Genomic DNA, 57,671 nt, shown 5'->3' with positions numbered 1-57,671 from the left:
TGATGACGGGCACGGCATCGCAAAGCGGCCGCCTGTTTGGCCGCCAGTCGTATGTGGGCCTGTCCAGCAACGACAAGGGTACGCTCACCCTGGGCCGCCAGTACGAAGCCGTCAAGGATCTGCTGGGCCCGGTGGTCATCGCCAGTAACGGCGTGCACATCGGCGACAACGACAATGGCTACAACAACCTGCGCGTGCAAAATGCCGTCAAGTACGTCAGCCCGAACATCAGCAACCTGTCGTTCACGGGCTTGTATGGTTTCAGCGAAAACCCGGAAGACTCGAACCGCAACCGCGTCTACAGCATGGGCGCCGGCTACAAGGTCGATGCCTTCAGCTGGGCCGTCGCCTACACCAAGATGGACCGTCCGAACAGCCCGGATGCGCCGAATGGCGCCATCGGCAATGACTATGCCAGTTCCCTGTTGATTTTCAACAAGAGCGCCGTCAAGGGCGCGGGCGTGGACAGCCAGGCCATCGCCGGCACGGGAGGCTTTTATAATGTGGGCAAGACCAAGTTTGGCGCGCTGTACACCAATGTGCGCTACCACTACCTGGATCAAAGCAATCTGACCCTGCAAAACGTGGACTTGAACGTGAATCACAAGCTGACGGAAGCGCTGAACCTGGGCGCGTCGTATTTCTTTACCACCGGAAAATATGACGTGATCAACAAGACGCCGAAATGGCATCAGGTCAACTTCCAGGCCGATTACTTCCTGTCCAAGCGCACCGACGTCGCCGTCACCTGGAGCTACCAGAAAGCGGCCGGCGATGCGACGTTCGCCCGCGTGTTCGGCTTTGGCGCCTCGGGCGGCAAGACGCAAAGCGTGCTGATCGTCGGCATGCGACATTATTTCTGATTCTGATTCATCTTTACAGGCGCTGTCCCGCAGCGCCGCCCCCTGAAAGGAAGCATCTTGAAAAAGCACCTCATGTTGGCGTTGAGCCTAGGCTTGCTGGCTAACGCCGCCCACGCGGAAAAACGCGAGCTGGTCATTTCGGCCTACCCGATTGCCCAGCCCTTGTTCATGAAGTATGTGTACGAGCCGTTCAAGGCCAAATGCGGGTGCGATATCAAGGTGGAAACGGGGAATAACGCGGACCGCATCGCCAAGCTGGTGGTGCACGCCAAGAACCCGGTGATCGACCTGGTGCTGCTGTCCGATTCCGGCATGCTGGAAGCGGCGCAGAAGGGCGTGATCCAGCCCATGGATTACTCCAAATTGAGCAATTACAAGGCCCTGTACGACGTGGCGAAAAACCCCATCGGCGGCAACTTCGCCGTCGGCTACACGCTGTACTCGGTCGGCCTGGTGTACCGCAGCGACAAGATCGCCCCGCTGACGTCCTGGAAGGACCTGTGGCGCCCCGAACTGAAGGGCCGCGTGGCCTTCCCCGACGTGAGCACCACGCAGGGCCCCTTGATGCTGCGCATGGCCGATGCGGCCTGGGGCGGCAAGACGGACGACTACGCCACGGGTTTTGCCAAGATCGTCGGCATGAAGGGCAACGTCGTCACGTTCTCGAAAAACAGCGCGCAGCTGGCGGCATTGTTCGCACAGGATGAAATCTGGGCCGCGCCCGTGGCGCGTTTTACCTGGTCGCAAATGCTCAAGACGGGCCTGCCCCTGAAGTGGAGCATCCCGGCCGAAGGCCAGGCGGCCGGCATGAACGTGATGGGCATCGTTGCCGGTTCGAAGAATGCGGACCTGGCCTACCAGCTGATGGATTTCTGGCTGTCCAAGGAAGTGCAGACGCAGCTGGCGACCAACCTGGTCGACTCGCCCGTCAACAAGGACGTGCGCCTGTCCGTGGCCGCCGCGCAATTCAACACCTATGGCGCCGACCAGATCAATTCGCTGAAATTCGTCAAACCGGAAACCATCATCAAGCAGCGCAGCAACTGGATGACGCAGTGGAACAAGGCCATGAGCAAATAGTGGTGACGAGGAGAAAACACCATGTTTGCTGATCCAAAAAAGCGCCTGGGACTGCTGCTGGTCCTGCCGGCGCTGATCTTTATCGTCGTCTGCTTCCTGCTGCCCGTGCTGGCCTTGCTGGTCGACGCCTTCCGCGTCGGCGACGGCATGCAGTGGGGTGTCGACCGCTTCATTGAATTCTTTTCGCAGGAATTCAACCGCACCATCTTCTGGCGCACCTTGCGCATCGCCGCGCTGGTGACGCTCGCTTCCGTCATCCTCGGCTATCCAGCCGCGCAAGCCGTGGCACGCGTGTCGCCGAAGTGGCGCGGCCTGGTGGTCGGCATGATGATCCTGCCGCTGATGGTTTCGCCGATTGCGCGTACCTACGCCTGGATCGTCTTGCTGGGCCGTAACGGTGCCGTCAACGCGGCGCTCGTCAACATGGGTTTCACGGAAGAGCCGCTGCGCCTGCTGTTCAGCGAATTTGCCGTCTTTGTCGGCCTGCTGCAACTGCTGCTGCCGCTGATGCTGATGTCCTTGGCGGGCGCGCTGGAAAACCTGCCGCGCGACGTGGAACCGGCCGCGGCGACTTTGGGTGCGAATCCCTGGCAAGTGTTCTGCAAGGTCACCCTGCCGCTGACGCAGGAAGGCCTGGTGGTCGGCGGCACGCTGGTGTTTACGGGCTGCGTGACGGCCTACGTGACGCCGGCCCTGCTGGGCGGCACCAAGGTGCTGATGCTGGAAACGCTGCTGTACCAGAAGGTCAGCGTGGAAAGCGATTTCGGCGCGGCCAACGTCATCGCCGTCATCCTCGTCTGCATGACTTTGCTGGTCAACGCCGGCCTTAAACGTATTTCCTCGAGCCGGAGTTCCGTATGAAAGAAAGTGTCTTCTCGCGTGCCGTCCTGTGGCTCGTGTTCCTGTTCCTGCTGGGGCCTTTCGCCATCGTCGTGCTGGCCGGTTTTAGCGGCGGCGAAACGCTGGCGTTCCCGCCCGAGTCGTATTCGCTGCGCTGGATCCTCGAAGTGTGGTCTGCGCCCGAGTTCCGCCGCGCCTTCCAGACCAGCCTGGAAATCGGCCTGATTGCCACCGTCATCGCGCTGTTGCTGGGCATTCCCGTCGCGTATGCGTTTTCGCGCATGCCGCCGCCCGGCATCGGCGCCATCCGGCAAATCCTGACGTCGCCGCTGATCATTCCCGCCATCCTCGTGGGCCTGGGCTTGCTGCACCACCTGGTCCTGACGATCAATGCGCCCGTCTACGTGGGCCTGCTGATCGGCCATATCGCGCTGCTGATTCCGTACTCGGTGCGCGTCGTGTACGCCAGCCTGGTGAACCTGCGCGTGGATATCGAGGATGCCGCCATCACGCTGGGCGCGTCGCGCCTGCGCGCCTTCTTCATGATCGTGCTGCCGAATATCCGCAACGCCGTGATCGCCGCCTTCTTCCTCGCCTTCGTCACCTCGTTCAACCAGGTACCCGTCTCGCTGTTCCTGACGGGCCCCGGCATCAGCACCTTGCCGATCGAGATGCTGGGGCATATGGAAAACAGCTTCGATCCGTCGATCGCTGCCCTGTCGACCTTGCTGGTCTTGTTCACCATGGCCTTCGTGATGGTGACCGAGAAGGTGCTGGGCATTTCTAAATACATGTAAGAGGCAATACACGATGAGTTATCTGGAACTGCACAAGCTGAACCTCGGCTACGCCAAGAACACGACGTCCGTGAAAGACCTGGACCTGCACGTCGAGCAGGGCGAACTGATCTCGCTGCTGGGCCCCAGCGGCTGCGGCAAGACCACCACCATGCGCGCGATCGCCGGCCTGATGCCGCTGCAGTCGGGCCGCATCGTTTTGGATGGCCGCGAAATCGGCAAGCTGGCGCCGAACAAGCGCAATATCGGCATGGTGTTCCAGTCGTATGCCTTGTTCCCGCACTTGAATGTATACGACAACATCGCTTTCGGCTTGCGCCTGCGCAAGGTCGCGCCAGCTTTGTTGAAAACCAAGGTCGAAGCCGTGATCGCCGCCGTCGGCCTGACGGGTTTTGAAACGCGCTTGCCGGCACAGATGTCCGGTGGCCAGCAGCAGCGCGTGGCGCTGGCGCGCGCCATCGTCGTCGAGCCGGCCCTGCTGCTGCTCGACGAGCCGCTGTCGAACCTGGACGCCAAGCTGCGCGTGCAGATGCGCGCCGAGCTGCGCCGCATCCAGCGCGAACTGGGCATCACCATGCTGTACGTGACGCATGACCAGGAAGAAGCGCTGGCCCTGTCCGACCGCATCGTCGTCATGAACGGCGGGCGCATCGAGCAGCTGGCCGCGCCGGAAGCCGTGTTCAATACGCCGTCGACGCGCTTTGTGGCCAACTTCATGGGCTTTGAAAACCTGTTCGACTACCGCGACGGCGCGCTGCACCACGCGGGCGCCAGCCTGCCATACACGTCTCCCGTCGCTGCCGGCACCACGGTGCTGGGCTGGCGTCCGGACAAGGTGCGCGTCTGCGCGCCCGATGACGCGGCGGCTCACTACCCGGGCACCGTGCTGGCGCGCGGCTTCCTGGGCGACACCGTCGAATACCTGCTGCAAACCCCGCTGGGCCAGGTCAAGGGCATTTGCGCGGCCGGCGGCGCCGCCTGGCGCGAAGGCACTGCCGTGTCGTTCGTGCTGCCGTCCGACAGCGCCCTGTGCCTGGCCGCCTAACCTCGACTGGAAACCACCATGACCCAAGCCTTGAAAAAGATCTGGCTCGACACCGATCCCGGTTTCGACGACTGGCTGACGATGTTGCTGCTGGGCAGCAATCCGGACATCGAGTGGCTGGGCGTGAGCGTGGTGGCGGGTAATGCGCCCGTCGACATCACCTACGACAATGCCTTGCGCATCAAGGCCCATGACGGTTTGACGGTGCCGATCTACCGCGGCTGCGAAGAACCGCTGGCCGGCGTCATCGAAACGGCGCAGCGCATCCTCGGCGACAGCGGCATGCCGACGACGGGCGACATCCTGCCGCCTGGCGCCGCCAGTGACGCTGCCGGCCACGCCGTCGACGTGCTGATCGCCGCCGTGCGCGCCAACCCGGGCCAGATCACCATCATGGCGATCGCGCCGATGACGAACCTGGCCACGGCCTTGGCGCGCGCCCCCGATATCGCGGAAAAAATCGTCGAAATCATCCTGATGGGCGGCTCCACCGACCAGGGCAACCATACGGCGGCGGCCGAATTCAATATCTACGCGGACCCGGAAGCGGCCGCCCAAGTCTTCCAGGCCGGCATCCCGCTGCGCATGTTCGGCCTGAACCTGTGCCGCCAGCTCCTAGTGACGAATGCGGAAGTGGCACGCCTGCGCGCCATCGCCACACCGCGCGCCCTGCGTCTGGCCGGCTACCTGGAAGCGTACGTGCGCATCCGCAGCAGCGACGGCTCCGTGCCCATGCCCATGTACGACCCGGTGGTGGCCCTGTACCTGGAAGCGCCGCAGCTGTTCCAGTTCCAGAGCGCCCATGTGGCCATCGAATTGACGGGCGAACTGACGCGCGGCATGACGGTGTGTGAATTCCGCGTGCCGCGCCGCGCCGCCATCAACACGCAAGTGGCGATGCTGGCCGATGGCCCGGCCGCCATCGAGCGCCTGATGCGCCGCCTGGCGGCCATTCTCGTCTGACCTTTTATCCACTAACGAAGCGAGCTTCATGAGTAACCCTGCCGACACCCTGCCTGCCCTGAGCATCGAACAGTTTTTACGCGCCATGCCCAAGGTGGAACTGCATTGCCACCTGTTCGGCACGGTGCGCCAGGCTACTTTCCGCGCGCTGGCCGCCAAGACGGGCAATGTCGTCACTCCCGAGGAAATCGACGCGTTTTACACGCGCGGCGACAAGCCCGTCGGCGTGCTGCGCGTGCTGCGCGCGCTCGACGCGCACCTGATCGTCTCGCCGACGGACCTGTATTGCCTCGCCTACGAATACCTGGAAGACGTGCATGGCCACGGCGTGCGCTATGCGGAGTTCTTCTGGAACCCCACCGGCACCGTGCGCGTCTCGGGCATCCGTTACGAATCGGCGCAGGACGCCATCGTGGCCGCCATCCGCGACGCGCAGCGCGACTTCGGCGTGATCGGCCGCCTGATCCCCAGCATCGACCGCGAAGCCGCTCCTGCCGAAGCCGTGCAGATGGTGGAATGGATGAAGGCTTACCGCGCGCCGGAAGTGATCGGCATCGGCATCGACTACCGCGAAAACGACCGCCCGCCAGAATTGTTCATCGAGGCTTACCGCGCCGCGCGCGCCGCCGGCTTCAAATGCACGGCGCACGCGGGCGAGTTCGGCATGCCGTGGATGAACGTGGCGACGGCGATAGACGAATTGCAGGTGGACCGGGTCGACCACGGCTACACGATTGTTGATAATCCTCAATTGGCGCAGCGCTGCGTGGAGCGCGGCCTGGTGTTTACCGTGGTGCCGACCAATTCGTATTACCTGCGCACCCTGGCGCCCGAGCGCTGGGCGCTCGACCACCCGATCCGCGCCATGGCCAAGCTGGGCCTGAAGCTGCATCCGAACACGGACGACCCGACCCTGCACCACGTGACGCCGACGGGCGCCTGGATGATGATGCGCGAATTCGGCTTCGGCCTCGATGACATGCGCGGCTTCATGTTGAATGGCCTGGACGCGGCCTGGATCGACGAATCCACGCGGCGCGACTGGCGCGCGGAATTTGCGCGCGAATTCGACGCGCTGCGCGCAAGAGTCGCCGAGTAAATCAGGCCGACGCCGGTGGGGGGGCCAGCAGCGACGGAAACGCCCGCTGCGGGCAGCTTTGGCGCTCGCACACCTTGCAGCCCGTGCCGATGGGCGTGGCGCTGCTGGGATCGTGCAAATCGAGTCCCTTCGAATAGATCAGCCGGTGCGCCTGCGAGATGTCGCAGCCCAGCGCCACGGCGAAGGTCTTGCCCGGTGCGCGGAAGCCCGGCGACGCCGTGCTGACCTGGCGCGCGATCCATAAATATGTGCAGCCGTCGGGCATGCTGGCCACTTGCGTCAGTACCTGGCCCGGATGGCTGAAGGCGTCGTAGACGATCCACAACGGACACGTGCCGCCCACTCTTGAAAAGTGAAAATCCGTGGCCGACTGGCGCTTCGAGACATTGCCTGCGCGGTCGACGCGCACGAAGAAAAACGGCAGTCCCGCCGCCTCGGGGCGCTGCATGGTACTCAAACGGTGGCACACGGCCTCAAAACCCACGCCGAACTGGTGCGCCAGGCGCTCGATATCGTAGGCGCGCGTTTCCGCCGCCTGTAAAAAACGCTGGTAGGGCATCAAGAGGGCGCCGGCGAAATAATTGGAAAAGGCCAGGCGCGCGCCCGTTTGCGCGGCCGCGCCCGAGAGTCCCGCCGCCAGCACCAGGGCGTCGATCAGCTCGCTGTGCTCGAGCAGGCTGATTTGCGCCGCCATCTGGAAGGCGCGCTGGCCGCCCGTCAGGGTGTCTGGCAAAAACAGGATATGTTGTTGCGCATCAAAGCGGTGCTTGCGCACCATGCCCGCGTCGCCATCGGACAAGCGCACCTGGATGCCGTGGCGTTCCAGTAAACGCCCTTGCAGCGCGTCGAGCGTGCGCAGGGACGGATCGAGTTCGCCCGCCACCAGTTCGGCCGCCCGGTCCAGCTCATCGATGTAGTTTTGCCGCCTGTTCAGGTATTCGCGCACTTCCTCGTCCGTGGAGGGCGCCGCCGAGCTGGCGCCGCGGCTGCCGTCGTCGAGGCGCGCGGCCAGCGTATCGGCCCGCTCCGCCATCACGCGGTAGCGCCGCTGCAAGAGCAAGATCGAGCGCGCCAGTTCCGGCATGTTTTCCACCAGCATTTTCAGTTCGGCCATCGAGGTGGGCGGCGCGTCGGGCAATTCGCCGAATACGTCACGCACGTCCGCCACCAGGCTGGCGCTGTCGTGCTCGGAAAAGATTTGCGGATCGACCCCCAGCACCGTGCCGATGCGCAGCAGGATCGGCACCGTCAGCGGGCGCTGGTTGCGTTCCATCTGGTTCAGGTAGCTGGGCGAGATGCCCAGGGCCTTAGCCAGCGCCACCTGCGTCATGCGCCGTTCCTCGCGCAGCCGCTGCAGGCGCACGCCCATGAAAACCTTTGCCATCGCGTTTCCTCTTCCCCGTTTGTGGAATCTGCAAATTTACAATCTTTGCAGATTAACAGATTCAGCTTTGCATTATCTCGCATTTTCACGCCTTGTTTGCGCTGCGGATTGTGCGAATAATGCAAACAGACCTATACCCCCAACGAGGAGACACCGAGTGACCACGCAAACCACAATTCCGACCGTTCCACTGTTGATCAACGGCGAATGGGTTGAATCCCAAACCACCGTCTGGCGCGATGTCGTCAACCCCGCCACGCAGGAAGTCCTGGCCCGCGTACCGTTCGCCACGCCGGAGGAAGTCAATGCGGCCATCGCCTCGGCCCAGCGCGCCTTCAAAACCTGGCGCAAGACGCCGATCGGCGCCCGTGCCCGCATCTTCCTGAAATTGCAGCAGTTGATCCGCGAAAACATGGCCGACCTGGCCGCCACTCTGACGATGGAACAGGGCAAGACCCTGCTGGACGCGGAAGGCGACGTCTTCCGCGGCCTGGAAGTGGTGGAACATGCCGCCAATATCGGCACCCTGCAGATGGGCGAATACGCGCAAAACGTGGCCGGCGGCGTCGACACTTACAGCGTGATGCAGCCGCTGGGCGTGTGCGCCGGTATTACCCCGTTCAACTTCCCCGCCATGATTCCGCTGTGGATGTTCCCGATGGCAATTGCCTGTGGCAATACTTTCGTGCTGAAACCATCGGAGCAAGACCCGCTCGTGACGGAAAAACTCGTGCGCCTGGCCTTGCAGGCGGGCATCCCGGCCGGCGTGCTGAACGTCATTCATGGCGGCGAAGACGTCGTCAATGCCCTGTGCGACCATCCGGACATCAAGGCCATCTCGTTTGTCGGCTCCAGCAAGGTGGGCACGCATGTGTACCAGCGCGCCAGCCTGAACGGCAAGCGCGCGCAATGCATGATGGGCGCCAAGAACCACGCCGTCGTCTTGCCGGATGCTAATAAAGAACAGACCCTGAACCAGTTGCTGGGCGCGGGTTTCGGCGCGGCCGGCCAGCGCTGCATGGCTGCATCGGTGGCCGTGCTGGTGGGCGAGGCGCGCGAGTGGCTGCCGGAACTGTCCGCCAAGGCGCAAACCTTGACGGTCGGCGCGGGCAAGGACAATCCTGACCTGGGTCCCGTGATTTCCTGCGCGGCGAAAGAGCGCGTCTTCAGCCTCGTCGCCAAGGGCATCGAGCAGGGCGCCGTGCTGACCCTCGATGGCCGCGACGTGAAGGTCGATGGCTATCCAAACGGCAACTTCGTCGGCCCGACGATCTTGTCCGGCGTCAAACCCGGCATGGTCGTATATGACCAGGAAATCTTTGGCCCCGTCCTGATCGTCGTCGAAGTCGACACGCTCGATGAAGCGATTGCCCTGGTGAATGCGAATCCGAACGGCAACGGCACGGCCCTGTTCACGCAGAGCGGCGCGGCCGCGCGCTATTTCCAGGAAGAAATCGACGTGGGGCAAGTCGGCATCAACGTGCCGATTCCCGTGCCTGTTCCCCTGTTCAGCTTTACGGGTTCGCGCGGCTCCAAGCTGGGCGACCTGGGTCCGTTCGGCAAGCAAGTCGTGCTGTTCTACACGCAAACGCAGACGATCACCCAGCGCTGGTTTACGGATGCGGCGTCGGTGGGCAAGGTCAACACCACCATCAGCCTCAAGTAAGGAGCTGCCATGGACTTTGAATTGAGCGACGAACAGCGCGAGTTCCAGCAGGCGGCGCGCGCGTTTGCCGAAGGCGAACTGGCGCCGCACGCGGCCCATTGGGACGCGGAATCGATCTTTCCCGTGGAAACCATCGCCAAGGCGGGCGAGATGGGCTTTTGCGGCCTGTACACGCCGCAGCGCTGGGGCGGCCTGGGCCTGTCGCGCCAGGACGCGGCCATCGTCTTCGAGGAGCTGGCCGGCGGCTGCACCTCGACCACGGCCTACATCACGATCCACAACATGGCTACCTGGATGCTGTCGCGCTGGGGATCGGAAGCCCTGTGCGACGAATGGGTGCCAGCGCTGGCCGCCGGCCAGAAACTGGCCAGCTATTGCCTGACGGAACCGCAGTCCGGTTCGGACGCGGCATCGTTGCGCACGAAAGCCGTCAAGGATGGCGACTTTTATGTGCTCGACGGCACGAAAGCGTTTATCTCGGGCGCGGGCCAGACGGACATGCTGATCGTCATGGCGAGAACCGGCGTCGAGGGCGCGGCGGGTATTTCCGCCTTTGCCGTGCCGGCGAACTTGCCCGGCATCGTGTACGGCAAGAAAGAAGAAAAGATGGGCTGGAACAGCCAGCCCACGCGCATCATCAGCTTCGACCAGGTAAAAGTGCCTGTCGGTAACTTGCTGGGAGCGGAAGGCGAAGGCTTTGCCATCGCCATGAAGGGCATCGATGGCGGGCGCATCAATATCGCCGTGTGCTCGGTGGGCACGGCGCAGGCGGCCCTCACGCGCGCGCAAACGTATATGAAGGAGCGCACGCAGTTCGGCCGCGAGCTGGCCCAGTTCCAGGCCTTGCAATTCAAGCTGGCCGACATGCTGACGGAACTGGTGGCGGCACGCCAGATGGTGCGCCTGGCGGCCTGGAAACTCGACCAGGAAAGCCCGGATGCGACGGCGTATTGCGCCATGGCAAAACGTTTCGCCACGGATGTGGGTTTTAATGTCGCCAACGATGCGCTGCAATTGCATGGCGGCTACGGCTACATCCGCGAGTACCCGCTCGAGCGCCACGTGCGCGACACGCGGGTACACCAGATCCTGGAAGGGACGAATGAAATCATGCGCCTGATCGTCGCGCGAGCGATTCTGAAAGATGGCGCCACGGAGACCTTACGATGACTAAAGTGTATACCAATCTGCTGCTGGAGCGCCGTGGCCATACGGCCCTGGTGACCCTCGACAACCCGCCCGCCCATACCTGGACCCTGGCCAGCCTGAACGCGCTGAAAGAGCTGGTGGCCGACCTGAATGCGGACGCCGACGTGTACGCGCTGGTGATCACGGGCGGCGGCGCCAAGTTCTTTTCGGCCGGCGCCGACCTGAACGTGTTTGCCGACGGCGACAAGGATATGGCTTTTAATATGGCCGCCGCCTTTGGCGAGGCCTTCGAGGCGCTGTCCGCGTTCCGCGGCGTCAGCATCGCTGCCATCAATGGCTATGCCATGGGCGGCGGGCTCGAATGCGCGCTCGCTTGCGACATCCGCATTGCCGAGGAACACGCGCAGATGGCCTTGCCGGAAGCCTCCGTCGGCTTGCTGCCGTGCGCGGGCGGCACGCAGCATTTGCCGTGGCTGGTGGGCGAAGGCTGGGCCAAGCGCATGATCTTATGCGGCGAGCGGGTCGATGCGGCCAAGGCCCTGGCCATCGGCCTCGTCGAGGAAGTCGTGCCAACCGGCAAGGCTGCCGCCACGGCGCTGGCGCTGGCGGCCAAGGTGGCGCGCCAGAGCCCCAGCAGCGTGACGGCGTGCAAGACCCTGATCCAGGGCGCGCGCAGCCATCCGCTCGTCAATTCCCTGCCCGATGAACGTACCCTGTTCCTGGGCTTGTTCGATACGCAAGACCAGAAAGAGGGCGTGCAGGCGTTCCTGGAAAAACGTCCGGCGGAGTGGAAGAATGGCTGAGACCGTTAATATTGTTGAAACTGTGAAAATCGAGGAACGCGACTGTCCCGGCGGCATGAAGCTGGGCGTCATCACCCTCGACGCGCCCAAGTCCTTGCACGCCCTGACCCTGGAGATGATCCGCGCTATCGATGGCGCCCTCGTGCGCTGGGCCAGCGACTCTGCCATCGCCTGCGTGGTGCTGCAATCGTCGACGGACAAGGCCTTTTGCGCGGGCGGCGACGTGCGCAGCCTGCGCACGGCCATCGTCGAGCAGCCCGGTGTCGTGCCGAACCCGCAGGCGCTGGCTTTCTTTGCCGAGGAATACCGGCTCGACCACCGCATCCATACCTATGTGAAACCGCTGCTGGTGTGGGGCGGCGGCATCGTCATGGGCGGCGGTCTGGGCCTGATGGCCGGTGCCAGCCACCGTGTCGTGACGGAAAGCACGCGCATCGCCATGCCGGAAATCACCATCGGCCTGTTCCCCGACGTGGGCGGCAGCTGGTTCCTGGGCCGCATGCCGGGCCGCAGTGGCCTGTTCCTCGGCTTGACGGGCGCACCGATGAACGCGGCCGACGCGCTGTTTGCGGGCCTGGGCGACTATTTCCTGCGCCAGGACGAGCGGAACATGGTGCTCGACGCGCTGGCGCTGGCGCAATGGCAAGTGGATGCGCCCGCGAACCACCAGCAGCTGAGCCGCTTGCTGCGCGGCTTCTCGGCTCCCGCATCCATGTTGCCCGTCTCCGAAGTGCGCGCCAACTTCGACGCCATCGCCGCGCTGACGCAAGCGCCCACTTTGCCCGAAGTGGTGGCCGCCATCGCCGCGTATGACGGCGACTCGGCCTGGCTGCAAAAGGCGGCCCACTCGCTGGACAAGGGCGCGCCCACTTCGGCCGCCCTGGTGTGGGCCATGCGCGAACGCACGCGCCACATGAGTCTGGCGCAAGTGTTCCAGCTGGAACTTATTGTCGCCGTGCAGTGCTGCGCCCATGCAGACTTCAGCGAAGGCGTGCGTGCTTTGCTGATCGACAAGGACAACGCGCCGCAGTGGCAGCCGGCCAGCCTGGCCGAGGTCAGCGCAGCGTATCTGGATGAATATTTCAATGCGCCGTGGAGTACGCATCCTTTGGCGGATCTGCATTAAAAGAACAACAGGAGACTTCAACAATGCAACATATCGCTTTTATCGGCCTGGGCAACATGGGCGCGCCGATGGCCCGCAACCTGGTGGCCGCCGGCTTCCACGTGTCCGTGTTCGACCTGGCGCCGGCGGCCGTGGCGTCGCTGGTCGAAGCAGGCGCCACGGCGGCCGCATCCGCCAGCGCGGCCGTGCAGACGGCTGACGCCGTCATCACCATGTTGCCAGCCAACAAGCACGTGCAGGAACTGTACCTGGCGGCCGGCGGCGTGCTGGACTCGGCCAAGCCGGGCGCCCTGTTCATCGATTGCAGCACCATCGCCGCCGACGTGGCGCGCCAGGTGGCGCAGGCGGCCAGCGAGCGCGGCTTTGCCATGATCGATGCGCCCGTCTCGGGCGGCACGGCGGGCGCGGCGGCCGGCACCCTGACCTTCATCGTCGGCGGCAGCGAAGCGGCCTTGCAGCAGGCGCGGCCCCTGCTGGAAAAGATGGGCAAGAATATCTTCCATGCGGGCGAGGCGGGCGCGGGCCAGGTGGCGAAGATTTGCAACAACATGCTGCTGGGCATTCTGATGGCGGGCACGGCCGAGGCGCTGAACCTGGGCGTGGCGCATGGCCTCGATCCGAAAGTGTTGTCCGACATCATGGCCAAGAGCTCGGGCCGCAACTGGACCCTGGAAGTGTACAACCCGTGGCCCGGCGTCATGGACGGCACGCCCGCTTCGCGCAATTACACGGGAGGCTTCGGCACGGCGCTGATGCTGAAGGACCTGGGGCTGGCGCAGCAGTCGGCCTTGTCGGCGAATGCGCCCACGCCCCTGGGCGGGCTGGTGCGGCAGCTGTACCAGATGCATGCGCAAGCCGGCTATGCGCAGCAGGATTTCTCCAGCATCGTGCAGATGCTGCAGCCGGGCTTGAATAAACCCGTTTGAGGAATTCTGGGCAAAAAAAAGCCCGCTGGTAAAAGCGGGCTAAATCCAATTCTTGGAAGAGTTGGAGGAGACAGATGCATTATGCTGCATCGCCACATATAACTCCAATTTATCTTTGGAATATCAAATATAGATTTCCATGATATCTCTTCCCGGTAGCCGCGCAGCGGCTACCGTTGCCGCAACTTAGGCCGGATTGCAGACGATCTTCACCGTCGTCACATTCGCTTCGCCCATGGTGCCTTTTTCTGTACCTGGCACCAGGTCGCACTTCAGCCCCTTAGGCTGGGTTTCGGAGACGCTGATGCCATAGGTCTCGCCATAGGCGACGGAGCCGTTCATGGTAAAGGTCGTGGCGTCCTTGGCCACCGTGGTTGTCGTACTGCCGTTAATCAACACCAGGCCCTCAACGGTCAGGCCGGAAATCGTGCCGCCCACGGTATATCGGTTTTGCGAGCAAGTAACAGCGGCGCTGATATTGATGTAATGACCAGCCGACCCGGAACCACCGCTGATGCCGCAAGTCATGTGGGCCGGTTGTTGCTTGAAGGTGATGTTGTACTCGGTGCCGTAGTCGATGCGCTTTTTAAAGGTAAACGAGGTCTTGCCGGCTTCAATCGAGAGGTCCTCGCCGCCATTGGCCAGGATCAGTCCTTCATTGTTCAAGCCGGAGATCGTGCCGCTGACATCGTACGAGGCCTTGCCGCCGCAAGCGGCCAGTCCCAGGGTCAGCAGCAGTGCGGCCAGTGGGCGCAAGCAGGATAACTTCATGTAATTCTCCAAAAAATAGGTGACGGATCGCAAGGATTACTGCGGCGTGCAGTCAAGTGTGGCCGCGGTCGTGGCGGCAGAACCCATCGTGCCGACCGTATCGCTGGCGTCGGCACTCTTTGAACCCTGGAAGCGGCACGTCAGGCCAGTTGGCTGAGTCAGTATGGAAATACCATATGCGGCGCCGTCATTAACGCTGAATTCGTAGGTGGTGGCGCCAGTCAGTGGGCTGATGCCGTTGGGGCCCATTACCAGGCGCAAGCCGTCGGCGCTCAAGCCCGTGATGGCGCCTTTCAGCGGGTAGGAGTTGGTCTTGCAGCTTACGACTGCCGTGCTCACGGAATAGCTCGATGCCTTGCCGACGCCATTGGCAATGGTGCAAACGGCACCCTTGGGCTGCTGGGCGATGGTGATGTCGTAGCGGTCATCGGTCTTGAGCAGCTTGGTGAAAACAAACTGGCCCTGACCCGCGGGGATTGCCAAGCGCTCCCCGTCATTCAAGAGAATCAGGCCGTCCTTGGCCAGGTCGCTCACTGTGCCTTGCAGATACAGGTTGCCGCCGCTGCCGCCGCAGGCTGCCAGTGTGACGGCGCAAGCCGCCGCCAGCATCGAGCGCAGGTACAAATTTTTCATACATTCTCCAAAACGAATTAGGTTGGGTAGCGCAACGCGGACGCTGGCGCCGCATTGGAATGGCGCCTATTTTAGTCTATCTGGCAAGCTGGATGACCTTGCCTTGTATCACCCTGTAACAATTTTTCGCCGGGAAGCGTTGGCCCGGCCCCATTTCACGGGGGCGCAGCCATGCCGGCGGCGGCGATCGGTGCGACAATAGCTACACCCTGCGCACCGTGACGCAGCATCCCATTGTGAGTCCCATGTCCCTTGCCCCTGTAAAAACCGCCGTGCCGCCCAAGGCCATCCTGTTCGACCTCGACGATACCTTGTGGCCCATCGCGCCCGTGATTGCCGCCGCCGAAAGCCTGTTGCACGACTGGCTGGCCGCGCATGCGCCCAAGGTGGCGCAGCAGTTCTCCAGCGAGATGCTGCGCCAGCACCGCCTGGCCATGCTCAACGAGCAACCGCATTTCCATGGCAACCTGATCGAGTTGCGCCGCGCCGGCCTGCTGGCCGCCTTCGAGGCAGCCGGCGAGGATGCCGCCCTGGTCGACGGGGCCATCCTGCAATTCCTGGCCGCGCGCAACCGCGTCCAGCCGTATGAGGACGTCTTGCCTGGCCTGGCCTGGATGCGCCAGCGCATGCTGGTCGGCTCGATCTCGAATGGCAACGCGGACCTTGAAATTATCGGTTTGGCGCAGCATTTTAAAGTCTCCATCGCCGCCAGCGATTTCGGCGTGGCCAAGCCCGACGCCAGCATCTTCCTGGCCGGCTGCGCCGCGCTGGGCGTGGCGCCGCATGAAGCCGTGTACGTGGGCGACGACCTGTATTTCGATGTGACGGGAGCGCAAGGGGCGGGCATGCGTGCCGTCTGGATGAACCGCAAGGGCAGCGACGCCCATCTGGCCGCCGGCGTGCAGCCCGACGCCATCTGCGCCAACTTTGATGAATTGCTGCTGTGGCTGCAGGGGCAACTGGAAGATTGATCGCCGCTGGCCGGGCGAACGTGCATAATAGGCGCTGTTGCCGCACGTTCGGCCGCTTTCGTTGCCGCTTGCTTAACAATATGCTTATCTAAAGAATATTTGCTTACCTAAAACACCATGCAACTCGATACACGTGCCCAAACACTGCTGAAAGCCCTGGTCGAGCGATATATCGCCGACGGCCTGCCGGTCGGTTCGCGCGCCTTGTCGAAAATTTCCGGCCTCGACCTGTCGCCGGCCACGATCCGCAACATCATGGCCGACCTGGAAGAGCTTGGTTATGTCTCCAGTCCGCACACCTCGGCCGGACGCATCCCGACGCCGCGCGGCTACCGCATCTTTGTCGATACCTTGCTCACCGTCCGGCACCTGGACGAGCACGTGGTGGAATCGCGCATGCGCCTGCAGACGCCGCAACCGCAAAAGACCATCGCCAACGCGGCGCAGATGCTGTCGTCGCTGTCGCAGTTTGCCGGTGTCGTGCTCAGCCCGCGCCGCGAATCCGTGTTCCAGCAAATCGAATTCCTGCGCCTGTCGGAAAAACGCATCCTGCTCGTCATCGTCGCCCCGGGCGGCGACGTGCAGAACCGGTTGTTGCTGACGGAAGCCGACTATACGCCCGCGCAACTGGTGCAATCGGCCAATTACATCAACCAGAATTATGGCGGCCTGTCCTTCGACGCCGTGCGCGTGCGCCTGCAGGGCGAATTGCGCCAGTTGCGCGACGATATGGGCAGCCTGATGCAGGCGGCCGTGGAGGCGGGCAGCGAAGCGATGGCCGACCATAGCGACGACATGGTCATTTCCGGCGAGCGCAACTTGCTCAGCGTGAGCGATCTGTCATCGAATATGCATTCGCTGCGCCAGATGTTCGACATGTTCGAGCAAAAAACGGGCTTGATGCAGTTGCTCGACGTGTCGAGCAAGGCGACGGGCGTGCAGATTTTCATCGGCGGCGAATCGAACCTGGTGCCGATGGATGAAATGAGCGTGGTGACGGCGCCGTATGAAGTCAACGGCAAGATCGTGGGAACGCTGGGAGTGATCGGACCGACCCGCATGGCTTACGAGCGGGTCATTCCGATTGTCGACATCACCGCTAAATTACTGTCGAGCGCACTCAGCCAGCATTGATGCAGCTAAGCCGCCCCGTGGGAGCGGCCGGCGGAATGTGTCAGACGTCAGGCGGTTTTGTGCGGGCAAGCCGTCTTGGTGCAGTTGCCGTAGATCGCCAAGGCGTGTTCGGCGATCTTGAAGCCGCGCTCTTCGGCCACTTTTTGCTGGCGGATTTCGATTTCTTCGTCGAAGAATTCTTCGACCCGGCCGCAGTCCAGGCACACCAGGTGGTCGTGGTGGGAGCCTTCGTTGAGTTCGAAAATCGCCTTGCCGGTTTCAAAATGGTTGCGGTTGAGCAAGCCTGCCTGTTCGAATTGCGTGAGGACGCGGTAGACAGTTGCCAAGCCGACATCCATATTGTCGGCCAGCAGAATCTTGTAGACGTCTTCCGCGGTCAGGTGGCGTACCGGGCTACTCTGGAAGATATCGAGTATCTTCAGCCGTGGCAGGGTGGCTTTCAGGCCGCTTGCCTTGAGATCACTAGGATTGTTACTCATGTTTGTTGCTCGTATGTGGGTCAGGTGCTTTATCATATAGCGTTTTGTCGGGGAGTGCCAAAATATGCATTTTTTGGCGGGCCGGTCACTCCTGGCGTTTTGTTCATCCAATTGAGGTCATTTATGCGCGTAACACCGGCTGTATTGCCATCTCTCTGGCACCGTATTTCATTTCGAGCACCAGTCGTGGCAGGCATGGTCTGTGTCGCGCTGATGGCGTCTGGCTGCGCCAGCCGTGGCATCCTGGGCGAAAAGCCAGCCATCACCCAGAAAGAGGGCAAGGAAGTCGTTCCTGAAAAAGGCGCGCAGACGACCACCATTACGCCGCTGCAGAAATTCATGTGGTTTTTCTCGCCGTATCGTCCTGACATTCAGCAAGGCAACTTTGTCTCCGAAGAAATGCTGGCCCAGCTGAAAGTGGGCATGACGCGCGACCAGGTGCGCTTCGTCCTCGGCACCTCGCTGTTGACCGATATCTTCCATGCCGACCGCTGGGATTATCCATTCCGCCTGGCCCGGGGCAGTGGCGAAACCACCAGCAGCCGCGTGGTCGTGTACTTCGGCAAAGATGGCAAGGTTGAACGTTTCGAAGGCGGCAACTTGCCGACCGAGAAAGAATACATCGACCGCATCGCCGGCCCGTCGCCATTCGCCAAGGTTGCCAAGGCCGACGTGCCTGCCGCCGCCGTGCCATCGCCCGTGGCGCCGAGCGCCGTGCCCGTGCCGGCCGATGCCGCCCCTGCCATTCCTGTGAGCAAGCCTGACGTTGCGCCGGCGCCCGCCGCCGAGCCAGCACCTGCGCCTGCCGAACCCACCAAATAAGTTGTTGTAAGAGAATAAAATGACTGAACTGAAAATTGCCATCGCTGGCGCCAGCGGCCGCATGGGCCATATCCTGATCGAAGCGGTCAGCAATGCGCCCGACGCCGTGCTGGCTGGCGCCCTCGACCGCGCCGGCTCGCCGTCCGTCGGCCAGGATGCCGCCTCCTTCCTCGGCAAGCCTGCCGGCGTGCTGATTGCATCCGACCTGGCCACCGGCCTGGCCAATGCCGATTACCTGATCGACTTCACGCGCCCCGAAGGCACTTTGCAGCACCTGGCCTACTGCGCCGAGCACGGCATCAAGATGATCATCGGCACCACCGGTTTCGATGACGCGGGCAAGGCGGCCATTGCCGCCGCCGCCGAAAAGACGGCCATCATGTTCGCGCCGAACATGAGCGTGGGCGTGAATGTCACCATGAAACTGCTGGAACTGGCCGCAAAAAGCCTGTCCGAAGGCTACGATATCGAAATTATCGAAGCGCATCACCGCTTCAAGGTCGACGCGCCGTCGGGCACTGCCCTGCAAATGGGGGAAGTGGTGGCCGGCGCCCTGGGCCGCGACCTGAAGGAATGCGCCGTGTACGGGCGCGAAGGCGTGACGGGCGAACGCGACCCGTCGACCATCGGCTTTGCCACCATCCGCGGCGGCGATATCGTCGGCGACCATACGGTGCTGTTTGCCGGCATCGGCGAGCGCATCGAGATCAGCCACAAGTCGAGCAGCCGCGTCACTTACGCCCACGGCGCCCTGCGCGCCGCGCGTTTCCTGGCAGACAAGCCGACGGGCCTGTTCGACATGCAGGACGTGCTGTCGCTGAAGAACTGAGGAAGACCATGGCCACTGCCATCCTGAATGGAAAAGATATCACCGACGAAGCGAGCTTTCACGCGCAATGCGCGCAAGCCTTCGGTTTCCCCGAGTTCTACGGCAACAGCATGGATGCCTGGGTCGATTGCCTCAGCTACTTGCGCGACGATGAAAACATGACGCAGTTCCGCCTGAAGCCGAACGAAGTGCTGGAAATCGTGGTGCAGGATGCTGATGCAATGAAGGCGCAAGTGCCTGATTTACTGGAAGAAATCACGTTCTGTATCGCCGGCATCAATGAACGCTATGACGATTACGGTGAAAAACCGGCGTTGAAATTGACGCTGAAGTAATCCTGAAGAAATAAAGAACGCCGGACAGTTTTGCAACTGGCCGGCGTTTTTGTTTAGACGACCTTGCGTTCGCGCAAACCGTCGATCTGGCTGCCATCGAGGCCCAGCCACTGCTGCAGCACCTCGTTCGTATGCTGCCCCAGCAACGGCGGCGGCAAGCGGTATTGCACCGGTGAAGCCGACAAGCGCACGGGATTGGCCACCAGCGCAACAGTCCCCGCCGTCGGATGCGGCATTTCCACTTTCAAGCCACGTGCCACCACTTGCGGGTCGGCAAAGACCTGGTCGATGCGGTTGACGGGGCCGCACGGCACGGCTTGCGCCTCGAAAGCGCTGATCCATTCGGCCGTCGTGCGCATGACCGTGGTCTGGCGCATCAGCGGAATCAGGATCGCCCGGTGCGCCACGCGCTGCGGATTGGTGGCGAAACGTTCGTCCTGCGCCCATTCCGGATGGCCGGCGACGGCGCAAAAGCGCGAGAATTGCCCATCGTTGCCGATCGCCAGAATCATGTCGCCATCGGCCGTGGGAAAGTCTTGATATGGAACAATGTTCGGATGCGCATTGCCCATGCGCTGAGGTACCTTACCGCCGCACAAGTAATTCGCCGCCTGGTTGCCCAAGGCCGCCACTTGCACGTCGAGCAAGGCCAGGTCGATATGCTGGCCCAGGCCCGAGCGCTCGCGTTCTGCCAGCGCCGCCTGTACGGCGATGGTGGCGTACAAGCCCGTCAGGATGTCCGTTTGCGCCACGCCCACTTTTTGCGGCCCGGCGCCCGGCTGGCCATCGGGCACGCCCGTAATGCTCATCAAGCCGCCCATGCCCTGGATGAGGAAGTCATAGCCGGCGCGCGCCGCGTACGGCCCATCCTGGCCGAAACCCGTGATGGAGCAGTACACGAGGCGCGGGTTGAGCGCCAGCAAGCTGGCAGAGTCCAGGCCATATTGCTTCAAGCCATCGAGCTTGAAATTTTCCAGCAGCACGTCCGATTCGGCCGCCAGCTGGCGCACCAGCGCCTGGCCTTCGGGCGCGGCCAGGTCGATGCACAGCGAGCGCTTGTTGCGGTTGGCGCACTGGAAATAGGCGGCTTCGGCCGTGTCGCGGCCATCCTCGTCCTTCAGATACGGCGGCCCCCAGGAGCGCGTGTCGTCGCCGCGACCCGGCTGCTCGACCTTGACCACGTCGGCGCCGAGGTCGGCCAGCATTTGTCCGGCCCACGGGCCGGCCAGCACGCGCGACAGGTCCAGCACGCGCAAGCCGTTCAACGGCGCGGGCCGCAGGGTGGAAGCCAAGGCGTCCATTAGTTGAAGGCGGCGATGCCGGTGATGGCGCGGCCGATGATCAGCGCGTGCACATCGTGCGTGCCTTCATAGGTGTTGACCACTTCCAGGTTGACCAGATGGCGGATGACGCCGAACTCGTCGGAAATACCGTTGCCACCCATCATGTCGCGCGCCACGCGGGCGATGTCGAGCGCCTTGCCGCAGCTGTTGCGTTTCATGATCGAGGTGATTTCCACGGCGGGCGAACCCTCATCCTTCATGCGGCCCAGGCGCAAACAGCCTTGCAAGCCCATGGTGATTTCCGTCAACATATCTGCCAGTTTCTTTTGTACCAATTGATTCGCAGCAAGAGGGCGGCCGAATTGCTGGCGATCCATCGTGTACTGGCGCGCCTTCAGGTAGCAGTCCTCGGCCGCGCCCAGCGCGCCCCAGGCGATGCCGTAGCGGGCGCTGTTCAGGCAAGTAAACGGACCTTTCAGGCCGCGCACGTCGGGGAAGGCGTTTTCTTCCGGGCAAAATACTTCATCCATGACGATTTCACCGGTGATGCTGGTGCGCAAGCCGACCTTGCCGTGGATTTCCGGCGCCGACAAGCCTTTCCAGCCTTTTTCCAGGACGAAACCGCGGATCGCGCCTTCATCGTCCTTGGCCCAGACGACGAACACGTCGGCGATGGGGCTGTTGGTGATCCACATCTTGGCGCCGGAGATACTGTAGCCGCCTGGCACCTTGCGCGCGCGCGTGACCATGCTGCCAGGGTCGGAGCCGTGGTTCGGTTCCGTCAGGCCGAAGCAGCCGATGAATTCGCCCGTCGCCAGTTTCGGCAGGTATTTCTGTTTGGTTTCTTCGTTGCCGAAAGCGTTGATCGGCACCATCACCAGCGACGATTGCACGCTCATCATTGAGCGGTAGCCCGAATCGACGCGCTCGACTTCGCGCGCGGCCAGGCCGTAGCAGACGTAGTTCAGGCCGGCGCCGCCGTATTCTTCGGGAATGGTGGTGCCCAGCAAGCCCAGTTCACCCATTTCGCGGAAGATGGCGGCATCCGTGCGGCCATGGCGGAACGATTCGAGAACCCTGGGCACCAGGCTGCCCTGGCAATAGTCGCGCGCCGCTTCCAGCACGGCGCGTTCGTCGCCCGTCAGTTGTTCTTCCAGCAGCAGGGGGGAATTCCAGTCGAATACGGTTTTGCTCATCACAGGCCTCGCAGGTGAGCGCCGGTGATCGGCGCAAGATTGAATATGGCTCATGGTAGGTTCTTGCCTAGCCTTGCGCAAACGATTTATTCGCACCCAGACATGCGTGTGACGCATATCTTGCGGCATACTGGCGTTTCTTTTCCTTCCTTTGAGATGCCATGTCGCGAAAAATTCCCATGCTGCAAGCGCTAAATTGCTTCGAGGCGGCGGCGCGGCACCAAAGCTACACGCATGCGGCGCGCGAACTGTCGCTGACGCAAAGCGCCGTCTCGCGGCAGATATCCTCCCTGGAAAGCTTTCTTGGTGTGCAACTATTCCAGCGCACGCGCCATGGCGTGCTGCTGACCAGCGCCGGCGCCGCGTATGCACGCCAGATCGCGGCCCGCCTCGATGGACTGGAGCGCGACACGCTCGATACGATGGCGCGCCAGGGCGGCGGCGGGGCGCTGCAGCTGGCCTCGGTGCCCACGTTCGCCACGCGCTGGCTGATGCCGCGCCTATCGACACTGGCAGGCTTGCACCCCGACATCGTCGTGCATATCGATGCCTATACGAAGCCGTTCATGTTTGCCGATACGGAATACGACGGCGCCCTGTACGCGGGCACGCCCGAGCAGCTGGCGCGCTGGCCCGGCACGCGCGCCACCTTGCTCATGCATGAAGAAATCGTGCCCGTCGCCAGCCCCCGTGTGCTGGCGGCGCGCAGCGTCTGGCAGCCGCAGGATATGCTGGCATTGACGTTGTTGCAGCAAAGTACGCGGCCTGGCGCCTGGCGCCAATGGTTTGACGCCATGCAGGTCGAAGGAGAAGGGGCGCGCTACGGCGCCCGCTATGAACTGTTTTCCATGCTGGCCATGGCGGCCGTGCAGGGACAGGGCGTGGTCTTGCTGCCCCGTATGCTGGTGGAGGCGGAACTGGCGCGTGGCGAGCTGCGCATCGTGTGCGAGCGCCCACTGCGCGGCCAGCGGGCATATTACCTGATTACGCCCGAGGCGGCGCATGAAAAGCTGGCCTTGCAGCAGTTCCGGCTGTGGCTGCAAGGCGAAGCTGCCGTTTAATGCAACTTAACGTACCTTGGCCGTATCGAAGTGGGGATTGTCGATCAGGCCGATCTGGTTGCCGAACGGATCGAGCAATTCCACCGTGCGGATGCCGTCGCCCACGTCCGTGATCGGATGGTGCAGGGTGCCGCCCAGCGCGACGATGCGTTCGACTTCCTGCTCGATGCCGTCCACGCCCCAGTACGTCACGCTGCCCTGCGTGCCGGGCTGGCCGTCCGGCAGCAAGCCCAGCTCGAAGCCGCCGATGGCAAAGCCGACATAGAAAGGCTGGTCGAAATACGGCGTGGCATTGAATACCTGGCTATACCAGGCCTTGGCCTGGTCCAGGTCGGGGACGGGATAGGTGACGGTGCGCAAGCCCTTGATCATGTTCTGCTCCTGTTGGTTGAAATGCATGACGCCATCATGCCACCGGCGCGCGCCGCGCGATTGGAAAAATGGAAGGTGCTCATGCGCGCCGGTCCGTCAGCCAGGCCTCGGGCGAACTGCGGGCGAAATCCTGGAAGTCGTGGATCAGATGCGACTGGTCGAAATAACCGTATTGCAAGGCCACTTGCGCCCAGTCCGGCTGCTGCGGCAGGTTTTTCAAGCCAGTGCTGGCGGCCCGGAAACGGCAGATGCGGGCAAACAGTTTCGGGCTGATGCCGACTTGTCGCCGGAATTGCAGCGCCAGGTGCTGGCGCGACACGCCCAGCTGCTGCGCCAGGCCATCCACGCGCAACATGCCGTGCGCGCCTTCGATGGCGGCAATGGCATGTTCGGCGACGCCGGCCGGGCGCAGCGGCGGTCCCTGGCGCAGGCGCAGCAGCAGGTAATCTTGCAAAATGGAAACTCTTTGCGCGTTGGACAAGGGGTCGCTCCACAGCGCGTCACCGAGGCGCGCCGCCAGGTCGCGGCCCCACAGCTGCCGCAGATCAGCACGTCCATCATTGAGTTCGCACAGGGGCAACTGGAAGAAGCGCGCCGCCGCGCCTGGCTTGAAGCGGGCCGCCACCGTCTGCACGAGCCCTTGGCTGACGACGGCAATCGGCGCCGTCATCATGCCGACGGCAAAGCTGGCGTCCTGCTGGTCCTGGCACAGGATGTCGATGCAATTGTCCGGCAAGACCTGGTGCGTGAGGGGCGTGGCGCCCGTCTGCACGCGGCAGGTCCAGACGCAGTCCAGCCATGGCCGCAGGGCGGGGATGGGGGCGACTTCCTGGTAGATGATCATGGCCGGCTTTGATGCAAAGAACAAGATTGTGTATATATCACACAGCATAATTGTGCGCTCGCAAAAATATGCCGGCCCGGGCTGCCAGGGCGCCGCGCTATCGGGCCGCGACAACCAGTATAATGCTCGGTTCATATCCACTATTGGCCGGGCCACGCTGGTCGCACATCCATTATGCAAGATAAATATAGTCCCGCCGACGTCGAACAAGCCGCCCAATCGCACTGGAAGGCGATCGACGCCTATAAAGCCGTCGAACACGACCCGCGTTTCCCAAAAGGCAAGTATTTTGCTTGCTCAATGCTGCCTTACCCTTCGGGCAAGCTGCACATGGGTCACGTGCGCAACTATACAATCAATGACGTGATGTACCGCTACCTGCGCATGAATGGCTACAATGTGCTCATGCCGATGGGCTGGGATGCGTTCGGCATGCCGGCGGAAAATGCGGCCATGGCCAACAACGTGCCGCCCGCGCAATGGACGTATTCGAACATCGCCCATATGAAGCAGCAGATGGAATCGATGGGCCTGGCCATCGACTGGTCGCGCGAAATGACCGCCTGCAAGCCCGAATATTACAAATGGAACCAGTGGATGTTCCTCAAGATGCTGGAAAAAGGCATCATCTACAAGAAGACGGGTACCGTGAACTGGGACCCGATCGACCAGACCGTGCTGGCCAACGAACAAGTCGTCGACGGCAAGGGCTGGCGTTCCGGCGCGCTGATCGAAAAGCGCGAAATCCCCATGTACTACGCGCGCATCACCGATTACGCGGAAGAGCTGCTGGCGTATGTGGACGACAAGCTGCCGGGCTGGCCAGAGCGCGTGCGCATCATGCAGACCAACTGGATCGGCAAGTCGACGGGCGTGCGTTTCGCCTTCCCGCATGAGATCAAGGACGCGAACGGCGCCCTGATCGGCGACGGCAAGCTGTATGTATTTACCACCCGTCCGGACACCGTCATGGGCGTGACCTTCTGCGCCGTGGCCGCCGAACACCCGCTGGCCATCCACGCCGCGCAAGGCAATCCTGCGCTGGCCGCCTTCAATGCCGAATGCAAGCTCGGCTCCGTCATCGAGGCGGACATGGCGACGATGGAGAAGAAGGGCATGCCGACCGGCCTGTTCGTCACGCATCCGCTGACGGGCGCGCAAGTGGAAGTCTGGGTCGGCAACTACGTGCTGATCACCTACGGCGACGGCGCCGTGATGGGCGTGCCGGCGCATGATGAACGCGATTTCGGCTTTGCCAAGAAATACAATCTGCCGATCAAGCAAGTGATCGAAGTCAAGGGCCAGGAATTTTCGACAGACGCCTGGCAGGAATCGTATGGCAGCAAGGACGGCGTCTGCGTCGCCTCCGGCAAATACGACGGCCTGCATTTCGCTTCCGCCGTCGATGCGGTAGCCGCCGATCTGGCGGAACTGGGCCTGGGCGAGAAGAAAACCACGTTCCGCCTGCGCGACTGGGGCATCTCGCGCCAGCGCTACTGGGGCACGCCGATCCCGATGATCCACTGCGCCGACTGCGGCGTGGTGCCGGTGCCGGAAAAAGACTTGCCGGTAGTGCTGCCGGAAGACTGCGTGCCGGACGGCACGGGCAATCCGCTGAACAAATACGAAGCCTTCCTGCAGTGCGACTGCCCGCAGTGCGGCAAGCCGGCGCGCCGCGAGACGGACACCATGGATACCTTCGTCGATTCGTCGTGGTACTACATGCGCTATACCTCGCCAGGCTCGAACGACGCCATGGTCGACGCGCGCAACGATTACTGGATGCCGATGGACCAGTACATCGGCGGCATCGAGCACGCCGTCATGCACTTGCTGTACGCGCGCTTCTGGACCAAGATCATGCGCGACTTCGGCCTGGTCAAGTTCGACGAGCCATTCGTCAACCTGCTGACGCAAGGCATGGTGCTCAACGAAACGTACTTCCGCAAGGACGCGGCGGGCAAGACCACCTGGTTCAACCCGGACGACGTGCGCCTGTCGCTCGACGACAAGGGCCGCCCCCAAAGCGCGATCCTGGTGGCCGACGGCCAGCCGGTGGAAATCGGCGGCACGGAAAAAATGTCGAAGTCGAAGAACAACGGCATCGACCCGCAAGCGCAGATCGAGCAGTATGGCGCCGATACGGCCCGCCTGTTCACCATGTTCGCCTCGCCGCCGGAACAGACGCTGGAATGGTCGGGCAGCGGCGTCGAAGGCGCGAACCGCTTCCTGCGCCGCGTGTGGAACTTCGGCTACGCCCAGTCGGCCACGATTCAGGCCGCACTGGCTGGCGCTGCCGCACCGGCCACGGGCGACGCGCAGAAAAATCTGCGCCGCGAATTGCACAAGCTGCTGCAGCAAGCCGATTACGACTTGAAGCGTATCCAGTACAACACCGTGGTGTCGGCCTGCATGAAGATGCTCAACACGCTGGAGTCGGCCAAGCTGGACGACAGCGCGCAGTCGAAGGCGCTGATCGCCGAAGGCTTCTCCATCTTCCTGCGCCTGTTGAACCCTGTCGCGCCGCACATCACCCACGTGCTGTGGCAGGAACTGGGTTACGCTGGCGTGCACGGCGACCTGCTCAACGTCGCCTGGCCGCAAGTCGACCCGGCCGCATTGGAGCAGTCCGAGATCGAGATGATGATCCAGGTGAACGGCAAGCTGCGCGGCTCGATCACGGTGTCCAAGGATGCGGACAAGGCCAGCATCGAAGCGGCCGCGCTGGCGTGCGAAAGTGTGCAGAAGTATGTCGAGACCACGCCGAAGAAGATCATCGTCGTGCCAGGCAAGTTAATCAGCATCGTGGTGTAATCATGACGACTTCCTCTTCCGTATCGCTGTTGGGCCGCCGCGCCATGCTGGCGTTGGGTCTGACGGTTCTGCTGTCGGCTTGCGGCTTTCACTTGCGCGGTTCGAACGGCAGTTTCATGCTGCCGTTCGCGACGATGTATATCGGCTTGCCCGAGACGTCGCCGCTGGCGATCGGCTTGAAGCGCTATATCCGCGCCATCGGCAGCACGGAGGTGGTGAACACCAAGGATGGCGCCGACGCCGTGCTTGAAGTGCTCAGCGACCCGGAGAGGAACCGTACCAAGACCATTTTGTCGCTGAACAAAAATGGCCGCGTGCAGGAATACCAGCTCGGCTATTCGATCAACTTCCGCGTCGTCGACAAGGCCGGCAACCAGTTGCTGGCGCCGACCACCATCAATCTGGTGCGTCCGATCACCTTCGACGAGTCGCAGGTGCTGGCCAAGGAGACTGAGGAAGCAGCGCTGTACCGCGACATGCGCAACGACCTGGTGCAGCAGATCATGCGCCGCCTGGCCGCCATCAAGCCGGTGCTGCCGGCCATGTCGGTGGCGCCCGTGGCGCCGGTCGCGCCGGCAGCCCCGCAGCAGTAACGGGGACGCCATGCAATTGCGGATAGACGCGCTCGATGGGCATGTGGCCAAGCCGCTGGCGCAGCTGTATGTGATCACCAGCGATGAACACCTGCTGGCGCTGGAAGCGGCCGACAAGATCCGCCGCGCGGCGCGCGCGCAGGGTTATTCCGAGCGCGACGTGCTGACGGTGGAGCGCAGCTTCAAGTGGGGCGAATTGCTGGCGGCGAACCAGGAGCTGTCGCTGTTCGGTGACAGGAAAATGATCGAGCTGCGTATCCCCACCGGCAAGCCGGGCAAGGATGGCGGCGCGGCGCTGCAAAGCTATGCGAAAAATCTCAGTCCCGACAACCTGACCCTGATCACCTTGCCCAAGCTGGACTGGGCCACGCAGAAGGCGGCCTGGGTCGCCAGCCTGCAGCAGGCTGCCGTGTATATCGAGATTCCGAATGTGGAGCGGGCGCAGTTGCCGGCGTGGATATCCCAGCGCCTGGCTGCGCAGGGGCAAAGCGCCGAGCGTGCCAGCATCGACTTCATCGCCGAACGGGTGGAGGGCAATTTGCTGGCGGCGCACCAGGAAATCCAGAAACTGGGCTTGCTGCACGCGGCGGGCAAGCTGACGTACGAACAAGTGCAGGACGCGGTGCTGAACGTGGCCCGCTACGATGTCTTCAAGCTGTCCGAAGCCATGCTGGCCGGCGACCCGGCGCGCCTGGTGCGCATGCTCGAAGGCTTGAAAGGCGAGGGCGAGGCGCTGCCGCTGGTCTTGTGGGCCGTTTCCGAGGAAATCCGCACGCTGTTAAAATTGAAGGCCGGCATGGCGCAAGGGCGTCCATTGGGTGCGTTGCTGAAGGAATACCGCATCTGGGGTCCGCGCGAGCGGATGATGGAACCGGCCCTGCGGCGCATTTCGCTGCCCGTGCTGGAAGCGGCGCTGCAGCAGGCGGCGCAAGTGGACAAGATGATCAAGGGCTTGCGCGCCAAGGGCTACGCGGGCGATGCCTGGGATGCCATGCTGCAGCTGGGCCTGAAGATCGCCCGAGGCTAGTTTTTTACTATATGGATACGAGCATGGACATCACAGAATATATGCAGGACGTGGGCACGCGCGCGCGCGCCGCTTCGCGCGCCATGGCGCGCGCCGACAGCGCCACGCGCAACCGCGCCTTGAGCCTGATCGCCGCCGCCATCGTGCGCGATGCCGATCTGCTGCGCGCGGCCAACCAGCGCGACCTCGATGCGGCGGCCGCCGCCGGCCTGGCGCCGGCCATGCTCGACCGCCTGACCCTGTCCGATGCCGCCATTGCCACCATGGTCGAAGGCTTGACGCAGATCGTGTCGCTGGCCGATCCGATCGGCGAAATCTCGAACATGAAGTTCCGCCCGACGGGCATTCAGGTGGGGCAGATGCGCGTGCCGCTGGGCGTCATCGGCATCATCTATGAAGCGCGTCCGAACGTGACGGTGGACGCGGCCGGCCTGTGCATCAAGAGCGGCAACGCGACGATCTTGCGCGGCGGCTCGGAAGCGATTCATTGCAACCGCGCGCTGGCCAAGCTGGTGGCGGAGGGCTTGCTGGGAGCAGGTCTTCCGGCCGATGCCGTGCAAGTGATCGACACCACCGACCGCGCCGCCGTCGGCGCCCTCATCACCATGCCGCAATACGTGGACGTCATCGTGCCGCGCGGCGGCAAGGGCCTGATCGCACGCCTGATGGCCGAGGCCACCGTGCCGATGATCAAGCACCTCGATGGCATCTGCCACGTCTACATCGATGCCAAGGCCGATATCCGGAAGGCGATCGATATCGGCTTCAACGCGAAGTGCCACCGCTACGGCACCTGCAACACCATGGAAACCTTGCTGGTGTCGCGCGCCATTGCCGCTACCGTGCTGCCGCAGCTGGCCGAACTGTACCTGACCAAACAGGTGGAACTGCGCGCCGATCCGGAAAGCCATGCGATCCTGGCCGCCGCCGCTTATCCGCATCTGGTAGCTGCCACCGAGGAAGACTGGTCCACCGAATACCTGGCGGCGATCCTGTCGGTGAAAGTGGTCGACGGCATCGACGAAGCGATGGATCACATCAACCGGTACTCATCGAAGCACACGGAATCCATCATCACGGAAGACTACAGCGATGCGCTGCGCTTCCTGCGCGAAGTCGATTCCGCCTCGGTGATGGTGAACGCGTCGACGCGTTTCGCCGACGGCTTCGAATACGGCCTGGGGGCCGAGATTGGCATCTCGAACGACAAGCTGCACGCGCGTGGTCCGGTGGGACTGGAAGGCCTGACCTCGCTCAAGTACGTGGTCTTTGGCCACGGCGAAGTACGCAAGTAGGCATCGTAGGTAGTACGTCTTCGCGGGCGGCCCACAAGGCGGCCCGCGCTCTCATTTCTGTAGCTCTCTGACACTGGGAATCCCATGCTCTTTCTCTGGACCAAAGCCTTCCACATCATCTTCGTCATGTCCTGGTTTGCCGGCCTGTTTTATTTGCCGCGCATCTTCGTGAACCTGGCGATGGAGACGGAAACGGTGGCCACCGAACGCCTGCTGCTGATGGCGCGCAAGCTGTACCGCTTCATGTCCCTGCTGGCGCTGCCGGCGATGGTGCTGGGACTGGCGTTGATGTGGATGCTGTACGGTGGAGGCGAGGGCCGCATGAAGATGCCGGGCTGGATGCACGCCAAGCTGACGTTCGTGGTGCTGCTGCTCGGCTATCACCACGCCTGCGGTTCCATCCTGCGCAAGTTTGAAAAAGGTCTCAACAAGCGCAGCCACACCTGGTTCCGCTGGTTTAATGAAGTGCCGGTGCTGATGCTGCTGGCCGTCGTCGTGCTGGTCGTGGTCAAGCCTTTCTAAGGGAGTCGTGATGAGTGCAAGCCAGAACAAAGTCGTGCAATATTTCTTTGCGCCCCACTCGCCATGGACCTACCTGGGGCACGCGCGCCTGATGGCCATCGCCGCTAAGACGGGCGCACAGATCGACGTGCGCCCCTTCGACCTGGGCAAGGTCTTCAGCGTCTCGGGCGGCCTGCCGCTGGCCAAGCGCGCGCCGCAGCGTCAGGCGTATCGCCTGGCCGAGCTGGCGCGCTGGTCGGCCTTTTTGCAAGTGCCCTTGAATCTGCAGCCGAAGTTCTTCCCCGTCTCGCCGGAAGCGGCGGCCAAGCTGATCATCGCCACGCGCCTGGCGCACGGCGTGGAAGCGTCGCTGAATCTGGCGCACGCCATCATGCGCGGCCTGTGGGCCGAAGAGCGCAACATCGGCGACGAGGAAACCCTGGTGCAGATCGCCCTCGACGCGGGTTTCGAAGGCCGCCAGTTGCTGAAAACGTCGGAGACGGCCAGCGTGCAGGCCGAATACGATGCCAACACCGAGGCAGCTACCGCCGCCAGCGTCTTCGGCTCGCCGTGGTACATCGTCGATGGCGAAGGGTTTTGGGGCCAGGACAGGCTCGATTTTGTCGAGCGGGCGCTGGAGAAGTAGTTTTTAGAGAGTAGTTAGTAACCCCAAGAGCAGAACTGGGGTCGTACCCTGAGGGTACGACCCCGGCCTTTTTTTGGGTTTTCATTGAACGTGTTTTTCAACGGATAAAAGGTATCCTAATTATGGCTTCATATTTTTGCCCATGCCCGCGCGGCATGGAAGCGGCGCTGGCCGAGGAACTGGGCGAGATCGCCCAGGATAGTGCGACCATGAAGGTCCACAACCAGGTGCCGGGCGGCGTGCATTGCTCGGGCGACCTGCTGGACTCTTACCGCATCAACCTGCATTCGCGCATCGCTTCGCGCGTGCTGATGCGCATGGCCCATTCCGGCTACAAGACGGAAAACGACATTTATGACCTGACCCTGGCGCAAGCCTGGGAAGACTGGTTCGGCGTGCACCACACCATTCGCGTTGACGTCACGGCCGTGAAATCGCCGCTGCGCAGCCTGGAATTCACGACACTGAAAATCAAGGACGCGATCTGCGACCGCTTCCGCGACCAGTTCAACGAGCGTCCATCGGTCAACACCAAGACGCCGGACATGCGCATCGTCGGCTTCCTCGACGCGCACACGTTCACCGTCTACCTCGATACCTCGGGCGAAGCGCTGTTCAAGCGCGGCTGGCGTGAAGAGACGGGCGACGCGCCGTTGCGCGAAAACCTGGCCGCCGGCTTGCTGCGCGTGTCGGGCTGGAAGCCTGGCATGGTGCTGTTCGATCCCATGTGTGGTTCCGGCACCATCCTGGCCGAAGCGGCGCAGATGCTGCAGGGCATTCCGCCGGGCGCGTCGCGCCAGTTCGCGTTCGAAAACTTCCACGACTTCGATCCCGCGCCGTGGAATGCCATGAAAAACGCCATCAAGGTCAATCCGCTGCCGGCCGAACCGACCATTTTCGGCAGCGACATTTCGGGTGACATGGTCGCCATGACGCGCCATAACCTGCGCTGCGCGGGCGTGCGCTTCGACGTGCCGCTGAAACAGATCGAGGCGCAGGAAGTCAAGCCGCCAAGCGACGTGCCGGGCATCATGCTGACCAACCCGCCGTACGGCGAGCGTATCGGCGTGCGCGGCGACAGCACCATCCCGGAAGATGAATTGTCGACGTCGTTCTATTCGGCCATGGGCACGACCCTGAAGCAGCGCTTCGCTGGCTGGACCGTGTTCCTGTTCACGGCCGACCTGGGCTTGCCCAAGCTGCTGCGTCTGAAGGAAGCGCGCAAGACGCCATTCTTCAACGGCGCGCTGGAATGCCGTCTGTTCCGCTTCGATATGGTGGCGGGATACAACCGCCGTGAAGAAGCGAAACCTAAACCACAGCAGTAAGCGTTCACTGCAAGACCCCCGCAGTAACCCCGCGCGCGGACCAATACAGGTCCGCGCGCCACTTTGGATCCGCCATGTTTCCCACCCCTCCGGCCGATGTGCCGCCCGATCCGGTCACGCCCGTTCCGCCTCCCACGCCCAGTCACATGGCGCCTTTGAGCCGCGGTGCGCTGGCGATGATGCTGGCCGGCCTGTCGATGCTCGGCCCCCTGTCGATCGACACCTATCTGCCTGCCTTTGGCGCGATCCAGGGTTCGCTGCAGGCGTCGCCGCTGGAAGTGCAGCAGTCGCTGACGTTCTACATGCTGGCCTTTGCCGGCATGGTGCTGTGGCATGGCGCGATCTCGGACACCTTCGGCCGGCGCAACGTCATTCTCGTGTCCCTGCTGATGTTTGCCATCGGCTCGCTCGGCTGCGCCTCGGCGCACACGGTGCACTACCTGTGGTTCTTCCGCATCATGCAGGGCGTCTCGGCCGGCGCCGGCGTGGTGATCAGCCGCGCCATCATCCGCGACCTGTATGCCGATGCGGCGGCGGCGCGGCTGCTGTCGCTGGTGACGATGATCTTTTCCATCGCCCCGGCCGTGGCGCCGATTCTCGGCGGCTGGATCGTCATCTGGTTCGACTGGCGCTCGATCTTCCTGTTCCTCGCCTTTTACACGGTGGTGCTGCTGGCGTTCTGCTACTGGCGCCTGCCCGAAACCCTGCCGATTGAAAAGCGCCAGCCCTTCAATCCCCGCTTCCTGGCGTCGAGCTATGGCCAGATCCTGCGCTCGCCCCTGTTCCACATCAAGGCCGGCATCGTCGCCCTCAATTTCGCGGGCCTGTTCCTGTTCATCACGGCCGCGCCGGAAATGCTGCCCAAGCAACTGGGCCTGGGGCCATCGCAATTCGGCTGGCTGTTCATCCCGTGCGTGAGCGGCATCTTCATGGGCGCCGCGGCGGCCAACCGCATCGCCGGCAAGGTCACTTTCGCGCGCCAGATCGGCATCGGTTTTGCCTTCCTGCTGTGCGCCGCCTGCGTCAATGTCGTGTATCACCTGTTCTTGCCGCCGTCGCTGCCCTGGTCGGTACTGCCCCTGTTTTTCTACACCTTCGGCATGTCGCTGGTGGGGCCGGGCGCGACCCTGCTGGCGCTCGATCTGTTCCCGCATATCCGCGGTACCGTCGCTTCCTGCCAGTCGTTTGCCAGTACCTTGCTGGGCGCCGTGGTGGCTGGCGTGATTTCGCCGCTGCTGTCCGGTTCCGTGCTGTGGCTGGCCTCCGGGCAGCTGGCGTTTACGGGGCTGGCACTGGCTCTGTGGCTGCTATCGCGGCGCTTCCGCCACCGTTTGCTGGGTTCCTTCAAGGCATAAGTTTCCATCGCAGAACGCTGGATTTATTTCAACTTAATTTTCTATATTGCAAGTAATATCCGGCGCTTATGATAAGATGACTTTTTTTCCCGGCATCCTCTCAGGCGATATTTTTTTGGTTACAGGAGTGGAGGATTCCTCTGAACGTGGCCGCGCTTCGCTGCTAAGCGCTCATCCTTTTCGAACCGGCAATGCCTGATACGATGCATCAATCTGATCAAGATATTCGCAATCGCCTGCTGATTGCCCGCCTGCCGGCCATGCCGCAGATTCTCATCAAGCTGATCGCCCACCTGCAGGCCGACGATGCCGGCATGCCGGAGCTGGCCGCCCTGATCGCCAAGGATGCCGGCATGACCAGCAAGATCCTCGGCGTGGCCAACAGCTCGGCCTACCATCGCCAGGGCAAGGTCGCCAGTCTGGAACAGTCGCTCGTGTCGCTGGGCACGGACATGATCAAGACGCTGGTCATCAGCGAATCCGTTTTCCAGACTTTTAACAGCTTCCCCCATTCCGGCAGCACGGATTTGCGCGCCTTCTGGAAAAGCTCGCTGTCGGCCGCCGTCATGGCGCGCGCGCTGGCCAAGGCCATGGCCTATCCGCACGTCGAGGAAGCGTATCTGGCGGGCTTGCTGCATAACGTGGGCCGCCTGGCCTTGCTGGCCACGGCGCCAAAGGAATATGCGTTCAATTTTACGGCGCGCGACGATGCAGCCCTGTGCGCGGTGGAGCTGCGCACCTTGCAGATTACGCATGCCGAAGCGGGCGCCTGGCTGATCGAGCGCTGGCATCTCGATTCCTTCCTGGCCGACAGCGTGCTGTATCACCATGAACCGTTGGCGCGCCTGGAAGCGAGCCATCCCTTGATCCGCATCGTGCGCCTGGCGCACCTGCTGTGCTGCCATGCCGACGATGCGGAGTCGATTACGCAGGCGGCAAGCCTGTGCGCGCTGGACGTCGAGGTACTGGAAGAGCTGGCCGGCAGCGTGGCGCGCCAGGTGGCGCAGGCCGCGCAGCACCTGGGCATCGACCTGGCCGGCGCGGACGATGTCGCCACGCCGCCCGCGTATGCGCCGCCAGCCGTCGATCCGGTGCAGCAGCGTCTGTCCGACGAAGTACGCAACATGGTGCTGGTGTCCGAGGTGGGCCAGACCTTTGCCCGGCAAGAGGGCGAGAGCAGCCTGCTCGAAGCCATCACGCGCTCGGCGCGCATCCTGTTCGATTTCGATACGGCCGTCATCCTGCTGCAAAACCCCACCGGTCATGCACTGGTGGGCGTGGCGGCGGGCGAACATCAGCAGCGCCTGGCCGGCTTTTCGATCCCGCTGGCCAAGGGCGGTCCGCTGGCCGCCTCCGCACTGGAGTGCCAGTTGGCGTTCCTGAAACGCGACATGCCCGCGCTGGGCATCGTCGAGGAGCAGCTGTTCCGCATTCTTGGTACCGACAGCCTGGTCTGCGTACCTTTGGTGTCGGGCCAGCGCAGCCTGGGCGTCTTGATTGGCGGCGTGGCGGCCTGGCAGATTCCCGCCTGCCAGAAGCGCGAGGGGTTCTTGCGCGCGTATGCCAACCAGGCCGCCATGGCACTGGAAGCGGCCATCAGCGCGCGCGGCCTGGCACGGCGCCAGCTCGATCACGTGACCGAGGAATACCGCGCCGCGTCGCGCCGCGTCGTGCATGAAGTGAATAACCCGCTGTCCATCATCAAGAACTATCTGAGCGTACTCGATCACAAGCTGGAGAAACAGGAGCCGGTCAGCAGCGAGATGGCTATCCTGAACGAGGAAATCGACCGCGTCGGCCAGCTGATCGGCGGCCTGGCCGATCTGCAGCCGGCGGCCGCCAGCGGCGTCACCGATTGCGCGCGCGTCGTCGACGATGTGCTGCGCCTGTTCCGTGCCACCGACTTCCTGCCGCCGAAGATCGAGGTGGTCACGCGCATGCAGGACGCGCCATGCGAGGTGGAGGCCGATGCCGGCATGCTCAAGCAAATCCTGCTCAACCTGCTGAAAAACGCCGTCGAAGCCTTGCCCGATGGCGGGCGCATCGAAGTGGCGAACCGTGGCCACGTCAACCGCGACCGTCGCCTGTATCTGGAACTGTGCGTCAGCGACAATGGCGCCGGCCTGGCGCCGGAAGTGCTGGCCAATCTGTTTTCCCCTGTACGCAGCAGCAAGGACGGGGCGCATCACGGCCTGGGCTTGTCCATCGTGCATGACCTGGTCACGCGCCTGCATGGCGTGATCGGCTGCCGCAGCAGCAAGTCGGGCACCTCGTTTGAAATCCTGCTGCCCATTCCCTTGCCGACGAGCGCTGCAGCCGCGCTGCCCGCGCCCGGTAATACCGCCTTGTCTTCGTAACGTCCATGAACTCCTCCGCCATTCCATTTGACCTGGAAAACAGCCCGCGCATCCTGCTGGTCGACGACGAACCCCGTCTGCTCGCTTCCCTCCACGAATTGCTGAAGGACCGGGGCTACCAGCTGTACACGGCCACCTGCGGCAGCGAGGCGCTGGCGCAGTTGTCGAAGCTGCGTTTCGACCTGATCCTGCTCGATTTGCGCCTGCCCGACATGAGCGGCCATGAAATCATGGACCACATCAACCGGCGCGGCATCGAGGGCGACGTGATCGTCATGAGCGGCGACGTCGGTATCGAGGCGGCCATCGGTGCCCTGAAACGCGGCGCCTATGACTATTTGCGCAAGCCATACAGCCGTGAAGAGCTGCTCAAGACGGTGGAGAACGCGCTGCAAAAGCGCAAGCTGGCGCTGGAGAACGAGCGCATCGCGCTGCAGCTGGAAAACTCGGAAAAGATGTACCGCTACCTGGTCGACAGCTCGCCCGACATCATCTATACCCTGAACCACGAAGGCCGCATCACCTTCATCAACGACAGGGTGCACCAGTTGCTGGGCTTTAGCCGCGAAGAGCTGATCGGCAGCCATTATTCCATCCTCGTGCACGATGAAGACCAGGAGCGGGCGCGCTATGCCTTCAATGAACGCCGCCTCGACGAGCGCGCTTCGCGCAATGTGGAATTGCGCCTGAAGTGCCATAGTGGCAGCGGCAGCGACCGTACCTTCAACAACACGCTGATGACGGTTCCGCTCAATTCGATCGGCATGCACAACCTCGATCACGAGGCCCGCAAGCAGGAATACTTCGGTACCTACGGCGTGGCGCGCGACATCACCGACCGCAAGCGCGCCGAAGAAGTCATTTCCTACCAGGCCTACCACGATATCCTGACGGACCTGCCGAACCGCATGCTGTTCAAGGATCGCCTGGGCCTGGCCGTGATCCAGGCGCGCCGCAAGCTGACGGAACTGGCCGTGATGTTCATCGACCTGGACCGCTTCAAGCTGGTCAACGATACCCTGGGCCACGTGAAGGGCGATGAGTTGCTGCAGCAGGTGGCGCTGCGCCTCAAGGATTGCCTGCGCCGCGGCGACACGCTGGCGCGCCAGGGCGGCGATGAATTCACCATCGTGCTGCCGGAACTGCGCGACCGCCAGGATGCGCGCCTGATCGCCGACAAATTCCTCGAATGCCTGCACCAGCCCTTCGACCTCGATGGCAACCAGGTGCATATCTCGGCCTCCATCGGCATCGCCATCTATCCGGGCGACGGCGAGACCATCGACGAGCTGCTGCGCCACGCCGATATCGCCATGTACCAGGTCAAGGCGCTGGGCAAGAACGGCCACAGTTTTTATCACGAGTCCATGCTCGACGTATCGCACCAGAAGATCGCCCTCGAACAGAGCCTGCGCAAGGCGCTGGAGCTGAACCAGCTGGAGATGTATTACCAGCCGCAGGTGGACGTGATGACGGGCCGCATCGTTGGCGCCGAAGGGTTGATGCGCTGGAACCACCCGCAGCGCGGCTTGCTGACGGCCGGCGAATTTTTGCCGTTCGCCGAGGAAAACGGCTTGATGCTGCCGATCTCGGACTGGATGCTGGGCGCCCTGTGCCGCGACCTGGTGCAGTGGAACGCGGCTGGTGGCGAGGCCGTGCGCCTGTCGCTCAATCTGTCGCCGCAATACCTGGACCGGGGCGACTTTTTCGAGAAGATGCGCGGCGCGCTGACGCGCTATGGCATCGCGCCGGAAAAGATCGAAGTGGAGATCACGGAAAACATCTGCATCCGCAACCCGCAATATGCGATCGAGCAGTTGAACAAGCTGTGCCAGCTGGGCGTGTCGGTCGCCATCGACGATTTCGGCACCGGCTATTCGTCGCTGTCGTACCTGCACCGCTTCCCCATCCACACCATCAAGATCGACCAGTCGTTTGTGAAGGAAATTCACGACGAGCAGGGACACTATCCCGTCATCCTGGCCATCATTTCGATTGCGCGTGGACTGGGCTTGCACCTGATTGCCGAAGGCGTGGAAACGGAAGGCCAGGCGCGTTACCTGCAGGACAAGGGCTGCACCACGATGCAGGGCTATCTGTACCACCGGCCCATTTCGCTGGGCAGCTTCATCGGTGTGCTGCAGGAGCAGAATCGCCTGATCGCCGATGCGGCTCCCGCAGCGTCCCGGACGCTGGCCATCGAGGCCTGACCCATGCCGCTCGCCGCTCCCCGTTCTACGGCTGCGCATTCCACGGCCGCTCATTACACGGCTGATTTCCTGCGCCTGAAGGGCCTGGCCGAGAAGGGCAATGCGAATGCCCAGCACAGTCTCGGCTTCATGCATTTCAATGGCCAGGGTATCGAGCAAAGCTATGCGCTGGCGCTGCACTGGTATGGCCTGGCCGCCGCGCAGGGGCTCGAACACGCGCAGTACAACCTGGGCGTGATGTGCCAGAAGGGGCAGGGCGTGGCGCAGGATTTTGCGCAGGCCGCGCACTGGTATCAGAAGGCGGCCGAACAGGGTTACGCGGCGGCGCAGTACAACCTGGGTTGGCTGTATGCCAAGGGCCAGGGTCTTGCGCAAGATAGTGCGCAAGCCATGCTGTGGTTCAGCCGCGCGGCGGAACAGGGCGACGCGGGTGCGCAAAATAATCTGGGCATGATGTATGACAATGGCAAGGGCGTGCCGCAGGATTTCGTGCAAGCTATCAATTGGTACCGCAAGGCGGCGGAACAGGGCTATGCGCGCGCCCAGTTCAACCTGGGCTTGCGCTACGACAATGGCCAAGGCGTGCGGCAGGATCGCCAGCAGGCGACCGCCTGGATGCGCAAGGCGGCCGAACAAGGCTATGCGCCGGCCCAGTTCAACCTGGCGCTGCGCTATGAAAATGGCGACGTGCTGCCGCAGGACAGCCGGCAGGCGATCGCCTGGTACCGGCGCGCGGCCGAGCAGGGCCACGCCAGTTCGCAGTTCAACCTGGGCCTGATCTACGACAATGGCCAGGGCGTGCCCTGCGATAAACAGGCGGCGCTTGCGTGGTATGTGAAGGCGGCTGGCCAGGGGCACGCGGCGGCCCAGCACAATCTGGGCCTGCACCATGAGCATGGCGCGCAGGACTATACCCGGGCGCAGGTGTTTTACCGCCAGGCGGCAGGGCAGGGCTTCCCCGCCGCGCAGTATCAGCTGGGACTGTTGTACGAGCATGGGCAGGGCATGCCTGCCGATGCGCAGGAAGCCATCTTCTGGTACCGCAAGGCGGCCGACCAGGGGCATGTGCGGGCCCAGTTCGACCTGGGCCTGCGCTACGAACATGGCCAGGGCGTGCCGCAGGATCTGTCGCTGGCGCTGGAGTGGTACCGCCGCGCCGCCGAGCAGGATTACGCACCGGCGCAATACATGCAGGGAGTGTTGCATGACCGCGACGATGGCCCGGCGCCCGATAGCCAGCAGGCTTGCGCCTGCTATTGCCGCGCCGCCGCGCAGGGCCACAGCCTGGCGCAGTTCGCGCTGGGCCTGCGGCATGACAATGGCCAGGATGTGCCGCAGGATTATGCCGCCGCCTGGGACTGGTATGCGCTGGCCGCGCGCCAGGGCCATGCGCGGGCACAAATGAATCTGGGCTTGATGGCGGCCAGCGGCCAGGGTGGCCCGCTCGATTTGCAGCAGGCGTATATCTGGCTGTCGATGGCGCTGGCGGCCGGCGTGGCCGGTGCGGAAAAATCCTTGCGCCAGACGACGGCGCGCATGCGCGAGACGGATCTGGCGCGGGTGCGCGAACAGCTGGCGGCGATAGCAGACTAAGCTATGCCGCCGGCATTAACGTGCGCGAATACAACAGCAAGTGCTGTATAGTCCCTTTCCTCCGCCATCTGCGGTCCCCCTTGTTTCCCCTCAGACGCCAAAAAATGCTGCAGTATTCGCGGTTTTGATGTGCTAAGGTGCCAGAAGAAGGTGGTCTGACTATTCTTTAAAAAGGAAAACCATGCGCCTGAACCCTTTCCCTGGCCGTCCCGCCGCCATCCTGTGCGCGCTGGCGCTGCTGTCGTCCGGCGCAGGCGCCGCCAATCCCCTGGATGCTCTCAGCAACCAGGATGCCAGCAATGGCTTGAAGGCGGCGCTGGAAGCCGGTTCGGCCGCCGCCGTTGCCAAGTTGGGCATCGAAAATGGTTTCCTGAACAACGACAAGGTCAAAATCAAGCTGCCCGGCATCCTGGAGCAAGCCAAACCCTTGCTGAAAATGACGGGCCGCGGCCAGCAGCTGGATGATCTGGTGGTGTCGATGAACCGTGCCGCCGAGTCGGCTGTGCCCATGGCCAAGCCCTTGTTGCTCGACGCGGTCAAATCGATGAGCGTGACCGATGCAAAGAATATCCTGTCCGGTGGCGACACGTCGGTGACGGACTTTTTCCGCCAGAAGACCTCTGCCCCCCTGGCCGTCAAATTCTTGCCCATCGTAAAATCCGTGACCGACCGTTCCGGCCTGGCCAGCAAATACAACAGCACCATGAGCCAGATCGGCAAGACGGGACTCGTGCCGCAGCAGCAGTCGACGGTGGAAGGCTACGTCACGGACCGTGCGCTCGATGGCCTGTACCTGATGATCGGTGAGGAAGAAAAAGCCATCCGTAGTAATCCGTTGGCCTACGGCAGCAAGATTATCGGCAAAGTGTTTGGCAGTTTGAAGTGATTGTTCCGGCGTGCCACCGTGCCACAGGCGGTGTTTGCGCCGCGTAGATAGGTGTGGCGCAAGGGAAACAAGTTAAGCATTTGCTACAAGAAAACAATGTTAAAATTCTGCGACATACATTCCTGAGGCATGATTAAGCAACGATTTGATGCACGGGTGTGCCCAGTTTTAGTGGCGAACTGATGCGTGGCATTGCAACATGCCCGTCGGTTGGCCTTTTTTCGTTTCATTCACGTTTCCCCAAGCTCATTGATTTTCTGAATACATTCTCAGGAATTCCAGGTGCAGGATATTTTAGGTAGCCGGATTTGTTAAGCGTACTCAGAAAATCAATCAAATATACCTGGTGTGGCTGTCTGGTGCTTGGCGCGCCGTCGGCGATGGCCGCGACTCCGAATCATGGTGGTCAATCCGGGTATATCAACATGCCCAGTGCCGTGGTGGAAACGGACGGCACCTTCAGCGTCGGCTACAGCTATGACAGCCCGTATGGCCAGTTATGGGCCACGGCGAATATTCTGCCTTTCCTGCAGATGACGGGACGTTATGTGTCGATCACGGGCATTCCCGGTTTTACCAATGTGCCCGGAGAATATGGCAGTGGCTATGGCCGCTACAAGGATAAGGTCGTCGACGGTAAATTGCGCCTGTGGACGGAAACGGAGTGGATGCCGTCTGTCGCCGTCGGCATGACGGACTTGTTCGGTACCGAGTTGTTCAAGGGCCAATATGTGGTTGCCACCAAGACTTTTGGCGCCAGCAAGAATATCGAAGCGAGCCTGGGCTATGCCAATAAACGCCCGGACGGCGTGTTTGCCGGCGCGCGCTGGACCCCAACGGCATTGCCGCGCTGGTCGGTGGTGGCCGAATACGATACCACCAATTACTTGCGCGACTTCCGCGCCAGCGAAACGGATGCGGGCAAGCGCCGCAAAGGCGCGTCCGTGGGCCTGGAGTACCGCTGGGGCTGGCTTGCCGTGCAAGCGGCACGCAGCCGCGACCAGTTCAGCCTGAATGCCTTTATCAGCATTCCGTTTGGCGAGCGCGAGTTTGTCCCCAAGGTGTATGAGCCAGCGTATTTCGTGGACGACAAGAATCCGCCACCGCTGCCGAGCAAGGAAGAATGGCACCGCGACCCCGTGTATGGCGCCGACCTGGTTAATGCCCTGGTAAAGCAGGACTACAAGAATATCCGTGTCGAGCAAGAGGGCAATGTTCTCAGCCTGAGCCTGACGAACAGCCGTATTTCGAACATGGGCCGCGCCGTTGGCCGTGCCGCGCGCACTGCTGTCGCCTTCACGCCGAAGGGCGTGACGACCCTGCGCATCACGTATACCAAGCTGGACCAGCCAGTCGCCACTTACGAATTCTTTGATTTGCCCAAACTGAATGACTATTTGGCAGGCAAGATCGACCGCAAGGCCTTCCTCGACGTCGTGCTGCTGCGCTATCCGGAGAAAAGCGATGTCATCCGGGACGACCAGCAAGGCTGGCTGCAGGAATTCCTCGACAAGCCGGCGCCTGTCGTGGCCGCTGCACCGGCACCTGCCATGGCACCTGCTGGCGTTGTGCCGACTGCGCCTGCCGTGTCCGCGCCGGTTGCCAGCAAGGCTGCCGATGTCATCAAGGACGACGGCAAGCTGGCCGTCGGCGTTGGCGTCGATGGCGACGTGGTGCAAATCAAATCGCTGGACCGGGAGGCGAACCGCTTCAAGGTCGCTCCCAAGGTAGGCTTCTTCTTCAACGACCCGAGCGGCGCCTTCCGCTATTCGATTTCGGCCGTGGCCAATTACGACCGCCGCCTGGGCGACGGCCTGTACCTGAATAGCGCCGCCAGCCTGCAGTTGCTGGAAACGGTATCGGGCGTCAAGCAGCCATCGAACAGTAACTTGCCGCACGTGCGTACCGATATCGCGGAATACTTGCGCGGCGGACGTTTCTCGCTGAGCCGCGTCTTGCTGAATAAATACAACAATCCCGCCGAGCGCGTATATACCCGCATGTCGGCCGGCCTGTATGAAGACATGTTCCGTGGTGTGGGCGGCCAGGTGCTGTACCTGCCGAAGGATAGCCGCTGGGCGGCCGACGTGGCCGTCGATGCCTTGCAGCAGCGTGGTTACAAAGGCTTGCTCGATTCGCGCGACTACAAGACGGTAACGGCGATCGGCTCGCTGCACTATCGCTTGCCGCACGACATTACCGTCACGGCACGCGCTGGCCGGTTCCTTGCCAAAGATACGGGCGTGCGCATGGAATTCAAGCGCCGCTTCCAGTCCGGTATCGAAGTCGGCGCCTGGTACACGCATACCAACGGCAACGATATCACCAGCCCCGGTACGCCATCGAAGCCATACCAGGACCGTGGCATCTTCATGTCCGTACCGCTGAACAGCATGTTGCCGATGGACACGCAATCGACGGCCGGTTTCGCCATCGCCCCATGGACACGCGACGTGGGACAGATGGTGGCTTCGCCGGGCGACCTGTACGACATGTTCGAGCGTCCGCGCGCCGACATGCACAGTTACGATGGCCTGGGTAACTTTGCCGAGCGCCCGGACGAACAGCACCTGCCTGCCGTCAATCCGCCGGACCGGCCTTTTGTCAGCCCATGGCCCGCCATGCGCGCGCGCCTGGAGCAATCCGCATCTGCTACGCCGAGCGCCCCTGAATGGCTCAAGGCGACGGCGGTGGTCGGCGGCGTGGTGGTGGCCTCCGCGCTGGCCGACAAACCGGTGGACCGTTTCGTGAAGAAACATGAAGATTCCAAGGTCTACCGCAACTGGGACAAGCTGGGCAAGGCCATGCCGTATGCGGCAGTGGGCGCCGCCGCCGCCGCTTTCGCCCTGGGCGATGAGCGCATGCAAAATACGGGACTCATTTCCCTGCAATCGGTTGCTGCGGCAACGGGCGTGGCGGTGGCTGGCAAATATGCGTTTGGCCGCGCCCGTCCGGAGGAAGACCGCGGAGCGTGGAGCCGCGTCGGCAGCGGTACGTCCCGCTCGAACTCCGCGTTCCCTTCCGCGCATGCCGCCATCGGCTTTGCCGCCGTGACGCCGTTTGCCAAGGAATACGATGCGCCATGGCTGTACAGCGTGGCCGCCGTCGGTTCCGCCGGCCGCGTATTTGGCCGCAAGCACTGGGTGTCCGATACGGTCGCCGGTGGCATCGTCGGTTACGCCATGGGTAGCTGGCTGTGGCACGCGCAGCGCGACCAGAGCAAATCGGGGTTGTCGATCAATCCCGGACCGAAAGAAATCAGCGTGACCTGGCAGGGCAAGTATTAAGCGCGCATGGCGCCCCTTTACTCATACAACATCATTTATCCAGACAAAGACCAGCATGAAAAAGCAACTTCGTACTTCCCCGCCTTTCGTGAAACACGTGATTTTCTCGGCTTGCCTGCTGGGTGCAACTTCGGCCTATGCCGCAGGGCAGGATCTGGACATGGCTGACATGCCGCGTTCGAACCTGTCTCGAGCACAGGCAAGCGAGTCGGGCGCAGGTTCCTTGCCTAGTATTCGTAGCGGCCGCAGCGATCCGCGCCAGGAAAAAGCGCTGGCTGCCAATAATCTCGGCAAACAGGCTGCGGCAGCTACCAAGGCCGGCGCTTTTGAAACGTATGTCGATGGCGTCACTGGGCAGAAACTGAACATCTTCGGCAAGGATCTGTTCAGCGATGTGCCATCCACCTTTGCACCGCTCGATGGTGTCCAGGTGAACCAGGAATATGTGATTGGCACGGGTGACGAGTTGCAGGTACGCGGCTGGGGCATGGTCGATATCGATGTCAGCGCCACGGTCGACCGCAGCGGCGCGATTTTCATCCCACGCGTCGGCTCCATCAAGGTCAGCGGCGTGCAGTACAAGGATTTGCAGGGCTACCTGAAGAAAGCCATTGGCAAGATCTATACCAATTTCGACCTGACAGCGAGCATCGCGCAAACGCGCGCCGTGCAAGTGTACGTGGTCGGCCATGCGGTGCGACCTGGCACCTATACCTTGAATTCCATGAGCACCCTGCTCAACGCCCTGTTTACATCGGGTGGCCCGGACGCTACCGGCAGCATGCGCAATATCCAGCTCAAGCGCGGCAAGGATACCGTCAGTACCTTCGACTTGTATGACATGCTGGTCAAGGGCGACAAGAGCCGCGACGTGACCCTGCGCGATGGCGATGTTATTTACATTCCGGAAGTCGGTCCCTTGGTGGCCTTGACGGGCAACGTAAAACAGCCGGCCATTTTCGAATTGAAAGGCAATGCCAGCCTGTCCGATGTATTGACCTGGGCCGGCGGCTTTGATTCGGCAGCGGAAACGAAGCAAGTGATCGTTGAAAAGAACGTCAACAATCAATACAAAACGGTGGTGGAACTGATCGCCGACCAAACAGTCACAAGCAGCCAATTGGCGAGTATCCAGGTAAAACCAACCGATGTGCTGCGCGTATTTGCGCCGGGTGCCGTGCCGGTCCAGGCGCAAATCCAGAATGAATACGTGCGCGTGGCTGGCGAAGCAAAGCAGAGTGGCATTTTCTTGTTGAAAAAAGGTGAAACCTTACGTGAACTGATCGCCCGTGTCGGCGGCGTGAATGACAACGGCTATCTGTACGCCACCCAGTTGAACCGTGAATCCGTACGGCGTGCCCAGCAAGTCAAGTTGAATGAAGTGGCGGACCGTTTTGAGCGCGACCTGGAATCGAATGCTACCCAGCGTATGGCCGCCTCTGGCGACAAGGATAACGCAGCGAAGGCTGCGGCCGAAGTCGAGCAGCAGCGCCGCATCGCACAAAAACTGCGCAGCATCAAGGCTGAGGGCCGCATTGTTCTGGATCTGCCAGGTGTCGATACGCAAATCAAGAACTTGCCCGACTTGCCCTTGCAGGATGGCGATACCATTCTGATCCCGCGTCGCCCAGGCACTGTGGATGTGCTTGGCTCGGTATTCCAGCAAAACGCCTTTGTCTACCGCCCACAGCGCACGGTCAATGACTATGTGCAACAAGCTGGTGGCATCACCTCGAACGCGGACAAATCCGAAATGTACGTGATTCGTGCCGATGGCACGGCGCAGAGTGGCCAGGGGACAGGCTGGTTCAGCGGTATTGGCGGCGCGGCGTTGAATCCTGGTGATACTGTCGTGGTGCCTGAGAAAATCGAACGCAGCACATTCATGCAGAGCGTGAAGGACTGGACAGCAATCTTTTACCAGTTTGGTTTGGGTGCCGCAGGTTTGAAGGTGTTGAAGGACTGATTGAAAATATCATATTTAATTTTCCATTAATTTTGAATTTTTAATCACCGATTGCAGTAAGTTTGTGGTCAAGTGATTACGGTTCGTTAAATCTGGAGTCGTATTCCGGATTTAAAATAGATTGTTACTTGAAAGAAAAAATGATGTCTGAGCAAATGGTGGGAAAAAAGGAAAGTGTGCTTGCGGCTGAGAAGAATAATGATATTCATATTCTAGATTTATTGGTGCTGCTTGGTGAAAATAAGAAAATACTATTCACTATTCCTTTTCTTTGTTTGTTGCTTGGAATAGCAGCAGTATTTTTCATTATTAGTCCGAAATTCTTGTCAAAGTCTACTATTTTGCCTCCGCAACAACAGCAAGGATCTGGTATGGCGGCAATGTTGGGGCAACTGGGCGGGTTGGCCAATGCGGCAGGGGGGATTGCTGGATTGAAGAACCCGAGTGACCTTTATGTCGGGATGTTAGAGAGCCGGACTGTGGCTGATAATTTGATTAATAAATTTGATTTGAAGAAGAAATTTGATGTAGATACTCTCGATGATGCTCGGAAAAAGCTTGAGATAATCGCCGAAATCACGAGCGCAAAATCAGGAATTATCTCGATTGCTGTAGAAGATACTGATCCAAAGTTCTCCGCAGAATTGGCTAATTCTTATGTTTCCGAGTTGTCGGTATTGACGCAGAATCTGGCTATAACAGATGCTTCACAGCGGCGATTATTCTTTGAGAAACAGCTGGTGAAGGCAAAAAATGACCTTGCCGACTCTGAAATTGCTTTGCGTAACATTCAGAAAGATACTGGAATTATTCAGCTTGAAGGTCAGGTAAAAGGAATTATTTCTAATGTTGCGCAAATGGAAGGGGCAATTGCTGCGAAAGAGGTGCAACTTGGAGCAATGCGAAGTTTTGCAACCAATAACAATCCGGAAGTCATTCGCTTGCAACAGGAAATCCAAGGTCTGCAGAGCCAAGTTGAAAAATTAAAACGTGGACCAGAAAGCAGGAGTGGAGATGCGCTTGTGTCGACGTCAAAGTTGCCAGACATTGGCGTGGAATATATCCGTGGATTACGCGATGTGAAGTATAACGAGACAATTTTTGAATTGCTTTCGAAGCAATATGAATTAGCCAAGATCGATGAGGCAAAAGAGTCTTCAAGTGTTCAAATACTGGATAAGGCTGTTCCTGCTGAGAGGAAATCAAAACCGAAAAGAATTTTTATTTTGATAGGTTCAGTTATTATTGGTTTTGTTTTTTCAATATTTTTTATTTTCATGCGCGAATTTTATCGTTTTTCACGGGAAAATGAGAAATCGAGAGAGCGTTGGGTAAAGTTGTCCAAGGTTTGGTAATGTTGATTTGTTTATACTGATTTTATTGCTTGGTGTTGCTTTAAAGATTTTTATTGTTTTTAAATATATTTTTGGTGAAAAAATGAAAGCAGTCCTTCTCGCCGGTGGTTTGGGTACCCGTATTAGTGAAGAAACGTCCACCAAACCAAAGCCGATGGTGGAAATTGGTGGCAAACCGATTCTGTGGCATATCATGAAGACATATTCGGCGCATGGCGTCAATGAATTTATTATTTGTTGCGGCTATAAAGGCTACGTCATCAAAGAGTATTTCGCCAACTATTTTTTGCATACCTCGGACGTAACGTTTGATATGCAGAATAATCAGATGGAAGTGCACGCGCGCAACGCTGAGCCGTGGAAAGTCACGTTGGTTGACACCGGTGATGAAACCATGACCGGTGGCCGCTTGAAGCGCGTCAAGCAGTATCTGGAAGGTGAAGAGGCATTTTGCTTTACCTACGGCGATGGCGTCAGCGACGTCAATATCACCGAATCGATCGCCTTCCACAAAGCGCATGGCAAGCTCGCGACCTTGACGGCGACCCAACCGCCTGGCCGCTTTGGGGCGCTGATTCTGGATGGTCAGAAAATTAACAGTTTTCAAGAGAAACCACAGGGTGATGGTGCCTGGATCAATGGTGGCTATTTCGTTTTGTCGCCCAAAGTTATCGATTACATCGCAGACGACAGCAGCACCTGGGAAAAGCAGCCCCTGGAGCGCTTGGCTAAGGAGGGGCAACTTGACGCCTTCTTTCATCGTGGTTTCTGGCAACCGATGGATACCCTGCGCGACAAGGTACAGCTGGAAGAACTGTGGCAGTCGGGCAAGGCGCCCTGGAAGGCAGCTTGATGAATCCCGCGTTCTGGCAAGGAAAACGTGTTTTCCTCACCGGTCATACCGGTTTCAAGGGGGGGTGGCTGAGCCTGTGGCTGCAGCAGCTTGGCGCCGACGTGACCGGCTATGCGCTGGAAGCGCCCACCACCCCCAGCCTGTTTGAAGTGGCCAACGTGGGGCGCGGCATGCGGTCGATCATTGGCGACGTGCGCGATGGTGATGCCGTCAAGCGCGCTATGGCCTCAGCCAGCCCGGATATCGTCATTCATATGGCCGCACAGCCGTTAGTACGCTACTCGTACGTGAATCCGGTGGAAACGTATTCCACCAACGTAATGGGTGTGGTTAATCTGCTTGAGGCCGTACGTGCCACGCCTGGCGTGCGCGCGGTGGTAAACGTCACTAGCGACAAGTGCTACGAAAACCGCGAATGGCCGTGGGGTTACCGCGAAAACGAGGCCATGGGTGGCTACGATCCCTACAGTAACAGCAAGGGCTGCGCCGAGTTGGTGACAGCTGGCTATCGCAGCTCCTTCTTTCATGCCGACAAATACGCCGAGCACGGCGTGGCGCTGGGCAGCGGCCGCGCCGGTAACGTCATCGGTGGTGGCGACTGGGCGTTGGACCGATTGATTCCCGACATGCTGCGCGCCATTGGTGCTGGCGAACCGGTGATGATCCGTAATCCCCACGCCATCCGTCCGTGGCAGCACGTGCTCGAGCCACTCAGTGGATATCTGACTTTGGCGGAAAAACTGTACACCGAAGGCCCCATGCATGCCGAGGGCTGGAACTTTGGTCCGCACGATACCGACGCCAAGCCCGTCGGATGGATCATCGAGCGCATGACGCAAGAGTGGGGCGCCGGCGCTTCCTGGTCGCTCGATGGCCAGGATCATCCGCATGAAGCGACTTATCTGAAACTCGATTGTTCCAAGGCACGCGGCCAGTTGGGCTGGCATCCGCGTTGGGATATTGGCCAGACCATCGCCAAAATTGTCGAGTGGCATAAGGCGTGCGACCAGAGTGCTGACATGCATGCAATGACGCTGGCGCAAATCGCCACATATCAAAATACCTAATAAATTACCTAATAAATTGAAGGCTGTACCATGAGCGAACAACTGACCCAACAACAAATCCGTGAGCAAATCGCCGCCTTGGTGGCGCAATATGGCGCACTGGCCAGCGTACCGAAACCATTCGAACCGGGTGTGACGGTGATTCCACCTGCCGGTAAAGTCGTTGGCGCGCCTGAGATGGGCATGATGGTCGAAGCCTCGCTGGACGCCTGGCTGACCACGGGCCGTTTCAATGACGAATTCGAACAGCGCCTGGCCAAGTTCATCGGTGTCGAGTTCCTGATCACGGTCAACTCCGGTTCTTCGGCCAACCTGGTGGCTTTCTCGGCGCTGACGTCGCCCAAACTGGGTGCGCGCGCTATCCAGCCTGGTGACGAAGTTATCGGTGTGGCTGCTGGTTTTCCAACCACCGTCAATCCCATCCTGCAGTTCGGTGCCGTTCCTGTCTTCGTTGACGTGGAACTGGGCACCTATAATATCGATGCCTCGAAAATAGAAGCGGCCATCACCGACAAGACCAAGGCCATCATGCTGGCCCATACCCTGGGTAATCCGTTCAACCTGGAAGTCATCGTCGCACTGTGCAAAAAGTACAATCTGTGGCTGGTGGAAGATTGCTGTGACGCCCTGGGTGCCACGTACAACGGCCAGATGTGCGGCACCTTCGGCGACATCGGTACCATGAGCTTCTATCCTGCACACCACATTACCATGGGCGAAGGCGGCGCGGTGTTTACCAACAATCCGGAACTTAAAGCCATCGCTGAATCGTTCCGCGACTGGGGCCGCGATTGCTATTGCGCGCCGGGCAAAGACAACACCTGCGGCCAGCGTTTCTGTTGCAAACTGGGTACGTTGCCGGAAGGCTATGATCACAAGTACACCTACAGCCATCTGGGTTACAACCTGAAAATCACGGACATGCAAGCAGCCTGCGGTCTGGCGCAGATGGACCGCGCGGCAGGTTTTGTGCAGACGCGTAAGGACAACTTCAACTACATGAAAAACGGCCTGCAGAGCTGCGCGGAGTTCTTGATCCTCCCGGAAGCGACGCCCAATTCGGATCCGTCCTGGTTCGGTTTCCCGATCACCTTGCGTCCGGAAGCCAATGTTGACCGTGTCAACCTGCTGACGTTCCTGGATCAGCACAAGATCGGCACGCGCCTTCTGTTTGCCGGCAATCTGACGCGCCAGCCATACATGATCGGTCGCAACTATCGTGTTTCGGGCGAGCTGACGAATACGGACCGTATCATGCACGATACCCTGTGGATTGGCGTGTTTCCTGGCTTGACCAAGGAAATGATGGATTTCTCAATCAGTAAAATTGAAGAATTTTTTGGTGTGAATTTCTAATTATGAAAGTACTGATTACAGGAGTGACCGGTTTTTTAGGTAGCCGCCTCGCGAAATATTTGATTGAGACTGGTCATTCCGTAATCGGTTTAAAACGGAAATCGTCGTCGACGTCCAAAATTGATTTGATATCAGACAAGCTGGAGCTATTTGATATTGAGGATGGTTTGGACTTTCTTAATTCTGAAATAGATGCTGTTATTCATACTGCCACTTGTTATGGAAACAAGGGCGAAGCGGTATCCGAAATCTTAAATTCCAATGTCATTTTCCCTCTAAATTTGATGGAAAAAGCGAAAGCAAAAAATATTCACATCTTCATCAATGCAAGTACTTTTTTCTGCAAAGCAGATGATGATTATGGATATTTAAATAAATATATTAAATCAAAGAAGATTTTTCATGATTTTGCTAAATCTTTCAGCGATATTAATGAAATGAAATTTATAAATGTCAGTCTGGAGCATATGTATGGACCAGGTGATGCAGATAGTAAATTCATTACAGACGTAACGAAAAGGTTACTTCGTCATGAGGCGGTCATTGATTTTACTCCAGGAAATCAGATTCGTGATTTCGTCCACGTGAATGATGTCGTGTTTGCATTTGATAGAATATTGCATTATGCTAAAAATAGTTTCGAAGGAAACTATACCGAGTTTGAAGTAGGAACTGGTACGGCGACTTCGCTCAAGGATTTTATAACTATGATTCACTCCTTTTCGAATTCGAAAACAGAAATGAATTTTGGTGCATTACCATATAGAAGCTCAGAAATCATGTGCTCCAAGGCGAATACTGAAAATCTGATCGTAAAAACAGGCTGGAGTTCAAGGGTTTCCATGGCTGAAGGTATCCAGAGCATTTTATCTGATCTGATGCAAAAAAATACTTGCTTAAACAAAGAAGCGTGATTCAGGAGCGGTTGGAATTAGTGATCAACTTGAAAAATTTGATGAGAATTTCTTGATGCCATGTGGCTAGCAGAAAATAAAATAGAGAAATTCTTTTTCATGTCAGTATTTAAGAAATGTTAAAAAAAATATTTTCAAAATGGGAAGAAAAGAAAATATTTTCAACCGCATTGGTTATTATTTTAAGAATAGTTTCAATTTGTATCGGGTTTGTTTTTATTAAGACCTATACAAATAATCTTTCTACTGACCAGATAGGTAAATATTTCTATCTTGTTACACTATCTTATGTAATGAATTCATTGGTATTTGTCCCCATTGATTATTACTTACAGGCAAGGTTGGCATTGTCGGGGAAAATCATACCATTGGGTATGATATGGAATTTAAACCAACGGGTGTGTCTTCTTGCTCTCTTTCTTTGTCTCTCCTTTGGTGTGCCGCTCTGGTATTTGGGAAAGATAGAATTTTTTGATCTTTTTGGAATTTATCTTACAGCATTTCTATTTTATCTCTGTGGCTTTTCGAGAGGGCTGCTGAATAATCGCGGTCATAAGATTTTTGTAGTGAATATTTTAATATTTGAAAGTGTATTGAAAATCGTATTGTTTCTTATTGCAGTGATGTACTTTGATGCGAGCGCAGAGTTATTATTGTATTCGACAGTTTTTGCATTCTCAATCGAAATTTTAATTATTGGAATTTATTTTTCAAAGCACCTTCCTTATAGCTGGAGTGATGAAGGTATCGAAAACTATCAAACTGTATTTCGAAAATGTTATGCACTATCGATCGGTGCCATATGTAATCTGGCGCAATTGCAATTCTACAGGTTGATGTATGTATGGGCCGGCGCACCAGCCACTGCTGCAATATATACAGTTGTAAGCAATCTTGGATCTTCAGGAATGGCTGCAATATCATCTGTCTATGCTCAATTATTTTTGCCAAGAATATATGAAACTAAAGGGAAGTACACTTTAACCTATATTAGAAATGCATTGATACTAACTCTGCTGATGGTAATTTCCGCACTTATATTTGGGAAATATGCATTGTTATTTTTGACAAAAAATGATTATGTCGAATATGCGCATGCAATTGGCTTTGGTGTATTGGTTGATGCAGGGAATATGGTTATAGGTGCTGCCACTGTTTTTCTGATGCTGAATAACGCTGCAAGAATAATGATTTTTTACAATGTTGTGGCAGCAATTGGCTCGACAGTTGGGGGGCTCCTTGTAATGACCTACTGGCCCCAAGACGCATTTCTTATTGGAATACCAATAGCGTTATCGCAAATATTTATTGCCACATTTTTGATCTGGCATGTAGCAAGAATTAATAAAATGAAATAATGGAGGGTGTTATGGCTTATTCGGATAAGATTACTTTTGTAATCTTTACTTATAATGAGGAGGCAAGAATTGAGCGTGTGATACGAAATTTTTCGGGATGGGCACGTATATTGATTGTAGATAATCATAGTACGGATGCCACACGAGATATTTCAGAAAGGATGGGCGCGGAAGTATTTTTGAATAAAAATAATGGCTGGTTTGAGGATTATGAGACTATTCAGCGCATTCAGAATAGGGTTGAGACAACTTGGCTGTACTGGGGGTTTGCAGATGAACTTCTTGATCATGAAACACTTGATGTCATTATTCAGGCAGTCGAAAGTGGAAAGTATAAAATAGTTAATATCGCACGTAAAAACTATTATTATGGAAGATTTTGTCATGATGCTTATGCTGATCGTTTGAATCGAATTTTCGAGAAAAATGCTATCGATTTTGTCGGAAATGTTATTCATAGTTTTGGTAAGCCCGCCGTTTCTGACGATAAAATATTATTTTTAAATTCAAAAATATATTTTGTGAGGCATTTTATATCAAATACTGCTAAGTCTTATCTGGCCACTATAGATAGGTATACTGATATACAAGCGCAAGAGCATGCCGATTTCAGTAGTTTTAGACTTTTCTTGCACCTTGCAAAAAGTTTCTTGAAGAATTATATATTTGGGCGGGCTTATAAGGCGGGTAAGCCAGGCTTGTTCTTCGTTTTACAAATGATGTATTATCAAAGCATATTGTTAATGAAGATATATGAGAAAAAAAATAATCTTTCAGGCGAAAGTATTGAGAAATTAAATAACGTAGAGCGCGAAAGCATGCTTAAAATTCAGAGAAAATAAAGATACTTGCGCCGAAATGGAATTGGGTTATGGATACATATAAAATAAATCGATTAAATTTTTATAAGATCAAAAATCGCATTGATTTAATTTTTTCAAAAATGAAATTTCTTCTTTTCTATCAATTCATTTTTGGCTCTTCCGGGCGTTCGGTGGCCATTTACAAACCTCTGCTGATTGTAAATCCACATAGAATTTTTATTGGAAATTTAGTGGTTATCCGCCAAGGCGTACGCCTGGAAGTTGTCATGGCTAATGATCATTCCTCCCCTAAGTTGACTATTGGAAATAATGTCAATATCGAGCAAAATGTTCATATCGTGTGTGGCTGCAATATATCGATTGGTGATAACGTTTCTATTGCTGCCGGCGCGGCAATTGTTGATGTAAATCACCCCCATGCCGATGTCTTAAATTCTGGGAAAATAGCTGACAGAATTGATGTTGAAAATAATTATGTTGAAATAGGCGAAGGTGTGCTGATCGGTTATGGCGCGATCATTTTGCCCAATGTCCGAATTGGGCGACGCGCGGTAGTCGGAGCTTACGCGGTCGTTACAAAAGATGTACCGGAATATTCTACAGTAGCCGGAAATCCCGCAAGGTTAATCAAGAAATATTCTTTTGAGCGGAAACAATGGGAAAGACATTGATATTATGTCCTTGAGATATCTATCTGTACCAACCTGTTTTATTTTTGAATGGTGAGATGCAGGTATTTGTAATAAATAATCGTATGGAGTTTCTGTGCTGGATATATTTTCAGGAAAATATTCTAAATTCAAAAAAATGGACTTTTTTGATTTTTACTCATACTTTCAAGGTATATGCGCTAAAATAAAGAGTCGTGTTATTTATTCTTTGATCTTTGGGAAGATAGGTAATAAATCTTGGATAAAAAAACCGGATCAGGTTTTTGGTGCTGGCCGCATTTTTGTTGGCGATGAAGTTCGAATTGAGCGTGGAGCAATATTGTATGCGGTAAAACGTTACGGCAGCCAGGAGTTCCGTAGCAGGATTAATATCGGCAAGCGGACTTTTGCAAATCGATATCTTAATCTGACTGCAGCTTTTACTATGAATATTGGCGAAGAGGTTGTGTTTGGCCCCAACGTATTTTTGACAGATTTTGATCACGGATATGAAGATATCAAGAAGTCCAGATTAGACACGGAATTGGTATCAAAAGGGCCGATTACTATCGGTGATCGATGCTGGATTGGTGCTAATTCGTTTATTGGCAGTGGAGTAACGTTGGGCGAAGGATGTGTCGTCGCTGCAAATAGTGTGGTAACGAGAAGTTTTCCATCATTTTCTGTTGTGGCGGGATCTCCGGCTAAACTGATAAAAAAATATAATGCTGATGATAAGCATTGGGAAAAAATAATTAAATAATTTTTTGGAAAGAAAGATGAATATTCTTATTACAGGCGGTGCAGGCTTTATTGGTTCAAATCTGGCTCTTCATCTGATTGAGCTAGGGCATGAGATTACCGTGCTGGATAACCTGTCCCCTCAAATTCACGGCATTGACCCGGCTGAATCGTCGCCCTTGTACCAAAGCATCAAAAATCAGGTTCGTTTTGTCGTTGGAAGTGTTTGTGATGAAGCGGCTTGGCGCGAAGTCTTACCAGGGCAGGATGCCATTGTACATCTTGCCGCTGAGACAGGTACTGGCCAGTCGATGTATGAAATAAAGCGCTATGTTGACGTGAATATTGGCGGAACTGGCCTGATGCTGGATCTATTGGCCAATGGAAAGTATCAGGTCAAAAAGGTCGTGGTTGCGTCATCCCGCTCCATCTACGGGGAAGGGAAATATCACTCCGCCGCGCGCGGTATCGTCTATCCAAGTGCGCGGAAAGATGAAGACATGCAGGCCGGCCGCTTTGAACCGCTATGTCCTGAGACCGGTGCACCATTGAGCTTGCTGGCAACTGATGAGGAATCAAAGATTCATCCATCTTCAGTCTATGGCATTACCAAACAGAATCAGGAACAGATGGTAATGACAGTATGTGCCTCACTGGGCATTGGTGCTACTGCACTGCGTTATCAGAACGTGTATGGCCCTGGTCAATCCTTGAGTAATCCTTACACGGGTATCCTGTCCATCTTTTCAACACGTATCAAGAATGGCAATGGCTTGAGCATTTTTGAAGATGGCAAAGAAAGCCGTGACTTCGTCTTTATTTCCGATATTGTTGCTGCGACGACCTTGGCGTTAACAAAGGATGAGGCCGATGGTGAAGTGTTCGGAATTGGTGCAGGTGTCGCCACCGATGTACTGACGGTTGCGCAGTCACTGGTGCATGCTTATGGCATTGATGTACCAATAAAGGTAACTGGCGCTTATCGATTGGGTGATATCCGGCATAATTATGCCGACCTGAGCAAATCGACACGTTTGCTTGGATTCAAACCAGAGGTCGGTTTTGAGCAAGGTATCAAGTTGTTCACCGAATGGGTCAATAAGCAGGCGGTGCAGGCGGATGCCTATGAAGTAAGCATTGCCGAAATGAAACAGCGAGGCTTGTACAAATGACAGTCAAGACCGGACTGGTAACCGTACTATTCAATAGCGCATCGGTATTGCCTGGATTTTTCGAAAGCCTGTCAAAGCAAAATATGCAGGATTATTGGTTATTTATTATTGATAATAGTCTGGATGATCGTTCTTATGTGAAAGCACAGGAATTGATTGAACAATACGGTTTCAAGAATGTGACATTGATGCATAATACCTCGAATGTCGGTGTGGCCGCGGCAAACAATCAAGGTATTAATTTTTCATTGGAAATGGGATGTGAATATGTATTATTGCTCAATAATGATATTGAGTTTAATAACCCTGATCTGTTGGGAGAAATGCTGACATTGGCTGATGCGCGCCAGGAAAAAATGATTGTTCCTAAAATATATTTTTTTGATTCGGGAAAAATCTGGTGTGCTGGGGGCAGTTTTAATCGATGGATAGGTACTACCAATCATACAGGCGAAGGAGAGAAAGATGCCGGCCAGTATGATAAGGATGGCTACACAGAATATGCGCCGACTTGTTTTATGCTCATTCATCGCTCGGTTTTTGATACTGTAGGCATCATGGATGAAAAATATTTTGTCTACCATGACGATACTGATTTTGTATGGCGTGCGGGTTTGGCTGGATATAAAGTCTACTATTGGGCAGCAGGCCAGGTATGGCACAAAGTAAGCAGTAGTACTGGCGGGGGAACGTCGCCATTTTCAATTTACTATGCTCATCGTAATCGAATTTATTTCATCAAGAAAAATTTTTCACCGATACATAAAATAGTGGCGTTTACTTATTTTACCCTCACTCGTTTTTTGAAATGGCGTCTGTTTACGAAAAAATTATTTTCTTCGTTTTATCGTGGAACTCGCGATGGATTAAAAATGAAGACTTAAATGTCAGAAATTTCATTAATGACATGGATGATTCGGAATGGAAGTTGCGGCGGCACCACAATTCGATTGATTTTAAAATTGGCAATATTTAATTCAGAAAAGATCCTCGATGGTAGGATTTTTCTGAAATATTGGGGCCTACCTTAACGGTGTTTACAGATAGTATTT

51 protein-coding genes (1 of these 51 running past the window's edge) are annotated in these 57,671 nt (G+C 58.7%); 43 read left to right on the top strand and 8 right to left on the bottom strand.

Features of this window, described 5'->3' with window-relative positions; genetic code table 11:
• The 7 genes in view from AC07X6_RS18300 to AC07X6_RS18270 are tightly spaced (at most 57 nt apart) and all read left to right on the top strand, a layout consistent with a single transcriptional unit that may run on beyond the window.
• Positions 1 to 863, top strand: the 3' portion of a protein-coding gene (locus AC07X6_RS18300) for a porin (RefSeq protein ID WP_230539181.1). Its footprint begins 253 nt before the window's first position; 863 of the gene's 1,116 nt are visible here — the last part of the coding sequence; the start codon falls outside the window, past its left edge; the stop codon is at positions 861 to 863.
• A 57-nt stretch (positions 864 to 920) separates the two neighbouring features.
• A complete protein-coding gene (locus AC07X6_RS18295) occupies positions 921 to 1,943 on the top strand; it encodes an ABC transporter substrate-binding protein (protein WP_235501823.1) in 1,023 nt (340 codons plus the stop codon).
• 21 nt (positions 1,944 to 1,964) lie between these two features.
• Positions 1,965 to 2,804, top strand: a complete 840-nt coding sequence (locus AC07X6_RS18290) for an ABC transporter permease (protein ID WP_230539179.1) — start codon at positions 1,965 to 1,967, stop codon at positions 2,802 to 2,804.
• Positions 2,801 to 3,580, top strand: a complete 780-nt coding sequence (locus tag AC07X6_RS18285; protein WP_230539178.1) for an ABC transporter permease — start codon at positions 2,801 to 2,803, stop codon at positions 3,578 to 3,580. Before AC07X6_RS18290 ends, AC07X6_RS18285 begins: the two co-directional genes overlap by 4 nt.
• Positions 3,581 to 3,593: 13 nt before the next feature.
• Entirely contained in the window at positions 3,594 to 4,625 is a 1,032-nt protein-coding gene (locus AC07X6_RS18280; RefSeq protein WP_474293273.1) for an ABC transporter ATP-binding protein, read from the top strand.
• 18 nt (positions 4,626 to 4,643) lie between these two features.
• The gene (locus tag AC07X6_RS18275) at positions 4,644 to 5,588 is read left to right on the top strand and encodes a nucleoside hydrolase (protein WP_494791926.1); all 945 of its coding nucleotides are present in this window, start codon (positions 4,644 to 4,646) and stop codon (positions 5,586 to 5,588) included.
• A gap of 28 nt (positions 5,589 to 5,616) precedes the next feature.
• Positions 5,617 to 6,687, top strand: coding sequence for an adenosine deaminase family protein (locus AC07X6_RS18270; protein ID WP_474293268.1), 1,071 nt, complete (start codon positions 5,617 to 5,619; stop codon positions 6,685 to 6,687).
• 1 nt (position 6,688) lies between these two features.
• Here AC07X6_RS18270 and AC07X6_RS18265 read toward each other — a convergent pair whose 3' ends face one another.
• Positions 6,689 to 8,071 carry a short-chain fatty acyl-CoA regulator family protein gene (locus AC07X6_RS18265; RefSeq protein ID WP_494791925.1) on the bottom strand — a complete coding sequence of 461 codons (1,383 nt, stop codon included), beginning with the start codon at positions 8,069 to 8,071 and terminating at the stop codon, positions 6,689 to 6,691.
• A 157-nt stretch (positions 8,072 to 8,228) separates the two neighbouring features.
• Between AC07X6_RS18265 and AC07X6_RS18260 the strand changes: the two genes are divergently transcribed.
• Genes AC07X6_RS18260 through mmsB form a run of 5 tightly spaced genes read left to right on the top strand, consistent with a single transcriptional unit; the run spans position 8,229 to position 13,741 of the window.
• Positions 8,229 to 9,737 carry a CoA-acylating methylmalonate-semialdehyde dehydrogenase gene (locus tag AC07X6_RS18260; protein WP_494791924.1) on the top strand — a complete coding sequence of 503 codons (1,509 nt, stop codon included), beginning with the start codon at positions 8,229 to 8,231 and terminating at the stop codon, positions 9,735 to 9,737.
• Positions 9,738 to 9,746: 9 nt separating this feature from the next.
• Complete coding sequence (locus AC07X6_RS18255; protein WP_494791923.1) at positions 9,747 to 10,907, top strand: acyl-CoA dehydrogenase family protein; 1,161 nt, start codon at positions 9,747 to 9,749, stop codon at positions 10,905 to 10,907.
• A complete protein-coding gene (locus AC07X6_RS18250) occupies positions 10,904 to 11,689 on the top strand; it encodes an enoyl-CoA hydratase (protein WP_494791922.1) in 786 nt (261 codons plus the stop codon). The genes AC07X6_RS18255 and AC07X6_RS18250 overlap by 4 nt, the downstream gene beginning before the upstream one ends.
• Entirely contained in the window at positions 11,682 to 12,815 is a 1,134-nt protein-coding gene (locus tag AC07X6_RS18245) for an enoyl-CoA hydratase/isomerase family protein (RefSeq protein WP_494791921.1), read from the top strand. The genes AC07X6_RS18250 and AC07X6_RS18245 overlap by 8 nt, the downstream gene beginning before the upstream one ends.
• 23 nt (positions 12,816 to 12,838) lie before the next feature.
• Complete coding sequence (gene mmsB / locus AC07X6_RS18240; protein WP_230539170.1) at positions 12,839 to 13,741, top strand: 3-hydroxyisobutyrate dehydrogenase; 903 nt, start codon at positions 12,839 to 12,841, stop codon at positions 13,739 to 13,741.
• A gap of 186 nt (positions 13,742 to 13,927) precedes the next feature.
• Here mmsB and AC07X6_RS18235 read toward each other — a convergent pair whose 3' ends face one another.
• Positions 13,928 to 14,512 (bottom strand): hypothetical protein, encoded by a 585-nt coding sequence (locus tag AC07X6_RS18235; protein ID WP_230539169.1) that lies wholly within the window; start codon positions 14,510 to 14,512, stop codon positions 13,928 to 13,930.
• Positions 14,513 to 14,548: 36 nt separating this feature from the next.
• Entirely contained in the window at positions 14,549 to 15,145 is a 597-nt protein-coding gene (locus tag AC07X6_RS18230) for a hypothetical protein (RefSeq protein WP_494791920.1), read from the bottom strand.
• Positions 15,146 to 15,390: 245 nt separating this feature from the next.
• Between AC07X6_RS18230 and AC07X6_RS18225 the strand changes: the two genes are divergently transcribed.
• Positions 15,391 to 16,116, top strand: a complete 726-nt coding sequence (locus tag AC07X6_RS18225; protein ID WP_494791919.1) for an HAD family hydrolase — start codon at positions 15,391 to 15,393, stop codon at positions 16,114 to 16,116.
• A gap of 117 nt (positions 16,117 to 16,233) precedes the next feature.
• Complete coding sequence (gene hrcA, locus AC07X6_RS18220) at positions 16,234 to 17,250, top strand: heat-inducible transcriptional repressor HrcA (protein ID WP_230539166.1); 1,017 nt, start codon at positions 16,234 to 16,236, stop codon at positions 17,248 to 17,250.
• A 47-nt stretch (positions 17,251 to 17,297) separates the two neighbouring features.
• On the opposite strand, the gene fur is transcribed toward hrcA, so the two are convergent.
• The gene (gene fur / locus AC07X6_RS18215) at positions 17,298 to 17,729 is read right to left on the bottom strand and encodes a ferric iron uptake transcriptional regulator (protein ID WP_034745717.1); all 432 of its coding nucleotides are present in this window, start codon (positions 17,727 to 17,729) and stop codon (positions 17,298 to 17,300) included.
• 195 nt (positions 17,730 to 17,924) lie between these two features.
• Between fur and AC07X6_RS18210 the strand changes: the two genes are divergently transcribed.
• The 3 genes from AC07X6_RS18210 to AC07X6_RS18200 are packed head-to-tail and all read left to right on the top strand — an operon-like array spanning position 17,925 to position 19,715.
• Positions 17,925 to 18,551, top strand: a complete 627-nt coding sequence (locus AC07X6_RS18210) for an outer membrane protein assembly factor BamE (protein WP_494791980.1) — start codon at positions 17,925 to 17,927, stop codon at positions 18,549 to 18,551.
• A gap of 19 nt (positions 18,552 to 18,570) precedes the next feature.
• On the top strand, positions 18,571 to 19,380 hold the full coding sequence (gene dapB, locus AC07X6_RS18205; RefSeq protein WP_474293256.1) for a 4-hydroxy-tetrahydrodipicolinate reductase: 810 nt from the start codon (positions 18,571 to 18,573) through the stop codon (positions 19,378 to 19,380).
• An 8-nt stretch (positions 19,381 to 19,388) separates the two neighbouring features.
• On the top strand, positions 19,389 to 19,715 hold the full coding sequence (locus AC07X6_RS18200) for a barstar family protein (RefSeq protein ID WP_494791918.1): 327 nt from the start codon (positions 19,389 to 19,391) through the stop codon (positions 19,713 to 19,715).
• Between the two features lie 53 nt (positions 19,716 to 19,768).
• On the opposite strand, the gene AC07X6_RS18195 is transcribed toward AC07X6_RS18200, so the two are convergent.
• The gene (locus AC07X6_RS18195) at positions 19,769 to 21,016 is read right to left on the bottom strand and encodes a CaiB/BaiF CoA transferase family protein (RefSeq protein ID WP_494791917.1); all 1,248 of its coding nucleotides are present in this window, start codon (positions 21,014 to 21,016) and stop codon (positions 19,769 to 19,771) included.
• Positions 21,016 to 22,194, bottom strand: a complete 1,179-nt coding sequence (locus AC07X6_RS18190) for an acyl-CoA dehydrogenase (RefSeq protein ID WP_230539163.1) — start codon at positions 22,192 to 22,194, stop codon at positions 21,016 to 21,018. The genes AC07X6_RS18195 and AC07X6_RS18190 overlap by 1 nt, the downstream gene beginning before the upstream one ends.
• Positions 22,195 to 22,355: 161 nt before the next feature.
• Here AC07X6_RS18190 and AC07X6_RS18185 point away from each other — a divergent pair, with 161 nt between their 5' ends.
• A complete protein-coding gene (locus AC07X6_RS18185; protein ID WP_494791916.1) occupies positions 22,356 to 23,255 on the top strand; it encodes a LysR substrate-binding domain-containing protein in 900 nt (299 codons plus the stop codon).
• Positions 23,256 to 23,261: 6 nt separating this feature from the next.
• Here AC07X6_RS18185 and AC07X6_RS18180 read toward each other — a convergent pair whose 3' ends face one another.
• A complete protein-coding gene (locus tag AC07X6_RS18180; RefSeq protein WP_494791915.1) occupies positions 23,262 to 23,654 on the bottom strand; it encodes a VOC family protein in 393 nt (130 codons plus the stop codon).
• 52 nt (positions 23,655 to 23,706) lie between these two features.
• Positions 23,707 to 24,471, bottom strand: coding sequence for a DUF6597 domain-containing transcriptional factor (locus AC07X6_RS18175; RefSeq protein WP_494791914.1), 765 nt, complete (start codon positions 24,469 to 24,471; stop codon positions 23,707 to 23,709).
• Between the two features lie 174 nt (positions 24,472 to 24,645).
• Between AC07X6_RS18175 and leuS the strand changes: the two genes are divergently transcribed.
• The 25 genes from leuS (at position 24,646) to AC07X6_RS18050 (ending at position 57,503) form a co-directional block, all read left to right on the top strand.
• Complete coding sequence (gene leuS, locus AC07X6_RS18170) at positions 24,646 to 27,285, top strand: leucine--tRNA ligase (RefSeq protein WP_230539159.1); 2,640 nt, start codon at positions 24,646 to 24,648, stop codon at positions 27,283 to 27,285.
• A gap of 2 nt (positions 27,286 to 27,287) precedes the next feature.
• Positions 27,288 to 27,878, top strand: coding sequence for an LPS-assembly lipoprotein LptE (locus AC07X6_RS18165; RefSeq protein ID WP_230539158.1), 591 nt, complete (start codon positions 27,288 to 27,290; stop codon positions 27,876 to 27,878).
• A gap of 10 nt (positions 27,879 to 27,888) precedes the next feature.
• Positions 27,889 to 28,905, top strand: a complete 1,017-nt coding sequence (holA, locus tag AC07X6_RS18160; RefSeq protein ID WP_230539157.1) for a DNA polymerase III subunit delta — start codon at positions 27,889 to 27,891, stop codon at positions 28,903 to 28,905.
• Between the two features lie 23 nt (positions 28,906 to 28,928).
• Positions 28,929 to 30,200: a glutamate-5-semialdehyde dehydrogenase gene (locus AC07X6_RS18155; protein WP_494791913.1), complete on the top strand. Its 1,272-nt coding sequence runs from the start codon at positions 28,929 to 28,931 to the stop codon at positions 30,198 to 30,200.
• Between the two features lie 84 nt (positions 30,201 to 30,284).
• Positions 30,285 to 30,722 carry a CopD family protein gene (locus AC07X6_RS18150; RefSeq protein WP_076565768.1) on the top strand — a complete coding sequence of 146 codons (438 nt, stop codon included), beginning with the start codon at positions 30,285 to 30,287 and terminating at the stop codon, positions 30,720 to 30,722.
• 10 nt (positions 30,723 to 30,732) lie between these two features.
• Positions 30,733 to 31,347 (top strand): 2-hydroxychromene-2-carboxylate isomerase, encoded by a 615-nt coding sequence (locus tag AC07X6_RS18145; protein WP_494791912.1) that lies wholly within the window; start codon positions 30,733 to 30,735, stop codon positions 31,345 to 31,347.
• Positions 31,348 to 31,469: 122 nt separating this feature from the next.
• Positions 31,470 to 32,675 carry a THUMP domain-containing class I SAM-dependent RNA methyltransferase gene (locus AC07X6_RS18140; RefSeq protein ID WP_442908040.1) on the top strand — a complete coding sequence of 402 codons (1,206 nt, stop codon included), beginning with the start codon at positions 31,470 to 31,472 and terminating at the stop codon, positions 32,673 to 32,675.
• Between the two features lie 74 nt (positions 32,676 to 32,749).
• The gene (locus AC07X6_RS18135; RefSeq protein WP_494791911.1) at positions 32,750 to 34,030 is read left to right on the top strand and encodes a multidrug effflux MFS transporter; all 1,281 of its coding nucleotides are present in this window, start codon (positions 32,750 to 32,752) and stop codon (positions 34,028 to 34,030) included.
• 203 nt (positions 34,031 to 34,233) lie between these two features.
• A complete protein-coding gene (locus AC07X6_RS18130; RefSeq protein ID WP_494791910.1) occupies positions 34,234 to 36,387 on the top strand; it encodes an HDOD domain-containing protein in 2,154 nt (717 codons plus the stop codon).
• 5 nt (positions 36,388 to 36,392) lie between these two features.
• Positions 36,393 to 38,597: an EAL domain-containing response regulator gene (locus AC07X6_RS18125; protein ID WP_230539152.1), complete on the top strand. Its 2,205-nt coding sequence runs from the start codon at positions 36,393 to 36,395 to the stop codon at positions 38,595 to 38,597.
• A 3-nt stretch (positions 38,598 to 38,600) separates the two neighbouring features.
• Entirely contained in the window at positions 38,601 to 40,190 is a 1,590-nt protein-coding gene (locus AC07X6_RS18120; protein WP_494791909.1) for an SEL1-like repeat protein, read from the top strand.
• 181 nt (positions 40,191 to 40,371) lie between these two features.
• A complete protein-coding gene (locus AC07X6_RS18115) occupies positions 40,372 to 41,076 on the top strand; it encodes a DUF4197 domain-containing protein (protein ID WP_494791908.1) in 705 nt (234 codons plus the stop codon).
• Positions 41,077 to 41,501: 425 nt separating this feature from the next.
• The gene (locus tag AC07X6_RS18110; protein WP_494791907.1) at positions 41,502 to 44,363 is read left to right on the top strand and encodes a YjbH domain-containing protein; all 2,862 of its coding nucleotides are present in this window, start codon (positions 41,502 to 41,504) and stop codon (positions 44,361 to 44,363) included.
• Positions 44,364 to 44,418: 55 nt separating this feature from the next.
• A complete protein-coding gene (locus tag AC07X6_RS18105; RefSeq protein WP_494791906.1) occupies positions 44,419 to 46,329 on the top strand; it encodes an SLBB domain-containing protein in 1,911 nt (636 codons plus the stop codon).
• 128 nt (positions 46,330 to 46,457) lie between these two features.
• Positions 46,458 to 47,684: a GumC family protein gene (locus AC07X6_RS18100; RefSeq protein WP_494791905.1), complete on the top strand. Its 1,227-nt coding sequence runs from the start codon at positions 46,458 to 46,460 to the stop codon at positions 47,682 to 47,684.
• 82 nt (positions 47,685 to 47,766) lie between these two features.
• Positions 47,767 to 48,537, top strand: coding sequence for a glucose-1-phosphate cytidylyltransferase (rfbF, locus tag AC07X6_RS18095; RefSeq protein ID WP_494791979.1), 771 nt, complete (start codon positions 47,767 to 47,769; stop codon positions 48,535 to 48,537).
• Entirely contained in the window at positions 48,537 to 49,604 is a 1,068-nt protein-coding gene (rfbG, locus tag AC07X6_RS18090; protein ID WP_494791904.1) for a CDP-glucose 4,6-dehydratase, read from the top strand. The genes rfbF and rfbG overlap by 1 nt, the downstream gene beginning before the upstream one ends.
• Positions 49,605 to 49,634: 30 nt before the next feature.
• Positions 49,635 to 50,960, top strand: a complete 1,326-nt coding sequence (gene rfbH, locus AC07X6_RS18085; protein ID WP_494791903.1) for a lipopolysaccharide biosynthesis protein RfbH — start codon at positions 49,635 to 49,637, stop codon at positions 50,958 to 50,960.
• A gap of 2 nt (positions 50,961 to 50,962) precedes the next feature.
• Complete coding sequence (locus tag AC07X6_RS18080) at positions 50,963 to 51,874, top strand: NAD-dependent epimerase/dehydratase family protein (protein ID WP_494791902.1); 912 nt, start codon at positions 50,963 to 50,965, stop codon at positions 51,872 to 51,874.
• A 116-nt stretch (positions 51,875 to 51,990) separates the two neighbouring features.
• Positions 51,991 to 53,232: a polysaccharide biosynthesis protein gene (locus AC07X6_RS18075; RefSeq protein WP_494791901.1), complete on the top strand. Its 1,242-nt coding sequence runs from the start codon at positions 51,991 to 51,993 to the stop codon at positions 53,230 to 53,232.
• 11 nt (positions 53,233 to 53,243) lie between these two features.
• The gene (locus AC07X6_RS18070; RefSeq protein WP_494791900.1) at positions 53,244 to 54,074 is read left to right on the top strand and encodes a glycosyltransferase; all 831 of its coding nucleotides are present in this window, start codon (positions 53,244 to 53,246) and stop codon (positions 54,072 to 54,074) included.
• A 29-nt stretch (positions 54,075 to 54,103) separates the two neighbouring features.
• Positions 54,104 to 54,727 (top strand): acyltransferase, encoded by a 624-nt coding sequence (locus AC07X6_RS18065; protein ID WP_494791899.1) that lies wholly within the window; start codon positions 54,104 to 54,106, stop codon positions 54,725 to 54,727.
• A gap of 94 nt (positions 54,728 to 54,821) precedes the next feature.
• On the top strand, positions 54,822 to 55,469 hold the full coding sequence (locus AC07X6_RS18060) for an acyltransferase (protein WP_494791898.1): 648 nt from the start codon (positions 54,822 to 54,824) through the stop codon (positions 55,467 to 55,469).
• A gap of 16 nt (positions 55,470 to 55,485) precedes the next feature.
• Complete coding sequence (locus AC07X6_RS18055; RefSeq protein ID WP_494791897.1) at positions 55,486 to 56,619, top strand: NAD-dependent epimerase/dehydratase family protein; 1,134 nt, start codon at positions 55,486 to 55,488, stop codon at positions 56,617 to 56,619.
• Positions 56,616 to 57,503 (top strand): glycosyltransferase family 2 protein, encoded by an 888-nt coding sequence (locus AC07X6_RS18050; protein ID WP_494791896.1) that lies wholly within the window; start codon positions 56,616 to 56,618, stop codon positions 57,501 to 57,503. The genes AC07X6_RS18055 and AC07X6_RS18050 overlap by 4 nt, the downstream gene beginning before the upstream one ends.
• Positions 57,504 to 57,671 lie beyond the last annotated feature (168 nt).

It is taken from the genome of Janthinobacterium sp. GW460-12-1-14-LB5, from assembly GCF_059423585.1.
The sequence above is the reverse complement of the archived record's forward strand: the minus strand, read 5'-3'. Positions and strand labels throughout refer to the sequence as shown.

What these genes read in the sequence shown, in the direction of transcription:
- AC07X6_RS18105 (WP_494791906.1), top strand. Translation starts at nt 44,419, where the DNA reads ATGAAAAAGCAACTTCGTACTTCCCCGCCTTTCGTGAAACACGTGATT.
- AC07X6_RS18150 (WP_076565768.1), top strand. Translation starts at nt 30,285, where the DNA reads ATGCTCTTTCTCTGGACCAAAGCCTTCCACATCATCTTCGTCATGTCC.
- AC07X6_RS18140 (WP_442908040.1), top strand. Translation starts at nt 31,470, where the DNA reads ATGGCTTCATATTTTTGCCCATGCCCGCGCGGCATGGAAGCGGCGCTG.
- AC07X6_RS18110 (WP_494791907.1), top strand. Translation starts at nt 41,502, where the DNA reads ATGCCCAGTGCCGTGGTGGAAACGGACGGCACCTTCAGCGTCGGCTAC.
- AC07X6_RS18080 (WP_494791902.1), top strand. Translation starts at nt 50,963, where the DNA reads ATGAAAGTACTGATTACAGGAGTGACCGGTTTTTTAGGTAGCCGCCTC.
- AC07X6_RS18175 (WP_494791914.1), bottom strand. Translation starts at nt 24,471, where the DNA reads ATGATCATCTACCAGGAAGTCGCCCCCATCCCCGCCCTGCGGCCATGG.
- AC07X6_RS18200 (WP_494791918.1), top strand. Translation starts at nt 19,389, where the DNA reads ATGGCCACTGCCATCCTGAATGGAAAAGATATCACCGACGAAGCGAGC.
- AC07X6_RS18235 (WP_230539169.1), bottom strand. Translation starts at nt 14,512, where the DNA reads ATGAAGTTATCCTGCTTGCGCCCACTGGCCGCACTGCTGCTGACCCTG.
- rfbH (WP_494791903.1), top strand. Translation starts at nt 49,635, where the DNA reads ATGAGCGAACAACTGACCCAACAACAAATCCGTGAGCAAATCGCCGCC.
- AC07X6_RS18195 (WP_494791917.1), bottom strand. Translation starts at nt 21,016, where the DNA reads ATGGACGCCTTGGCTTCCACCCTGCGGCCCGCGCCGTTGAACGGCTTG.
- AC07X6_RS18280 (WP_474293273.1), top strand. Translation starts at nt 3,594, where the DNA reads ATGAGTTATCTGGAACTGCACAAGCTGAACCTCGGCTACGCCAAGAAC.
- AC07X6_RS18050 (WP_494791896.1), top strand. Translation starts at nt 56,616, where the DNA reads ATGACAGTCAAGACCGGACTGGTAACCGTACTATTCAATAGCGCATCG.
- AC07X6_RS18270 (WP_474293268.1), top strand. Translation starts at nt 5,617, where the DNA reads ATGAGTAACCCTGCCGACACCCTGCCTGCCCTGAGCATCGAACAGTTT.
- AC07X6_RS18230 (WP_494791920.1), bottom strand. Translation starts at nt 15,145, where the DNA reads ATGAAAAATTTGTACCTGCGCTCGATGCTGGCGGCGGCTTGCGCCGTC.
- AC07X6_RS18285 (WP_230539178.1), top strand. Translation starts at nt 2,801, where the DNA reads ATGAAAGAAAGTGTCTTCTCGCGTGCCGTCCTGTGGCTCGTGTTCCTG.
- AC07X6_RS18185 (WP_494791916.1), top strand. Translation starts at nt 22,356, where the DNA reads ATGTCGCGAAAAATTCCCATGCTGCAAGCGCTAAATTGCTTCGAGGCG.
- hrcA (WP_230539166.1), top strand. Translation starts at nt 16,234, where the DNA reads ATGCAACTCGATACACGTGCCCAAACACTGCTGAAAGCCCTGGTCGAG.
- AC07X6_RS18165 (WP_230539158.1), top strand. Translation starts at nt 27,288, where the DNA reads ATGACGACTTCCTCTTCCGTATCGCTGTTGGGCCGCCGCGCCATGCTG.
- AC07X6_RS18210 (WP_494791980.1), top strand. Translation starts at nt 17,925, where the DNA reads ATGGTCTGTGTCGCGCTGATGGCGTCTGGCTGCGCCAGCCGTGGCATC.
- AC07X6_RS18250 (WP_494791922.1), top strand. Translation starts at nt 10,904, where the DNA reads ATGACTAAAGTGTATACCAATCTGCTGCTGGAGCGCCGTGGCCATACG.
- AC07X6_RS18130 (WP_494791910.1), top strand. Translation starts at nt 34,234, where the DNA reads ATGCATCAATCTGATCAAGATATTCGCAATCGCCTGCTGATTGCCCGC.
- AC07X6_RS18145 (WP_494791912.1), top strand. Translation starts at nt 30,733, where the DNA reads ATGAGTGCAAGCCAGAACAAAGTCGTGCAATATTTCTTTGCGCCCCAC.
- AC07X6_RS18065 (WP_494791899.1), top strand. Translation starts at nt 54,104, where the DNA reads ATGGATACATATAAAATAAATCGATTAAATTTTTATAAGATCAAAAAT.
- AC07X6_RS18190 (WP_230539163.1), bottom strand. Translation starts at nt 22,194, where the DNA reads ATGAGCAAAACCGTATTCGACTGGAATTCCCCCCTGCTGCTGGAAGAA.
- AC07X6_RS18135 (WP_494791911.1), top strand. Translation starts at nt 32,750, where the DNA reads ATGTTTCCCACCCCTCCGGCCGATGTGCCGCCCGATCCGGTCACGCCC.
- dapB (WP_474293256.1), top strand. Translation starts at nt 18,571, where the DNA reads ATGACTGAACTGAAAATTGCCATCGCTGGCGCCAGCGGCCGCATGGGC.
- AC07X6_RS18255 (WP_494791923.1), top strand. Translation starts at nt 9,747, where the DNA reads ATGGACTTTGAATTGAGCGACGAACAGCGCGAGTTCCAGCAGGCGGCG.
- AC07X6_RS18070 (WP_494791900.1), top strand. Translation starts at nt 53,244, where the DNA reads ATGGCTTATTCGGATAAGATTACTTTTGTAATCTTTACTTATAATGAG.
- AC07X6_RS18180 (WP_494791915.1), bottom strand. Translation starts at nt 23,654, where the DNA reads ATGCATTTCAACCAACAGGAGCAGAACATGATCAAGGGCTTGCGCACC.
- AC07X6_RS18125 (WP_230539152.1), top strand. Translation starts at nt 36,393, where the DNA reads ATGAACTCCTCCGCCATTCCATTTGACCTGGAAAACAGCCCGCGCATC.
- AC07X6_RS18075 (WP_494791901.1), top strand. Translation starts at nt 51,991, where the DNA reads ATGTTAAAAAAAATATTTTCAAAATGGGAAGAAAAGAAAATATTTTCA.
- mmsB (WP_230539170.1), top strand. Translation starts at nt 12,839, where the DNA reads ATGCAACATATCGCTTTTATCGGCCTGGGCAACATGGGCGCGCCGATG.
- AC07X6_RS18120 (WP_494791909.1), top strand. Translation starts at nt 38,601, where the DNA reads ATGCCGCTCGCCGCTCCCCGTTCTACGGCTGCGCATTCCACGGCCGCT.
- leuS (WP_230539159.1), top strand. Translation starts at nt 24,646, where the DNA reads ATGCAAGATAAATATAGTCCCGCCGACGTCGAACAAGCCGCCCAATCG.
- AC07X6_RS18275 (WP_494791926.1), top strand. Translation starts at nt 4,644, where the DNA reads ATGACCCAAGCCTTGAAAAAGATCTGGCTCGACACCGATCCCGGTTTC.
- AC07X6_RS18155 (WP_494791913.1), top strand. Translation starts at nt 28,929, where the DNA reads ATGGACATCACAGAATATATGCAGGACGTGGGCACGCGCGCGCGCGCC.
- AC07X6_RS18290 (WP_230539179.1), top strand. Translation starts at nt 1,965, where the DNA reads ATGTTTGCTGATCCAAAAAAGCGCCTGGGACTGCTGCTGGTCCTGCCG.
- AC07X6_RS18265 (WP_494791925.1), bottom strand. Translation starts at nt 8,071, where the DNA reads ATGGCAAAGGTTTTCATGGGCGTGCGCCTGCAGCGGCTGCGCGAGGAA.
- AC07X6_RS18115 (WP_494791908.1), top strand. Translation starts at nt 40,372, where the DNA reads ATGCGCCTGAACCCTTTCCCTGGCCGTCCCGCCGCCATCCTGTGCGCG.
- holA (WP_230539157.1), top strand. Translation starts at nt 27,889, where the DNA reads ATGCAATTGCGGATAGACGCGCTCGATGGGCATGTGGCCAAGCCGCTG.
- rfbF (WP_494791979.1), top strand. Translation starts at nt 47,767, where the DNA reads ATGAAAGCAGTCCTTCTCGCCGGTGGTTTGGGTACCCGTATTAGTGAA.
- AC07X6_RS18055 (WP_494791897.1), top strand. Translation starts at nt 55,486, where the DNA reads ATGAATATTCTTATTACAGGCGGTGCAGGCTTTATTGGTTCAAATCTG.
- AC07X6_RS18245 (WP_494791921.1), top strand. Translation starts at nt 11,682, where the DNA reads ATGGCTGAGACCGTTAATATTGTTGAAACTGTGAAAATCGAGGAACGC.
- rfbG (WP_494791904.1), top strand. Translation starts at nt 48,537, where the DNA reads ATGAATCCCGCGTTCTGGCAAGGAAAACGTGTTTTCCTCACCGGTCAT.
- fur (WP_034745717.1), bottom strand. Translation starts at nt 17,729, where the DNA reads ATGAGTAACAATCCTAGTGATCTCAAGGCAAGCGGCCTGAAAGCCACC.
- AC07X6_RS18225 (WP_494791919.1), top strand. Translation starts at nt 15,391, where the DNA reads ATGTCCCTTGCCCCTGTAAAAACCGCCGTGCCGCCCAAGGCCATCCTG.